This is a genomic window from Streptomyces sp. NPDC007205 (assembly GCF_040634095.1).
In the GTDB taxonomy this organism is placed as follows: Bacteria; Actinomycetota; Actinomycetes; order Streptomycetales; family Streptomycetaceae; genus Streptomyces.
This window is the reverse complement of the sequence record NZ_JBEYEW010000012.1, coordinates 1-57671: the sequence shown is the minus strand read 5'-3', so window position 1 is coordinate 57671 and position 57671 is coordinate 1. Positions and strand designations below refer to the sequence as shown.

48 protein-coding genes, 1 pseudogene and 1 riboswitch (1 of these 50 running past the window's edge) are annotated in these 57671 nt (G+C 69.7%); of the genes and pseudogenes, 24 read left to right on the top strand and 25 right to left on the bottom strand.

Features of this window, described 5'->3' with window-relative positions; genetic code table 11:
• From ABZ624_RS21090 to ABZ624_RS21050, 9 genes are all read right to left on the bottom strand, one after another.
• Positions 1 to 294, bottom strand: the start of a protein-coding gene (locus tag ABZ624_RS21090; RefSeq protein WP_360090885.1) for a M1 family metallopeptidase. The gene continues 1098 nt to the left of window position 1, outside the view; 294 of the gene's 1392 nt are visible here — the first part of the coding sequence; its start codon is at positions 292 to 294; the stop codon falls past the left edge of the window.
• Positions 295 to 394: 100 nt separating this feature from the next.
• Positions 395 to 1711, bottom strand: a complete 1317-nt coding sequence (locus tag ABZ624_RS21085) for a dipeptide ABC transporter ATP-binding protein (protein ID WP_360090882.1) — start codon at positions 1709 to 1711, stop codon at positions 395 to 397.
• Positions 1708 to 2805 (bottom strand): ABC transporter ATP-binding protein, encoded by a 1098-nt coding sequence (locus tag ABZ624_RS21080; protein ID WP_360090879.1) that lies wholly within the window; start codon positions 2803 to 2805, stop codon positions 1708 to 1710. The genes ABZ624_RS21085 and ABZ624_RS21080 overlap by 4 nt, the downstream gene beginning before the upstream one ends.
• Entirely contained in the window at positions 2802 to 3800 is a 999-nt protein-coding gene (locus tag ABZ624_RS21075; protein ID WP_360090876.1) for an ABC transporter permease, read from the bottom strand. Before ABZ624_RS21075 ends, ABZ624_RS21080 begins: the two co-directional genes overlap by 4 nt.
• A gap of 110 nt (positions 3801 to 3910) precedes the next feature.
• Positions 3911 to 5695: an ABC transporter substrate-binding protein gene (locus ABZ624_RS21070; RefSeq protein WP_360090873.1), complete on the bottom strand. Its 1785-nt coding sequence runs from the start codon at positions 5693 to 5695 to the stop codon at positions 3911 to 3913.
• 70 nt (positions 5696 to 5765) lie between these two features.
• Positions 5766 to 6773: an ABC transporter permease gene (locus tag ABZ624_RS21065; RefSeq protein ID WP_360090870.1), complete on the bottom strand. Its 1008-nt coding sequence runs from the start codon at positions 6771 to 6773 to the stop codon at positions 5766 to 5768.
• A 270-nt stretch (positions 6774 to 7043) separates the two neighbouring features.
• Positions 7044 to 7859, bottom strand: coding sequence for an enhanced serine sensitivity protein SseB C-terminal domain-containing protein (locus ABZ624_RS21060; RefSeq protein ID WP_360090867.1), 816 nt, complete (start codon positions 7857 to 7859; stop codon positions 7044 to 7046).
• A 136-nt stretch (positions 7860 to 7995) separates the two neighbouring features.
• Complete coding sequence (locus ABZ624_RS21055; protein WP_360090864.1) at positions 7996 to 8787, bottom strand: enhanced serine sensitivity protein SseB; 792 nt, start codon at positions 8785 to 8787, stop codon at positions 7996 to 7998.
• Positions 8788 to 8895: 108 nt separating this feature from the next.
• Positions 8896 to 9540: an AAA family ATPase gene (locus tag ABZ624_RS21050; RefSeq protein ID WP_360090861.1), complete on the bottom strand. Its 645-nt coding sequence runs from the start codon at positions 9538 to 9540 to the stop codon at positions 8896 to 8898.
• A 162-nt stretch (positions 9541 to 9702) separates the two neighbouring features.
• Positions 9703 to 9802: riboswitch (glycine riboswitch) on the top strand.
• Positions 9803 to 9957: 155 nt separating this feature from the next.
• Here ABZ624_RS21050 and gcvT point away from each other — a divergent pair.
• The 5 genes from gcvT to ABZ624_RS21025 all read left to right on the top strand — a co-directional run bounded on the left by gcvT (position 9958) and on the right by ABZ624_RS21025 (position 15764).
• Complete coding sequence (gcvT, locus tag ABZ624_RS21045) at positions 9958 to 11085, top strand: glycine cleavage system aminomethyltransferase GcvT (RefSeq protein WP_360090858.1); 1128 nt, start codon at positions 9958 to 9960, stop codon at positions 11083 to 11085.
• Between the two features lie 109 nt (positions 11086 to 11194).
• Positions 11195 to 11572, top strand: a complete 378-nt coding sequence (gene gcvH, locus ABZ624_RS21040) for a glycine cleavage system protein GcvH (protein ID WP_360090855.1) — start codon at positions 11195 to 11197, stop codon at positions 11570 to 11572.
• 14 nt (positions 11573 to 11586) lie between these two features.
• Positions 11587 to 12855, top strand: coding sequence for a serine hydroxymethyltransferase (gene glyA / locus ABZ624_RS21035; RefSeq protein WP_360090852.1), 1269 nt, complete (start codon positions 11587 to 11589; stop codon positions 12853 to 12855).
• Positions 12856 to 12945: 90 nt separating this feature from the next.
• The gene (locus ABZ624_RS21030) at positions 12946 to 14313 is read left to right on the top strand and encodes an L-serine ammonia-lyase (RefSeq protein WP_360090849.1); all 1368 of its coding nucleotides are present in this window, start codon (positions 12946 to 12948) and stop codon (positions 14311 to 14313) included.
• Between the two features lie 713 nt (positions 14314 to 15026).
• The gene (locus tag ABZ624_RS21025; RefSeq protein WP_360090846.1) at positions 15027 to 15764 is read left to right on the top strand and encodes a hypothetical protein; all 738 of its coding nucleotides are present in this window, start codon (positions 15027 to 15029) and stop codon (positions 15762 to 15764) included.
• A 9-nt stretch (positions 15765 to 15773) separates the two neighbouring features.
• Here ABZ624_RS21025 and ABZ624_RS21020 read toward each other — a convergent pair whose 3' ends face one another.
• Positions 15774 to 16355 carry a hypothetical protein gene (locus ABZ624_RS21020; protein ID WP_360090843.1) on the bottom strand — a complete coding sequence of 194 codons (582 nt, stop codon included), beginning with the start codon at positions 16353 to 16355 and terminating at the stop codon, positions 15774 to 15776.
• A gap of 193 nt (positions 16356 to 16548) precedes the next feature.
• Here ABZ624_RS21020 and ABZ624_RS21015 point away from each other — a divergent pair, with 193 nt between their 5' ends.
• Complete coding sequence (locus ABZ624_RS21015; RefSeq protein WP_360090840.1) at positions 16549 to 17586, top strand: phosphatidylinositol-specific phospholipase C domain-containing protein; 1038 nt, start codon at positions 16549 to 16551, stop codon at positions 17584 to 17586.
• Positions 17587 to 17639: 53 nt separating this feature from the next.
• Positions 17640 to 18194, top strand: coding sequence for a GH25 family lysozyme (locus tag ABZ624_RS21010; protein WP_360090837.1), 555 nt, complete (start codon positions 17640 to 17642; stop codon positions 18192 to 18194).
• Between the two features lie 12 nt (positions 18195 to 18206).
• Here ABZ624_RS21010 and ABZ624_RS21005 read toward each other — a convergent pair whose 3' ends face one another.
• From ABZ624_RS21005 to ABZ624_RS20970, 8 genes are all read right to left on the bottom strand, one after another.
• Positions 18207 to 18869 (bottom strand): NAD(P)-binding domain-containing protein, encoded by a 663-nt coding sequence (locus tag ABZ624_RS21005; protein WP_360090834.1) that lies wholly within the window; start codon positions 18867 to 18869, stop codon positions 18207 to 18209.
• Between the two features lie 153 nt (positions 18870 to 19022).
• Positions 19023 to 19235, bottom strand: coding sequence for an EF-hand domain-containing protein (locus ABZ624_RS21000; RefSeq protein WP_360091259.1), 213 nt, complete (start codon positions 19233 to 19235; stop codon positions 19023 to 19025).
• Between the two features lie 102 nt (positions 19236 to 19337).
• Positions 19338 to 20525 carry a hypothetical protein gene (locus ABZ624_RS20995; protein ID WP_360090831.1) on the bottom strand — a complete coding sequence of 396 codons (1188 nt, stop codon included), beginning with the start codon at positions 20523 to 20525 and terminating at the stop codon, positions 19338 to 19340.
• Entirely contained in the window at positions 20525 to 21331 is an 807-nt protein-coding gene (locus ABZ624_RS20990) for a polysaccharide deacetylase family protein (RefSeq protein WP_360090828.1), read from the bottom strand. The genes ABZ624_RS20995 and ABZ624_RS20990 overlap by 1 nt, the downstream gene beginning before the upstream one ends.
• A 103-nt stretch (positions 21332 to 21434) precedes the next feature.
• Positions 21435 to 21938 (bottom strand): ATP-binding protein, encoded by a 504-nt coding sequence (locus ABZ624_RS20985; RefSeq protein WP_360090825.1) that lies wholly within the window; start codon positions 21936 to 21938, stop codon positions 21435 to 21437.
• Between the two features lie 309 nt (positions 21939 to 22247).
• The gene (locus ABZ624_RS20980; RefSeq protein WP_360090822.1) at positions 22248 to 23015 is read right to left on the bottom strand and encodes an enoyl-CoA hydratase/isomerase family protein; all 768 of its coding nucleotides are present in this window, start codon (positions 23013 to 23015) and stop codon (positions 22248 to 22250) included.
• 77 nt (positions 23016 to 23092) lie between these two features.
• On the bottom strand, positions 23093 to 24235 hold the full coding sequence (locus ABZ624_RS20975; protein ID WP_360090819.1) for an Ig-like domain-containing protein: 1143 nt from the start codon (positions 24233 to 24235) through the stop codon (positions 23093 to 23095).
• 252 nt (positions 24236 to 24487) lie between these two features.
• A complete protein-coding gene (locus ABZ624_RS20970) occupies positions 24488 to 25711 on the bottom strand; it encodes an Ig-like domain-containing protein (protein ID WP_360090816.1) in 1224 nt (407 codons plus the stop codon).
• A 288-nt stretch (positions 25712 to 25999) separates the two neighbouring features.
• Between ABZ624_RS20970 and glgX the strand changes: the two genes are divergently transcribed.
• The 5 genes and pseudogenes from glgX (at position 26000) to ABZ624_RS20945 (ending at position 31577) form a co-directional block, all read left to right on the top strand.
• Complete coding sequence (gene glgX, locus ABZ624_RS20965; protein ID WP_360090813.1) at positions 26000 to 28246, top strand: glycogen debranching protein GlgX; 2247 nt, start codon at positions 26000 to 26002, stop codon at positions 28244 to 28246.
• A 112-nt stretch (positions 28247 to 28358) separates the two neighbouring features.
• Positions 28359 to 28865 (top strand): SigE family RNA polymerase sigma factor, encoded by a 507-nt coding sequence (locus tag ABZ624_RS20960; RefSeq protein ID WP_360090810.1) that lies wholly within the window; start codon positions 28359 to 28361, stop codon positions 28863 to 28865.
• A 9-nt stretch (positions 28866 to 28874) separates the two neighbouring features.
• Positions 28875 to 29432, top strand: a complete 558-nt coding sequence (locus tag ABZ624_RS20955; RefSeq protein WP_360090807.1) for a hypothetical protein — start codon at positions 28875 to 28877, stop codon at positions 29430 to 29432.
• A gap of 115 nt (positions 29433 to 29547) precedes the next feature.
• Positions 29548 to 30306: pseudogene (locus tag ABZ624_RS20950) on the top strand (dolichyl-phosphate beta-glucosyltransferase); the annotation flags it as partial.
• Between the two features lie 32 nt (positions 30307 to 30338).
• Positions 30339 to 31577 carry a glycosyltransferase family 39 protein gene (locus ABZ624_RS20945; protein WP_360090804.1) on the top strand — a complete coding sequence of 413 codons (1239 nt, stop codon included), beginning with the start codon at positions 30339 to 30341 and terminating at the stop codon, positions 31575 to 31577.
• Positions 31578 to 31657: 80 nt separating this feature from the next.
• Here ABZ624_RS20945 and ABZ624_RS20940 read toward each other — a convergent pair whose 3' ends face one another.
• From ABZ624_RS20940 to ABZ624_RS20925, 4 genes are all read right to left on the bottom strand, one after another.
• Positions 31658 to 32182, bottom strand: coding sequence for a hypothetical protein (locus tag ABZ624_RS20940; RefSeq protein ID WP_360090801.1), 525 nt, complete (start codon positions 32180 to 32182; stop codon positions 31658 to 31660).
• Positions 32183 to 32353: 171 nt separating this feature from the next.
• A complete protein-coding gene (locus ABZ624_RS20935) occupies positions 32354 to 34228 on the bottom strand; it encodes an ABC transporter ATP-binding protein (RefSeq protein ID WP_360090798.1) in 1875 nt (624 codons plus the stop codon).
• On the bottom strand, positions 34225 to 36021 hold the full coding sequence (locus tag ABZ624_RS20930; protein WP_360090795.1) for an ABC transporter ATP-binding protein: 1797 nt from the start codon (positions 36019 to 36021) through the stop codon (positions 34225 to 34227). The genes ABZ624_RS20935 and ABZ624_RS20930 overlap by 4 nt, the downstream gene beginning before the upstream one ends.
• An 89-nt stretch (positions 36022 to 36110) precedes the next feature.
• Positions 36111 to 38234 (bottom strand): trehalose-6-phosphate synthase, encoded by a 2124-nt coding sequence (locus tag ABZ624_RS20925; protein WP_360090792.1) that lies wholly within the window; start codon positions 38232 to 38234, stop codon positions 36111 to 36113.
• A gap of 1091 nt (positions 38235 to 39325) precedes the next feature.
• On the opposite strand from ABZ624_RS20925, the gene ABZ624_RS20920 reads away from it, so the two are divergent.
• The 9 genes from ABZ624_RS20920 to ABZ624_RS20880 all read left to right on the top strand — a co-directional run bounded on the left by ABZ624_RS20920 (position 39326) and on the right by ABZ624_RS20880 (position 50848).
• Positions 39326 to 41377: a M4 family metallopeptidase gene (locus ABZ624_RS20920; RefSeq protein WP_360090789.1), complete on the top strand. Its 2052-nt coding sequence runs from the start codon at positions 39326 to 39328 to the stop codon at positions 41375 to 41377.
• Positions 41378 to 41613: 236 nt separating this feature from the next.
• Entirely contained in the window at positions 41614 to 43278 is a 1665-nt protein-coding gene (locus tag ABZ624_RS20915; protein ID WP_360090786.1) for a M4 family metallopeptidase, read from the top strand.
• 63 nt (positions 43279 to 43341) lie between these two features.
• Positions 43342 to 43863 carry a DUF1990 domain-containing protein gene (locus tag ABZ624_RS20910; protein WP_360090783.1) on the top strand — a complete coding sequence of 174 codons (522 nt, stop codon included), beginning with the start codon at positions 43342 to 43344 and terminating at the stop codon, positions 43861 to 43863.
• On the top strand, positions 43860 to 44198 hold the full coding sequence (locus ABZ624_RS20905) for a hypothetical protein (RefSeq protein WP_360090780.1): 339 nt from the start codon (positions 43860 to 43862) through the stop codon (positions 44196 to 44198). The genes ABZ624_RS20910 and ABZ624_RS20905 overlap by 4 nt, the downstream gene beginning before the upstream one ends.
• Before the next feature lie 106 nt (positions 44199 to 44304).
• On the top strand, positions 44305 to 44850 hold the full coding sequence (locus ABZ624_RS20900; protein ID WP_360090777.1) for a hypothetical protein: 546 nt from the start codon (positions 44305 to 44307) through the stop codon (positions 44848 to 44850).
• Positions 44847 to 45467, top strand: a complete 621-nt coding sequence (locus ABZ624_RS20895; RefSeq protein WP_360090774.1) for a hypothetical protein — start codon at positions 44847 to 44849, stop codon at positions 45465 to 45467. The genes ABZ624_RS20900 and ABZ624_RS20895 overlap by 4 nt, the downstream gene beginning before the upstream one ends.
• Complete coding sequence (locus tag ABZ624_RS20890) at positions 45467 to 50179, top strand: putative T7SS-secreted protein (RefSeq protein WP_360090771.1); 4713 nt, start codon at positions 45467 to 45469, stop codon at positions 50177 to 50179. The genes ABZ624_RS20895 and ABZ624_RS20890 overlap by 1 nt, the downstream gene beginning before the upstream one ends.
• Positions 50176 to 50604: a DUF5958 family protein gene (locus ABZ624_RS20885; protein ID WP_360090768.1), complete on the top strand. Its 429-nt coding sequence runs from the start codon at positions 50176 to 50178 to the stop codon at positions 50602 to 50604. The genes ABZ624_RS20890 and ABZ624_RS20885 overlap by 4 nt, the downstream gene beginning before the upstream one ends.
• A complete protein-coding gene (locus ABZ624_RS20880; protein ID WP_360090765.1) occupies positions 50507 to 50848 on the top strand; it encodes a bacteriocin immunity protein in 342 nt (113 codons plus the stop codon). The genes ABZ624_RS20885 and ABZ624_RS20880 overlap by 98 nt, the downstream gene beginning before the upstream one ends.
• Positions 50849 to 51456: 608 nt before the next feature.
• On the opposite strand, the gene ABZ624_RS20875 is transcribed toward ABZ624_RS20880, so the two are convergent.
• Positions 51457 to 52329, bottom strand: a complete 873-nt coding sequence (locus tag ABZ624_RS20875) for a hypothetical protein (RefSeq protein WP_360090763.1) — start codon at positions 52327 to 52329, stop codon at positions 51457 to 51459.
• A gap of 32 nt (positions 52330 to 52361) precedes the next feature.
• Positions 52362 to 52784, bottom strand: a complete 423-nt coding sequence (locus ABZ624_RS20870) for an ATP-binding protein (RefSeq protein ID WP_360090760.1) — start codon at positions 52782 to 52784, stop codon at positions 52362 to 52364.
• Positions 52785 to 52984: 200 nt separating this feature from the next.
• On the opposite strand from ABZ624_RS20870, the gene ABZ624_RS20865 reads away from it, so the two are divergent.
• On the top strand, positions 52985 to 53821 hold the full coding sequence (locus ABZ624_RS20865) for a helix-turn-helix transcriptional regulator (protein ID WP_360091256.1): 837 nt from the start codon (positions 52985 to 52987) through the stop codon (positions 53819 to 53821).
• 8 nt (positions 53822 to 53829) lie between these two features.
• On the top strand, positions 53830 to 54018 hold the full coding sequence (locus ABZ624_RS20860; protein WP_360090757.1) for a DUF397 domain-containing protein: 189 nt from the start codon (positions 53830 to 53832) through the stop codon (positions 54016 to 54018).
• 21 nt (positions 54019 to 54039) lie between these two features.
• Here the strand turns inward: ABZ624_RS20860 and ABZ624_RS20855 are convergent, their stop codons facing one another.
• On the bottom strand, positions 54040 to 56658 hold the full coding sequence (locus ABZ624_RS20855; protein ID WP_360090754.1) for a glycosyltransferase family 1 protein: 2619 nt from the start codon (positions 56656 to 56658) through the stop codon (positions 54040 to 54042).
• 331 nt (positions 56659 to 56989) lie between these two features.
• Here ABZ624_RS20855 and ABZ624_RS20850 point away from each other — a divergent pair.
• Positions 56990 to 57671: maltotransferase domain-containing protein (locus tag ABZ624_RS20850; protein WP_360090751.1), on the top strand; the 682-nt coding region annotated here is incomplete at its 3' end.

The following is a 57671-nucleotide window of genomic DNA, read 5'->3' as shown; positions in this document are numbered from 1 at the left end:
GTTCACTTCGACCTTGGTGATCTGCAGTTGCTGCAGGTCCAGGTCGAAGGAGGAGAGGTTCTGGGTGGCGCGGGCGATGAGGGTGGTACGGCCGTCCAGGCGGCCGGTGTCGGGGGCGTAGGCGACGTCGAGGTCGTAGTGCAGCGCGTCGAAGCCGCCGTTGCCGAGCCGTGGGAAGTAGGCGTCGCCGATGCCGGGGGCGCCCGGGGTGGGGGCGGGTGATGCGCCGATGACGAGGAAGGAGGCCGCCGCGGTGGCGACAGCCCCCAGGCGTGCCGAACGGGAGAGTGCCATGAGTCGTCCCTTTCGAGCGTGTACCGATCAGTGGTCGGACACGGACGACTCTGCACTCTCCAGTTCAGGCATGTACATGACTTTGCTGACTTGTCATGCGCTACTTGTCGGTTGACTCCTGGGAGCCGCTCTCCTCGGTGCTCTCCGCTGAGGCGGTCTTCTCGGTGCTCTCCGCCGAAGCGCGCTCCTCGGTGCTCTCCTCCGAGGCGCTCTCCTCCGAGGCGCTCTCCTCCGAGGTCTCCTCGGCCAGTTCCGCCGCGACCGCCGCCGACGTCTCCGCCGACTCCGCGAGGACCTCGTCGGCGACCAGTTCCGCCGCCTCCTTCGCGGCGGTCAGCAGCACCGTGTCCTGCGGGGCCTGGTCCTCGAAGTTCTCCGGGTGGTGGCAGGCCACCCGCTGACCGGGCTTCAGCTCCTTGAGCGCCGGCTCGGTGGTCCGGCAGATCTCCGTCGCCTTCCAGCACCGGGTGTGGAAGCGGCAGCCCGAGGGCGGCGAGATCGGCGAGGGCACGTCGCCCTTGAGCAGGATGCGCTCGCTCTTCGCGTTCTTGCGCGCCGGGTCCGGGATCGGCACCGCCGACATCAGCGCCTTGGTGTACGGGTGCATCGGCGCCTTGTACAGCGAGTCGCGGTCGGCCAGTTCGACGATCTTGCCGAGGTACATCACCGCGATGCGGTCCGAGACGTGCCGGACGACCGAGAGGTCGTGCGCGATGATCACGTACGTCAGGCCCAGTTCCTCCTGGAGGTCGTCCATGAGGTTCACGACCTGCGCCTGGATCGACACGTCCAGCGCGGAGACCGGCTCGTCCGCGACGACCAGCTTCGGCTTCAGGGCGAGCGCACGGGCGATGCCGATGCGCTGGCGCTGACCGCCGGAGAACTCGTGCGGATAGCGGTTGTAGTGCTCGGGGTTGAGACCGACCACCGACAGCAGCCGCTGCACTTCCTTCTTGATGCCGCCCTCGGGCTCGACGCCCTGGAGCCGGAAGGGGGCCCCGACGATCGTGCCGATGGTGTGGCGCGGGTTCAGGGACGAGTACGGGTCCTGGAAGATCATCTGCACGTCGCGGCGCATGGGGCGCATGCCGCTCACCCCGAGGTGCGTGATGTCCTTGCCCTCGAACTCGACGGTACCGGCGGTCGGTTCGAGCAGCCGGGTGATCAGCCGGCCCATCGTCGACTTGCCGCAGCCCGACTCGCCCACGACACCGAGGGTCTCACCGGAGCGGACCTCGAAGTCGAGCCCGTCGACCGCGCGCACGGCGCCGACCTGCCGCTGGAACAGGCCCTTCTTGATGGGGAAGTGCTTCTGCAGCCCGGTCACCTTGAGCAGGATCTCGCCGGGAGCGGCGTCCTTGCCGAGGGTGGCCGCACCAGAGGCCTTCACCGCTTTGTCCTCTGTGTTCTCACTCACAGCTTCGGCGCAATCTCTTCGGTCCAGATCCGTTCCCGCTGCTCCTGCGACATGTGGCAGGCGGCCCAGTGCTGGTCGCCGACCTCGGTCAGCTCGGGGCGAACCGTGCGGGTCAGGTTGTCCTTCGGGAGGTCCGCGTACGGGCAGCGCGGGTTGAAGGCGCAGCCGGACGGGATGTTGATCAGCGAGGGCGGCGAGCCCTTGACCGGGATCAGGCGCTCCTGCTGCTCGCGGTCCAGACGCGGCATCGAGCCGAGCAGACCCCAGGTGTAGGGGTGACGGGGCTCGTAGAACACCTTGTCCGCCGGGCCGCGCTCGACGCAGCGGCCGCCGTACATCACCAGGATGTCGTCGGCGAGTTCGGCGACGACGCCCAGGTCGTGGGTGATGACGATGACCGCGGAGCCGAACTCCTTCTGCAGGTCGCGGATCAGGTCCAGGATCTGCGCCTGGACCGTCACGTCGAGCGCGGTGGTCGGCTCGTCCGCGATGAGCAGCTCGGGGTTGTTCACCAGCGACATGGCGATCATGGCGCGCTGGCGCATACCGCCGGAGAACTCGTGCGGGTAGTTGTCCACCCGCTTGTCCGGCTGCGGGATGCCCACGCGGTCGAGCATCTCGACCGCACGACGCTTGGCGGTCTTCTTGTCGACGTCGTGGTGGGTCCGGTAGGCCTCCACGATCTGCGCGCCGATCGTGTAGTACGGGTGCAGCGCCGACAGCGGGTCCTGGAAGATCATCGCCATCTCGCGGCCACGCAGCTTGCGCACGTGGTCGGGGTCGGCGGACAGCAGCTCGGTGCCGTTCAGCCAGATCTCGCCGGAGATCTGCGCCTTGCGCTTGCCGTACTGCCCGGCGGTGTGCAGGCCCATGATGCCGAGCGAGGTCACGGACTTGCCGGAGCCCGACTCGCCCACGATGCCGAGGGTCTTGCCCTTCTCCAGCTTGAAGCTGAGCCCGTCGACGGACTTCACGAGGCCGTCGTCGGTCGGGAAGTGCACCTTCAGGTCGCGCACTTCCAGGAAGGAGGTCGGCGCGGGCGAGGCGTCCGTGGGCTCGCCCACGGCCGCTCCGGTCTTGCTGAGTTCGGTCATGCGAGCCTCACTCGGGGGTCGATCACGGCGTACAGGATGTCCACCGCGAGGTTGGCGATGAGCACCGCGAGGGAGGTGATCAGGGTCACGCCCAGGATGATGGGCAGGTCCTGGTTCTTGATGGCGGTCAGCACGGCCTGGCCGAGTCCGGGGATGCTGAACGTGGTCTCGGTGAGGATCGCGCCGCCGATCAGGGCGCCGAGGTCCATGCCGAGCATGGTCAGGATCGGGGTCATCGTGGAGCGCATGGCGTGCTTGCCGATGACGACCGGCTCCGTGAGGCCCTTGGCGCGGGCGGTGCGGATGTAGTCCTCGCCGAGGATCTCCAGCATGGTGGCCCGGGTGATACGGGCGTACATCGCCGCGTAGAGGAAGGCGAGGGTGATCCAGGGCAGGATCATGCTTCCGAAGTAGCCGGGCAAGCTGTCGCTGATCGACACGTACTTGCCGTCGAACCACTTCAGCCCGAAGACGAAGATCGCCGAGGCGAGCAGACCCGTGAAGTAGATCGGCAGCGAGACACCGCTGAGGGCGACGACCATCGCGCCGCGGTCCCAGATGCTGCCCCGCTTGAGGGCGGAGAGCACACCCGCCGCGACACCGAGGACCAGCCACAGCACGGCGGCGCCGAGCGCGAGACCCAGGGTCACCGGGAAGCGGTCGGTCAGCACCGGCCAGACGGCCTGCTCGCTGCGGAAGGAGTAGCCGAAGCACGGCGCGGCGCAGTGGGTGACGTCACCGCCGGCCGAGTAGGTGCGGCCCACGAAGATGCCCTTGAAGAAGTCCCAGACCTGGACGTAGATCGGGTCACCAAGGCCCAGCTTCTCCCGTACGGCCTCGACGGCGTGCGGGTCGGCCTGCTTGCCCACGAAGCTCGTGGCGATGTCCACGCCCGCCCACTTGGGGACGAGGAAGAAGATGCTGAAGACCACCAGGATGATGACCACCAGCATCACTGCGGCGGCGAACAGCCGCCTGATGAGGTAAGCGAGCACAGCTAACGGCCCGCCGCGGACCGCGGGCCCCCGGAGATCTTCCGGTGGGCCCGCGGCTCGCCGCGCCGGCCTTCACCTGCCTTTCGTGCCGTACGGCGGGTGTGCCGGGTTTACTTCGTGGACTTCAGGCCGAGGTTGACGAAGTCGTAGTAACCGCTGTACGCGTTCGTCGTGTACACGTTGGCCAGACGCGAGGAGCGGATGTTGAGCAGCCGCTCGAAGGTGAAGGGCAGGTAGTACGCGCCCTCCATGACCTTGTGGTTGATCTCCGTGGAGAGCTGGGTCTTCTTCGAGTTGTCCATCGTGGTGGTGTACTGGTCGAAGAGACCGTCGATCGCCTTGTCCTTGATCAGGGCGTAGTTGTTGTTACCGCTCTGCAGGATGTACTTGCTGCTCCACAGCGGGATGCCGTAGCCCTGGACGGTCGGGAAGTCCGGACCCCAGCCCATGATGACGATGCCGAGCTTCTTCTTCGCCACGTTCGACGGCGAGCCGATGATGCCCGGGCTCTGCGAGCCGTCGTACTGGTAGATGTCGGCGTTGATGCCGACCTTCTTCAGCGCGGCCTGCAGGGACTCGGCGGTGGCCACTTCCTGCGTCTTGTTGTTGCGGACGGCGATGGTGGTGGAGAAGCCGTTCGGCTGGCCGCAGGCCTTCAGCTCCTGCTTGGCCAGGGCGACGTTGCCGTTCTTGTTCTTGGTCGCGATCTGGTACGGGTCGTACTTCTGGCCCTCGCCACCGGCGACCGACGGCGGGAGCATGTTGGTGCCGATGTCACCACCGGCGATGGGGCCACCGCGCGCGGTCTGCAGCGACACGTGGTCGGCGGCGTAGATCACGGCCTTGCGGCAGTGGACGTTGTCGAACGGCTTGACGCTCTGCGGGAAGACCGCGTAGCGGATGAAGCCGGAGACCGGGTTGTCCAGGTTGTCCTTGTGCTGCTTCAGGGCGATCTGACGGCCCTGCGGACCCAGGCCGGTCTGGCTGGCGTCCACGTCGTAGTCGCCGTTGATCAGCTGCTGGTCGGAGTTGACCTGGTTGGTGGAGATGTCCAGCGTGATCTTGTCCGGGTACGCCTTGCGGACCGGGTCGGAGGACGCCTTCCACTGGTCGTTGCGGACCAGGACCAGGTTCTTGCCCGGGGCGTACGACTCGAACTTGTACGGACCGGAGGAGAACGGGTGCAGGCCGTACTTGGACTTGGTGTCCTTGTCCTGGCGGACCGGGGAGCCCGTGGTCATCGCCAGCGACTGGAGGAAGTCCGAGTTGGGCGCCGGCAGGTGGAAGACGATCGTCTTCGCGTCCGGCGTCTCGATCGCCTTCAGGCCCAGGTGGTCCTTCGCGGTGTCCTTGTACGGACCCTTGTAGGTGTTCTTCGGGTCCAGCATCTGCTGGAGGTAGATCGGACCGCCGGACAGGACGTCCTGCGCCCAGACGCGCTCGATGCCGTACTTGACGTCCTGGGAGGTGATCGGCTTGCCGTCCTCCCAGCTGACGCCGTCGCGCAGCTTGAAGGTGTAGGTCTTGCCGCCGTCCGAGACCTTGCCCATGTCGGTGGCCAGGTCCGGGGTGAGCTGGGCACCCTCGGCACCGGGCGCGGTCTTGTACGTGACCAGCTGGCGGCTGTAGTAGCGCGAGAAGTCCCACATGAACCCGTAGTAGCCGCGCGTGGTGTCCCACGAGTCGGCGTCCTGCGTGCTCACGAACTTCAGCGTGCCGCCCTTCTTGACCTGGTCGGCCTGGGCGACTTTGTTGACCGCCGCGTTGAAGCCGGCCGCGCCGTCCTTCGAGCCGCCGTTGCCTCCGCCGCACGCCGCCGTGGTCAGCAGCCCGGCGACCACTGCGGCAGCGGCAAGGGCCTGCTTGCGCCGCCCTGAGGTGCGTTGGGTGTTCACGATCTCGGAACCTCCGGATTTGATGAGAGACCCCGTGGAAGAGCTCACGGGACGCTTGGGGTACGGCACTTCAGCGGGAGGCCTTCGGGTCGAGCGCGTCCCGCACGCCGTCGCCGAAGAGGTTGAAGGCCAGAACCGTGATGAAGATCGCCACGCCCGGGATCACCATGTACATGGGGTCCGAGTCGTAGTAGTCGATCGCGCTCGAGAGCATCTGTCCCCAGGAGGAGGTGGGCGGCTTGACGCCCACACCCAGGAAGCTGAGCGCCGCTTCGGTCAGGATGTTCGTGGGGATCATCATCGTCGTGTACACGATGATGGGCGCGACGAGGTTGGGCAGCAGTTCCTTGAAGAGGATGTAGAACCGCCCGGCACCGAGCGAGCGGGCCGCCTCGACGTACTCGCGTTCACGCAGCGAGAGCGTCTGACCGCGCACCACGCGGCCGATGTACGGCCAGCCGAAGAAGCCGATGACCAGGATCATCACGAACACACGCACGCCCGTGCCGGTGAGCCCCAGCATCTGGTTGGGCATCACGGAGACCAGCGCGATGATGAAGAGCAGCTGCGGGAAGGCGAGGAGGCCGTCCATGACCCGGCTGATGGCCGAGTCCACCCAGCCGCCGAAGAAGCCCGCCAGGATGCCGAGGATGGTTCCGAGGATGACGGCGACCACGGCGGACAGGAAGCCGACGAGCAGCGAGATCCGGGCGCCGTAGAGGATGCGGGCGAAGATGTCGCGGCCGTTGACCGGCTCCACACCGAGCAGGTGGTCGCCGCCGATGCCGCCCATCGAGCCCTTGGGGGTGCTGAACAGCGGGTCGATCAGGCTCTGGTGGTAGGCGTCCGGGTCCTGGCCGACGAGGTTCGTGATCACCGGCGCGAGCAGCGCGATCACGATGAGGAGGAGCACGACCACGCCGCCCGTGAGGGCCAGTTTGTCCCGCTTGAGGCGTTCCCAGGCGATCCGGCCCAGGGAGCGGCCCTGAACGGCCTTCGCGCCGGTGGCCGCGACCGCCGCTTCCTCTGCCGCACCCGGGGCCGCTTCCGCGGTCGGCTCGTGCAATGGTGCCGTCATCAGGCTGGGACCCCTCTCAACCGGCGGTAGCCGGCCCGCACTTGCCGCTGGTAGCGGCCTCAAACAGTCCGTCGTACACAGGGGCGAACCCCTTGAAGGGGGAGTCTTCAACGCTTGCGCGATCAGCCGCCAGCCTTGACAGGGAATGGATGCGCAACCGTGATGCAAGCAGGCGTTTCCTGTTATGCGGACAGGAAGTTACGGCGAACGGACGGGGCCGGGCGGGACGGCCGAGTACGCAAAGCGGGACATACGGGCAATGAGCCCAGGTCAGTAGCTGCCGTGCACCGGTGGATAGCCGTATCCGGCGGCGGGCGCCTGCTGCCGTGCGGAGGCCTGTAGCTGGGGCTGGGGCGCGGCGTGGGCCTCGCGGTCGTAGAACGGGCGGGCGTTGGCCCGCATCCACATCACGACCGGGTCGTACTCGTCCGTCATCGCGACCGTCGACACCGGCAGGCCCTCCGGGACCGCGCCGACGGACTGCTGCATCATCGCGCGCACCGAGTCGACCGCGGCCGGCGAGGTGTCGTACACGTCCAGGCCGATGGCGAGGTAGGGGGCGCCGAGCGCCGGCTGTACCCAGGCGCGGCGCAGCGAGCGCAGGGCCGGGGTGCGGTGGGCGTTCTGCGCGAGCAGGGCGTAGAACTGCGGGATCTCGATGCCGGGTTCGGCCAGCCGGAGCGGCCCGGCGGGCTGGCGGTCCAGGCCCGTGGCGATGCGGCGCAGATCCAGCCAGGGGATGCCGACGCCGCCGCCCGGGGTGTGCGGGTTGAGCCAGAGGCCGTAGTGGTCCGGGTAGAGGGTGCGGGCCACGTCGAGTCCGTCGACGACCTCGTACGACCGGTTCCAGCCGCTGGCCGAGAGCTCCTGGGCGGAGGTGACGCAGGGGGCGTACTGGAAGCCGTCGATCTCCATGTTTCCGTACTGGGCGTCCGGGGAGCCGGCCTGGCCGTGCCACAGGAACATCCAGATCTGGCCGGAGGAAGGGGTGGCGAGGGCACGCAGCAGGGCTTCGTAGGCGTCGTAGCGTCCGGGCGTGACCTGGCGCAGCATGTGCTCGACGCTGCCGCTGTGGCTCGCGCTCACCTGTCGTGCCCTTCTCTTTTTCGTGCCCCGCGTTTGGAGACAGCTTAAGCGCCTGGCAGCTCGGGGCCCCATGTTCGTGCGCGGGTGCGGGTGCGTGGTGGGTACGCGCGCAGTTCCCCGCGCCCCTTGGGTCGGTTCAGTGGCCGTACTGCCAGAAGGGGCGGACGTTTGACCTGAGCCATTCGGCCACCGGGTCGTCCGTCACGTCCAGCAGGACCAGGTTGACCGGCCACTTGACCGGGACTTTGCCGAGGGCGCGGCCCAGGGCCTGCATGGGGAGGGTGCGGAGGTCGCCCTCCCACTGGGAGAGTTCGACGCCCACGAACATCACCGGGTCGTCCGTCTCTATGGCGGCCAGGCAGCGGCGGGCCGTGACGACCACGCCGGTCTCGGCGAACTCGGCGGACGCGGCGGAGAGGAAGTCGACCGGGTCGTCCTGCCAGTCGGGTTCGAAGAGGCGGACCCGGCCGCCGGTGTTGGGGCCGTCCAGCGGGGTGCGGCCGGCCCGGCACAGCTCGGCCACCGCCTCGGGCGGGAGCGGGATGCCGACCAGGGCGTCGGGGTTCACGGCGATGCCGGCCTGCGGGGGCAGACCGCGGGCGAACTCCACGGCGGGGGCGATGGTGTACGGCATGTGGGAGCCGGCCGCCTGGCGCAGCTGTTCCTCGGAGCTGAACACCGGGACGTACGTCTGGCCGCCGATGTCCAGTGTGGGCAGGTCCAGCGGGCCGCTGTCGGGGCCGCCGCCGCTCGGCAGCGGGATCCACAGCAGGCTGCGGCCCAGGACCTCGATGATCCGGCCGGCCGCGGCGGGTATGCCGAGGGAGGCCGAGAGCACCTCCTCCAGCTCGTTGCCGGGCCAGCCGCCGTGTGGCTGGGGGTGCGCCTGTGCCGGGAAGTCCGCGGGAATGTCCGCCGGGAAGTCCATGTGCCTACCGCCTGCTGGAAACCTCTGCTGTGACCAAGAAGGCTAGCGGGTGCCTGTGACAGTCCCTCGCCCTGTGCACACTGTCCCCCTCATCCGGTGAACGGGATCTCATCCGTTGAATGCGATCCGCCGGAGCGTGTCGGCCGCCGTGCGGTCCAGCAGCACCGCGGATCCGCAGCCCGCGGGCAGCTCACCCCGCTCGACCGTGTCGAGCAGCCGGGCGGTCGTACGGCGGTGGCGGCGGAAGGCGTAGCGGGAGACGCCCTGGCCGCGGGTGCGCTGGCCCTCGCGGGCGGTGCCGGGCGCGACGTCGAGCAGGAGCAGATGGAGGGTGCCGCCGCGGCGGCGTGCCGCGCGGGTGAGCCAGGCCCGCACCCAGCGCTGGGTGCCGCAGTCGTGGACGACGAGGCCCTCGCCGGTGCGCAGGGCGCGGCGCAGGCCGGCGTAGTGGGCGAGGCGGACCAGGGGGCGGTAGAGGGCGTACGGGAGCGCGCGGGGCAGGCGGGCGGCGAAGCGGTCGCGCATGTCCTGGGAGTCGATGCGGGGGCCGGAGACCGCGCGCCGCATCAGGGTGGACTTGCCGCTGCCGGGCAGGCCGGTGACCACCACCAGGTCCTCGGGCCCGAAGAGCAGGGCGTGCGGGCTGCGGCCGGCGCGGTCGCGCAGGTCACGGACGACGGGGACCGGCGCGGGACGTTGCCTCGGCACTGCGATGCCGGTGCCGGCGGTGGCGTACACCGGGGTCCTGTTCATCGTGATCTTCCTCCCCTGTCGGCCCGGTCGTCTTCATGCCCGCCAAGCGTAAAGAGAAGGTAATGAACGAGGGTGGTGGAGGGGTCCGCGTCCTGCCACAGGTCGGTTACAAAAGCGGGCTCGCCGTGCAATGATGTGGCCGCCAACTGCATACCGGCCGCTTGAATCCGCGCGGGAGAGTCCCCGGCAGTACTGACGCCGGGGCGCCGAAGGAGCAAGTCCCTCCCTTGAATCTCTCAGGCCCCGTTACCGCGCGGGCGAGGCACATCTGAAAAGCGGGCCGCTGCGACAGTGGCTCCACCCAAGGTGCAAGCCGTGATCGTCCCTGTGGCGGTCCTGGCGAACCTCTCAGGTTCCGATGACAGATGGGGAGGAACGTTCCTCGCCTGTCCTGCTTTCCTGGGAGACGACCGTCCGATGAGCAGTACCGAACCCCTTGAGCCGCGTCATACCGCGCTGGACGCGCTGCATCGCTCGCTCGGTGCGACGATGACCGACTTCGCCGGCTGGGACATGCCGCTGCGCTACGGCTCCGAGCGCGACGAGCACCTCGCCGTGCGCACGAAGGCGGGCCTCTTCGACCTCTCCCACATGGGCGAGATCACCGTCACCGGCGCCGGGGCGGCCGCCCTCCTCAATTACGCCCTGGTCGGCAACATCGCCTCCGTCGGCGTCGGCCGCGCCCGCTACACCATGATCTGCCAGGCCGACGGCGGCATCCTGGACGACCTGATCGTCTACCGGCTCGCCGAGACCGAGTACATGGTGGTCGCCAACGCCTCCAACGCCCAGGTGGTGCTGGACGCCCTCGTCGAGCGTTCCGCCGGCTTCGACGCCGAGGTGCGCGACGACCGGGACGCCTACGCGCTGATCGCCGTCCAGGGCCCCGAGTCCCCCGGCATCCTGAAGTCCCTCACCGATGCCGACCTCGACGGCCTGAAGTACTACGCCGGACTGCCCGGCACGGTCGCCGGCGTCCCGGCGCTGATCGCCCGCACCGGCTACACCGGCGAGGACGGCTTCGAGCTGTTCGTGAAGCCGGAGCACGCCGTGGAGCTGTGGCAGGCGCTGACCAAGGCCGGCGAGGGCGTCGGCCTGGTCCCCTGCGGCCTGTCCTGCCGGGACACGCTGCGCCTGGAGGCGGGCATGCCGCTGTACGGGCACGAGCTGACCACCGAGCTCACCCCCTTCGACGCCGGGCTCGGCCGGGTGGTGAAGTTCGAGAAGGAGGGCGACTTCGTGGGGCGCGAGGCGCTCACCGAGGCCGCCGCCAGGGCTCAGGAGAACCCGCCGCGGGTCCTCGTCGGGCTGATCGCCGAGGGCCGGCGTGTGCCGCGCGCCGGGTACGCCGTCGTCGCGGGCGGCCAGGTGATCGGCGAGGTCACCTCCGGCGCCCCCTCCCCCACCCTGGGCAAGCCGATCGCCATGGCCTACGTCGACGCGGCGCACGCGGCCCCGGGCACCTCGGGCGTCGGCGTGGACATCCGGGGCAGCCACGAACCGTACGAGGTCGTGGCGCTGCCGTTCTACAAGCGCCAGAAGTAGACACTGGGCGCGGTCACGGTGTGACCCCGCGCACGTTTCCGCTGCTCACCAGCGGTTTCAGTAGTCCCCCCTTCATCAGCACTCCCGCGCGTACAGGAGAATTCAGGCCATGAGCAACCCCCAGCAGCTGCGCTACAGCAAGGAGCACGAGTGGCTGTCGGCCGCCGAGGACGGCGTTTCGACGGTCGGCATCACCGAGTTCGCGGCCAACGCGCTCGGCGATGTGGTCTACGCCCAGCTCCCCGAGGTCGGCTCCACGGTGACCGCGGGCGAGACCTGCGGCGAGCTGGAGTCGACCAAGTCGGTCTCCGACCTGTACTCGCCGGTCACCGGTGAGGTCACCGAGATCAACGAGGACGTCGTCAACGACCCGTCGCTGGTGAACTCGGCCCCCTTCGAGGGCGGCTGGCTGTTCAAGGTGCGCGTCACGGAAGAGCCGGCCGACCTGCTCTCCGCCGACGAGTACACCGCCCAGAACGCCGGCTGAGGAGTCGTAGCCGTATGACCGTCCTGAACACGTCCCTGCACGAGCTGGACCCGGAGATCGCCGCCGCGGTCGACGCCGAGCTCGGCCGCCAGCAGTCCACGCTGGAGATGATCGCCTCCGAGAACTTCGCGCCGCTCGCGGTGATGGAGGCGCAGGGCTCCGTCCTCACCAACAAGTACGCCGAGGGCTACCCGGGCCGCCGCTACTACGGCGGCTGCGAGCACGTCGACGTCGCCGAGCAGATCGCCATCGACCGGCTCAAGGAGCTGTTCGGCGCCGAGTACGCCAACGTCCAGCCCCACTCCGGCGCCTCCGCCAACCAGGCGGCGCTGTTCGCGCTGGCCCAGCCCGGGGACACCATCCTCGGCCTGGACCTCGCCCACGGAGGCCACCTGACCCACGGCATGCGCCTGAACTTCTCCGGCAAGCAGTTCAACGTGGTCGCCTACCACGTGGACGCCGGGACCGGCCTGGTCGACATGGCCGAGGTCGAGCGGCTCGCCAAGGAGCACCGCCCGAAGGTGATCATCGCCGGCTGGTCGGCGTACCCGCGTGAGCTGGACTTCGCCGAGTTCCGCCGGATCGCCGACGAGGTCGAGGCCTACCTGTGGGTCGACATGGCGCACTTCGCGGGTCTGGTCGCGGCGGGTCTGCACGCCAACCCGGTGCCGTACGCCGACGTGGTCACCTCCACCACGCACAAGACGCTGGGCGGTCCGCGCGGCGGCATCATCCTCGCCCGCGGCAAGGACTTCGCGAAGAAGCTGAACTCGTCCGTCTTCCCGGGCTTCCAGGGCGGTCCCCTGGAGCACGTGATCGCGGCGAAGGCGGTCTCCTTCAAGGTCGCCGCCTCGGAGGAGTTCAAGGAGCGCCAGCGTCGTACCGTGGAAGGTGCCCGCATCCTCGCCGAGCGCCTCACGGCGGCGGACGCCCGTGAGGCCGGGGTGAACGTCCTGTCCGGCGGCACGGACGTGCATCTGATCCTGGTCGACCTGCGCGCGTCCGAGCTGGACGGGCAGCAGGCCGAGGACCGCCTCCACGAGGTCGGCATCACGGTCAACCGCAACGCGGTCCCGAACGACCCGCGTCCCCCGATGGTGACGTCGGGCCTGCGGATCGGTACGCCGGCCCTGGCGACCCGCGGCTTCACGGCCGAGGACTTCGCCGAGGTCGCGGACGTGATCGCCGAGGCGCTGAAGCCGTCCTACGACGCCGAGGCCCTCAAGGCGCGCGTGAAGGCGCTCGCCGACAAGCACCCGCTGTACCCGGGCCTGAACAAGTAGGCCCGGAGAAGCAAGTCCCCGGTGGGGCACTCGGAGGAGAGTGCCCGAGGGTGCCCCACCACCCCTGTTCTGCTTTCTTGAGGAGTGACCGTGGCCATCTCGGTCTTCGACCTGTTCTCGATCGGCATCGGCCCGTCCAGCTCCCACACGGTCGGCCCGATGCGCGCGGCGGGCATGTTCGCCCGTCGCCTGCGCAAGGAAGACCTGCTGGACTCGGTGGCCTCCCTCCGGTGCGAGCTGTACGGCTCCCTCGGCGCCACCGGCCACGGTCACGGCACCCCGAAGGCGGTCCTGCTCGGCCTGGAGGGCGCCTCGCCCCGCACGGTGGACGTGGAGACGGCGGACGAGCGGGTGGAGCGGATCAGGACGGCGGGCCGTATCTCGCTGCTCGGCGAGCGCGAGATCCCGTTCTCCTTCGACGACGACCTGGTCCTGCACCGCCGCAAGGCCCTGCCGTACCACGCCAACGGCATGACGATATGGGCGTTCGACGCCTCCGGCGCGGAGCTGTTCTCCAAGACGTACTACTCGGTCGGCGGCGGCTTCGTCGTGGACGAGGACGCGGTCGGCGCGGACCGGATCAAGCTGGACGACACGGTCCTGAAGTACCCCTTCCGCACGGGCGACGAACTACTGCGTCTGACGAGCGAGACCGGCCTGTCGATCTCCTCCCTGATGCTGGAGAACGAGCGCGCCTGGCGCACCGAGGAGGAGATCCGGGCGGGCCTGCTGGAGATCTGGCGGGTGATGCGCGAGTGCGTCCAGCGCGGCATGTCCCGCGAGGGCATCCTGCCCGGCGGTCTGAAGGTCCGCCGCCGTGCGGCCGTCTCGGCCCGCCAACTGCGCGCCGAGGGCGACCCCTTGGCGCACGCGATGGAGTGGATCACGCTCTACGCGATGGCCGTGAACGAGGAGAACGCGGCGGGCGGCCGCGTGGTGACGGCCCCCACGAACGGCGCGGCCGGCATCATCCCGGCGGTCCTGCACTACTACATCAACTTCGTCCCCGGCGCCGACGAGGACGGCGTGGTCCGCTTCCTCCTGGCCGCCGGCGCGATCGGCATGCTGTTCAAGGAGAACGCCTCCATCTCCGGCGCCGAGGTCGGCTGCCAGGGCGAGGTCGGCTCCGCCTGCTCCATGGCCGCCGGCGCCCTCGCCGAGGTCCTCGGCGGCTCCCCCGAGCAGGTGGAGAACGCCGCCGAGATCGGCATGGAACACAATCTCGGCCTGACCTGCGACCCGGTCGGCGGCCTGGTCCAGATCCCGTGCATCGAGCGCAACGGCATGGCCGCGGTGAAGGCGGTCACCGCCGCCAAGATGGCCATGCGCGGCGACGGCTCCCACAAGGTGTCCCTCGACAAGGTCATCAAGACCATGAAGGACACCGGCGCGGACATGTCCGTCAAGTACAAGGAGACGGCGCGGGGCGGGCTGGCCGTGAACATCATCGAGTGCTGAGGGTATGGGCCCTGACCTGCGCGTTCGATTGTTTCCGCATGTGGACGGTAGGGAGGCTCGTCCAGTGAGTTGACGAGCCTCCTTGACAGATACCGATATCAGTCGGATGGACACTGCTTTCGGGCTTGTTCACGTAGCTCGTCGGGCAGCGCTTCCGACTCCGCCGCGGACCTCAGCATTCGGGATACCAGCTGCGAATCGAAGCCGGGCATGTGAGCCATTTGAGTGAGCCACTGAACAGCTAGTGCCATCCAATAGGGGCGCCCTCGATCGCACGCGGATCGCACCGTCAGCTCCACCAGCTTCTCCGGGGTAGAAACCCCGTGTCCCCCAAGGAGGTGCCAGGATCTTGTGAAGTCATCGAGGCACTCGACGAGATTCCGCTCCAGGAAAGGCCACATGGCCACGTAGCCGGACCCCTCCAGCGTTGCCCGGCCCTCGTCCGCCTTGCCGACGCCGAGCATTCCGTTCGGCATGACACCCAGCCACGAGTCGTAACTGCTTCTCAGGACTGGCGTCCACTCTCCCATGTCTAGCCCCATGATTCGTACTCGGCCTTGACTCCGTAGCTTTCCATGAGCTTTTTGAACTCACCCGGACATCAACACCGTTCTTGGTTCCACCCTGCACAACCGATGTCCAGCGCCGCCGGATACCTTGTAGAAACGCCAGGTCAACGCCTTGATCTAGAGCAGCCGACATATCCTGATCTCGTGCGGCGCGGCAGTCTGCGGGCACAGATCGCCCGGGCGATCGCGGACCACGAGCCCGGCCGGTACAAGGAGCTGGCGGAACAGACCAGTTCGTCACCGGGAGAGTCGGCCGCCCTGCTGCGGCAACTGTTCTACGGCCTCATGGACATCCCGCAACCCGAGAAGCACCCGGCGCTGCTCGACCCGCTGCCCGTGCCGCCCTACGAACCGGCCCGTCGTACCGCACCGGTCCGCGTGCTGACCGGGGCGGTCGGCGCGCACCCGCCGGAGGTCACGGTCGTCCGCCACGCCGTGGTCGGCGACGGTCCCGACCCCTCGGAGGAGTCCGCGGGGCACGTCGACAGCGCCCACACGGTGGTCGACGAGGAGACCCGGGACACCGGGCGGCTGCGCATCGCGGACGTCGTCGTACGGTACGCGGCCGAGGACGACCCGCGCGTCGGCCCACCCCGTGCCTGGACGTCGGAGGCACTGGCGCCGTACCCGTACTGCGGGCTGGTCGCCTACGTGGACGGGCCGGACCGCTGTGTCGTGCGTACGCGCGCGGGCGACCTCGTACGGCTGTCCGCCGCGGCGGGCCCGGACGGACGACCCGACCTGTGCGATCCGGCCGCCTACGCCTCCGCGCTGTACGCGTGGGTTGCGAGCGGCAGACGCCCGGACCGGGCCGTCCCCCGGATCACCGTAGGCACGGGGGCCACGGCGCACCGCGTCACCGTAGAACCGCTCGCGCCGTGACCCCGGGGCTCACTCCCCCAGTTCGGCCAGTCGTGCCCGCACCCGGTCGAGGCCGGCGTGGTCGCCGTGCTCCTCATAGCGCGCGGCGGCGGTACGGAGGTCCGCCCTCTCCTCCGCCGGGCGGTGCGAGAGCCGATGGCAGGAGGCCCTCGTCTCGGCGGCGTCGGCGAGTTGCAGTCCCGCTCCGTCCTCCGTCATCGCCTGGACGGCTTCGTCCAGACACACCCGCGCCAGGTCCACGTCGCCCGCCTGCAGATGCGCCTCGCCCAGACTCATGTAGACACGGCCCGCGTTGTAGGAGTCGCCGCCGTTCGGCAGCCGGCGGAACTCCGCGACGTCGCGGGCGAACTCCGGGGAGCTCCGGGCGAGTTCCGTCAGCCGTAAGGCGGCGGCCGTCTGCTCGGGCTCGGTGACGGGCAGGGCCGGTCGCCGCTCACCGCCGTCCACGGAACCGGCGGCTGCTCCCGCGCCGCCGTCGGCACGTGCTCGGCTCAGCAGGCCGTAGAGCCTCTCCGAGGCACGTCTGCCCATCTCGCCGCCCGCCCCGGACAGGGCGCCCGAAGCGACCGTACCGACAGCCGAAAGCACCATGCCCGCCAACGGTTCCGCCCAGGCCTCCCCAACTCGGCGTGCCGGCCATGCTATCGACGGGACCGGAACGTCTGTGCCGGCCGGCTGGGGTCGAAGCCGGCGGGTGACTGATGTTCCCCAAGGGGCTACCGTTCAGTAACCACCTGCTTCTACGCTGCATCCAACTCGATGGACTCAAAGGGGAGTTGGACACATGGGTGCAGTGGGACGGGTCGCGGCAGTCGCGGGGGCGGCCGCGCTGCTGATGGCGGGACCGGGCGACGCCCACGCGGTGGCGCCGAAGTTCTCCGAGACGACCGCCATCGGCACGCACAACGCCTACGACAAGGCCAAGTACACCTACTTCGCCCAGGCGTTGGACTCCGGTGCCTCACTGCTGGAGCTGGACGTGTACGTGGACAGCCTCAGTCACCGCTGGCGGGTCAGCCACAGCAACCCGCTGGGCAACGACAACAACTGCGAGGCCGCGAAGACCCCGGGCGAGCTGTACAGCAAGAGCCGCAACCAGGACCTCGGCAGCTGCCTGGACAACATGGCCGCCTGGAACCAGCTCCACCCCGACCACCCGCCGATCGTCATCAAGGTCGAGATGAAGGTCGGCTTCAACAACAACGCCGGCATGGGACCGGACGAGTTCGACACACTCGTCTCCCGGAAGCTCGGCGGCAGCGTCTACAAGCCGGCCGATCTGCTCGGCGGCACGTACTCCTCCCTGGACGCCGCCGCCAAGGCGAATGCCTGGCCCTCCCGCGACTCGCTCAGGGGCAAGTTCCTCTTCGAGCTGATCCCGGGCACGGTGGAGCAGTCCAACCCCTTCGACCACTACTGGACGGACCAGGAGTACGGCGACCATCTGCGCGACCTGTACGCGGCCGGGAACATCTCACAGGCCGAGGCCTTCCCCGCCGTGCTGGGCGCGGCGGCCGGTGACCCACGGGCAAGCCGCTGGACCTCCGACGCCTCCATCCGGCCCTGGTTCGTGTTCTTCGACGGTGACGCGGCCACCTACGTCAACAGCGGCTACGACACCTCGTTCTACTCCACGAACCACTACATCTCGATCATGACCGACGCCGCCGGCGTCTCACCGGCCATCTCCTCCACCACTCCGACAGACGCCGAAGTCGCCGCCCGGCTGGCCCTGCTGGCCAAGGACCACGCGAGCCTCATCACCTCCGACTGGTCGGCGAAGCCGGCGTCGGTGCTGAGTTCGACGACGACCCGGAGCTGACGACAACTCGGAGCTGAGGATTCCGTCGACGCCGGGGCGGGCACAACTCCTCCATGCTCCACGGCATCGACGTCAGCGCGTACCAGTCCTCCGCGTACGACACGGACGGTCTCTCCTTCGTCTTCATGAAGGCGACGGAGGGCCGTTCGTACGTCAATCCCCGGCTCGCCGCCCAGACCAAGAGGGGCCGCGACACCGGACTGGTCGTCGGCTTCTACCACTTCCTCTGGCCCGGCGACCTCACCGCCCAGGCCGAGTACTTCGTCCAGCACGCCCCCGACCGCGCCGGCGACATCCTCGCGGTCGACTGGGAGACCACGGGCGACGGCACGCACGCGAGCAACGCGGAGAAGGACCACTTCATCCGCACACTGAAGGCATTACGGCCGCACAACCGGGTCCTGCTCTACTGCAATCGCGACTTCTGGCTGAACATCGACACCACCTCCTACGCGGGCGACGGCCTCTGGATCGCCGACTACGTCACCGCCGGCCACCCCCGGATCCAGGCGAAGTGGCGGTTCCACCAGTACACCAGCGAGCCGCACGACAAGGACGTGGCCAACTTCGCCAGCAAGGCCGCACTGAAGGAGTGGGCCACGCCCTAGGCGCGGAAGGGCTCAGCCCCGGAAGTCCGCCGGCCGCTCCGGGGAGGCTTCCGCCAGGGCCTTCCTCACTCCCTCCACGCCTGCCCGGAGGCCGTAGACCGGGGTGCCCGGCTGCTGGCGCCAGGAGTCGTCGATGCCGCCCGCGTCGACCGTGTCGAAGCCGAGTTCGTCGATCAGGGCGCGGACCTTCGCCTTGGCCGCCTCGTCGTCGCCGGCGACCGGGAGGGCGATGCGCTCGGGGTCGCCCGCGGGGCGGGGGCGGTCCAGGATGTCCTGGGCGTAGGTGCCGTTGAAGGCCTTGACCACCGGGTGGCCCAGGTGCTTCTCGGTCCAGCGGCTCTCGGTCAGGCCCTCGTCCTCGATGGCCGCGATACGGCCGTCGCGCTGCTGCGGGTAGTAGTTGCCGGTGTCGATCACCGCCACACCCTCGGCGGCGCCGTCCAGCAGGCCCGAGGGGAGGCCCGGGACCGCCTTGAGGGGCACGGTGACGACCACGACCTGGGCGCCCTTGGCCGCGTCCTCGGCCCGGACCGCGGTCGCGCCGGTCTCCTCGGCCAGTTCCTTGAGCGTCTCGGGGCCGCGGGAGTTGGCCACGGAGACCTCGTGGCCGAGGGCGGTGAGCCGCCGGGTGAGGTTGCCGCCGATGTTCCCCGCGCCGATGATGCCGATCTTCATGGGGACCTCCAGGTTATCCATGCGTGTGCATGCGTCTGTCGGGCGACAACCCCGCCGGTGCCGGTGGTATTCCGGTGCCGGTGGTATTCCGGCGTCTGCGGGCAGGCATGGCAAAGGGGGCCGCCCCGCCTGGGAGGGCCCCCTTCGCGCAGGTCACTTGTTCAGGTAGGTCCAGAACTCGTCGAACGACAGGAGCTTGTCGCCGTTGAGGTCGCGGCTCTTGATGATGGCCTCCGCGACCGTCTCGGTGACGTTCCAGTCACCCGCCTGGGCCAGGGCGGACTTGAGCTCTGCGGCGGTGATGAACCCGTCGCCGTTCACGTCTATCCGCTGGAACTGCTTGCGTGCTTCCTCGATGTCCGCCACCGATCCGCCCCTTTTGGTTGTGTTTCTCATGCCGTGCTGGCGTACTGACGCTGGTCAGATTAACGGCCCGGCCAGGCCCTCAGCGCACCTGCCGGCCCGGTGTCAGCGGAAGATGCCGGTGTGCCCGAGCGAGTAGCGGCCCGGCTGCGGGTAGACGGCGAGACCGTGCGGGCCGCTGCCGACCCTGATGCGGGCCAGTTCCCTGCCGGTGCGGGTGTCGATGGCGTACACCTCGGAGTTGTAGCGGCCGGACAGCCACAGGACCGTGCCGTCGGCGGAGACGCCGCCCATGTCGGGGCTGCCGCCGCCGGGCAGGTGCCACTTCTTGGTGAGCCGGTTCCGGGCGAAGTCGAAGACGGAGATGGTGCCCTCGCCGCGGTTGGAGACGTACATCTCGCGGGAGTCGCGGCTGACGTAGAGACCGTGGGCGCCCTTGCCGGTGTAGAGGAAGCGGGGCTTCGTGAACCTGTCGCCGTCGAGGATCCACAGGCCGTTCGCCATCATGTCGGCGATGTAGAACAGCTTGCCGTCCGGGGAGATCTTGACGTCCTGCGGCATCGCTCCGTGGAACGGCAGCTTCTCCTGCTCGACGACCTTCATCCGCGCGGTGTCGACCTTGAGGACCTCGCCGCTGAACTCGCACGAGACGATGAAGTAGCGCCCGTCCGGGGAGAAGTCGGCGTGGTTGACGCCGTAGCAGCTGACCGGCACGGCCTTGACGGTCTTCATGGTGTGCGCGTCACGGAAGACGAGCTGGCGGTCCATGGAGGCCATGACGACGGCGTATCTGCCGTCGGGCGTGAAGTACAGGTTGTACGGGTCGTGCACGGCGACCGGCTTGCCGGCCCTGCCCGTGCCCGGGTCGATGGGGGTGAGACTGTTGCCGAGGTCATTGTTGACCCAGAGGGTCTTCAGGTCCCAGGACGGTACGACGTGCTGGGGCTGGTGGCCGACCGGGAACGTGTCGATGACCTTGTAGGTCTTCGGGTCGATGACGGTGACGGTGTCGGACTGGGTGTTGGGGACGTACACGCGGGACGGGAAGTCCCTGACGACCGGCGAGAGCCGGCCCGGGCGGTCGGCGGAGTAGAGGTCCGTGGGGTCCTCGACCGGCGGCATCCCGGGGAGCACGTTCACCCGCGGCTCGTTCACCCGGGGCTGGACCGGGGCCTTGCTGCCGATGGCCTCGTTCTCGTGGCGCGAGGAGCCGGAATCGCACGCGGACAGCAGCGTCAGGGCGGTGAGGGCGGCACCGGCGGCCAGCAGGCGGGCGGCTTTCATGGTTCGCATCAGCTCAGCAGCTCCGTGGTGGTGACCGCGCGCAGGTTGCGGCGGCCGAGTTCGTGGAGGAGGTCGGGCAGGGCGGCGACCGTGTCCGGGTACCCGAAGTGCAGGCTCACCACCGACCCGCTGCGCACTTCGGCGAGAACGTTCCGGGTGACGGCGGCGGCACCGGGGCGGGTGTAGTCGAGCGAGTCGACGTCGTACGACAGCACGTGCGGGTAGCCGACGGCGCGGGCGAGCCGGGCGACCAGCGGGGAGGCGGTCGGTGAGCGGGACGGGCGGAACCAGGTGCCGATGGAACCGGTGAGCCGCTTCAGCCGGTCCGCGCAGTCGGTGATCTCCCTGCGGGCGTCCGCCTCGGCCAGGGCGTTGACATCGATGTGCCGCTGGGTGTGGTTGCCGAGGTCATGACCACCGTCGAGGATCCGGCGGGCGATGTCGGGGTGTTCGTCCAGCCAGGTGCCGACGGCGAGCACGGTGAGCCGGGCGCCGTACCGCTCGGCCGTGGTGAGCAGGGAGTGGGCGATGCCGGGGTCACCCTGGCCGTGGAAGGTGAGGGCGACCTGGGGGCGGCTACGGGGGCCGTGGGTGATCTGGGCGGGCTGCCCGGCGTAGGCGCGGGGGGCGGGGGCCGCCTTGGCGCTGGTCGCGGGCCGTCCGGAGGAGGGGGGCGGGGGCGGGGACGCGGCGGTCGGGGTGGGGGACGGGGCGGCCTGGCCCGAACCGCAACCGGCGGCGAGCGCGCCGCCGGCGACGATCCCGGCGCCCGCGCGCAGCACCTCGCGTCGGTTGGTGGTGGTCACCCGCACCATTTAAGGCGCGTTGGGTAAGAAAACCTCCGATTGGCCCGAAAGAGGGACGATTTCGGGTCGCCGTCACCGCACCGGTGTTATCGGCCGACGCTCCCCGTCTGTGCTACCGGTCGGCGACCCTCATCTCGAACCATGTCGTCTTGCCGCGCGGCAGCAGGTCCACGCCCCACCGGTCGGAGAGCTTGTCCACGAGGAACAGTCCGCGACCGCTGACGTCCAGTTCCTGGACCGGCATCAGACAGGGCAGGCCGCGCGAGGGATCGCGGACCTCGACGCGGATCCAGCCGGTACGGCGTCGCATCCGCAGACCGAACACCCGGGCCCCGGTGTGCCGTACGGCGTTGCCGACCAGTTCCGACACGAGTAAGACGGCGTCCTCCGCCAGCTTGGGGGTCAGCCGCCAGGTGCGCAGGATGACGACCTGGGCGAGCCGGCGGGCGGTGGCCGCGGACTCCGGGCGGGACGGCAGCGGTACCTCCGCCTCCGTCGGGTTGCCGAACAGTTCGAGCGCCTTGAGCGCCTGCTCGTCCTCGACCGCGGGCGACCAGCGTGCCGCGGCCGCACGACTGTGTCCCCGCGGCTGTTCGATGCCCTCCAGCCCCGCCATGCCCCCATCATGGCGGCCCGGAGTCGCCTTGGGGGCCGTTCCGGAGGAATACGCCCCCTGTGCGCCCCCGCTCTCCACCCGTCCACCGGCATATGCCGAAGGTATGTTTCTGGCGAGTACAGTCTGATTGACCTGCGAAGACGGATCACTTCCGGGCAATCGACAGGCTCCCTCGACCGAGCGGGCTTAAGGCTGCCTTAAGGCTCCCATAAACCGCCCCATCGAGGGACCCGGACGGGACGAGGCGTCAACTGCACGGGCGCGCACAGGACTTCAGGGGAAGTTCACACCGTTGACGATCGGGGGAATTCAGAGGAACTTCGCCTTGCCCGGCCCCTCCTCCACGAAGCTGCGCATGCCGCGCTCGCGGTCCTCGGTGGCGAACAGGCCCGCGAACCAGTTCCGTTCGACGGCGAGGCCGGTGTCGATGTCGGTCTCCAGGCCGGTGTCCACCGACTCCTTCGCCGCGCGCAGGGCGATCGCCGGGCCCTGGGCGAGCTTCGCGGCCCAGGCGTGCGCCTGCTCGTACACCTCGGCGGCCGGGACGACCCGGTCCACCAGGCCGATCGCCAGGGCTTCGTCGGCCTTGACCTGGCGGCCCGTGAAGATGAGGTCCTTGGCCCTGGACGGGCCGACCAGCCGGGGCAGCCGCTGGGTGCCGCCGGCGCCCGGGACCAGGCCGAGCAGGATCTCGGGCTGGCCGAGCTTGGCGTTGTCGGCGGCGATGCGGTAGTCGGCACACAGGGCCAGTTCGCAGCCGCCGCCCAGGGCGTAGCCGGTGATGGCGGCGACGACGGGCTTGGGGATGCGGGCCACGGCCGTGAAGGAGTCCTGCAGGGCGCGGGCGCGCAGGACCATCGCGGTGTGGTCCATCTCCTGCATCTCCTTGATGTCCGCGCCCGCCGCGAACACCCGCTCGCCGCCGTAGATCACCACGGCGCGCACGTCGTCGCGGCGCGTGGCCTCCTCGGCGAGTTCCTTCAGCCGGTCCTGGGTGGCGACGTCCAGCGCGTTCATCGGCGGCCGGTCGAGGCGCAGGGTACCGACGCCTTCGGCGACTTCGAGAGTGACGGTCATGGAGGCAGGTTAACGGGGATTAACGGCAGCGGGCCCGGTGCCGTAGGTCACAGCACCGGGCCCCGCTCAGTGAACCGTCACTTCTTCCAGTCCGCCCACGACATGTTCCACCCGTTGAGGCCGTTGTCGGGCGCCACCGTGCGGTCGTGGGAGTTCTTCACGACCACCACGTCGCCGATGAGCGAGTGGCTGAACATCCAGGCGGCCGGGACGGAGCCGTCGTAGCCGCCGCGCACGTCGCGCAGGCCGACGCAGCCGTGGCTGGCGTTGTAGTTGCCGAAGGCGTCGCCACCCCAGTAGTTGCCGTGCAGGAAGGTGCCGGAGGTGGTCAGGCGCATGGCGTGCGGGACGTCCTTGATGTCGTACTCGCCGCCGTAGCCGACGGTCTCGCCGTTCATACGGGTCACGCTCAGCTTCTCGCTGATGACCATCTGGCCGTTCCAGGTCTCGTAGCCGGGCTTGCCGGTGGTGACCGGGATGGTCTTGATGACCTTGCCGTCCTGGGTGACCTTCATCGTGTGCTTCTTGGCGTCCACGACGGAGACCTGGTTGCGGCCGATGGTGAACTTGATGGTCTTGTGCTGCTTGCCGTAGACGCCGTCGCGGCCCTCGACCCCGTCCAGATCGAGGTCGACGGTGACCTTCGTGCCTTCCTTCCAGTACTTCTCGGGCCGGAAGTCCAGGCGGTCGTTGCCGAACCAGTGGCCCTCGACGTCGACGGCCGGCTCGGTCCTGATCCTGATGGCCTTCTCGACGGCGTCGGGGTGCGTGATGCCCCGGGTGAAGTCGACGGAGAACGGCATGCCGACGCCGACGGTGGAGCCGTCCTCGGGGGTGAAGGTGCCGAGGAAGGTGTTCTTCGGCGTCAGGGTGGTGAAGGAGGAGTCCTCGGCGGCCCGGCGGCCCTGGGAGTCCTTGGCGACCGCGTGCACGGTGTACCTGGTGGAGGCGGCCAGATGGGTCGACGGCGTCCAGGACGCGCCCCCGCCGGTGAGGGTGCCGTCGACCGCACGGCCCTTGGCGTCCTTGACGGTGACCTCGGTCAGCTTGCCCTTGGCGACGTCCACCTTGAGCGCACCGTTCGTATCGACGCCGGTGGTACCGGCCTTGGGCGATATGGTGACGGCGGCGGCGGACTGCCGGTCCGCCTGCTGGGTGCCGTTCCTGCCCTCGCCCGAGCCCTTGTCCCCGCCCCCGCCGCACGCGGCGAGGCAGAGCACCAGGGCGCCGGCTATGAGAGCCGGCCCCGTACGGCCTCTCCCCCTCTTTTCCGTCGGCCCCGCCACCGACGCCCCCGCTACAGGCCGCACGTTCAACGCGTTCTCCCCTCGCCGGACCTGCTCAGGCCCGCTCCCCACCACACTCGTGCGCGCATATTAACCGTCCGGTTTTGAGCGGGGTGTCAGGCGTATGTCACCGTTCCGTCGCAACTTGCACCTGTCACCGCCGCCCGAACCCGGCCCCTCACCCCGTTACTTCACCGCGCTGCCCGCCTTCCACTCCTTCCAGGGCATGTTCCAGCCGCCGAGGCCGTTGTCGGGAGCGACCGTCCTGTCCTTGCTGTTGACGACTTCGACGACGTCGCCGATGAGGCTGCGGTCGAAGAACCAGCCCGCGGGGGTGTCCGAACTGCCGCCCTTGACGTCCCTCAGGCCCACGCAGCCATGGCTGACGTTGACGACGCCGGGGGCGTCCGGGTTCCAGTAGTTGCCGTGCAGGAAGGTGCCGGAGTCGGTGAGCCGCATGGCGTGCGGGACGTCGGGGATGTCGTACTCGGCGCCGAGGCCGATCGTGCGGCTGTTCATGCGGGTGACCTCCCGCATGTCCATCACCACCATCTTGCCGTTGTAGGTGGGGTGTTTCGGGGCGCCCGCGGTGATCGGCACGGTGGCGAGCAGCCGTCCGTCCCGGCGTACCTCCATGGTGTGCTCCTCCGCGTCCACCAGGGAGACCTGGCTGCGGCCGACGGTGAAGGAGAAGGTCTTGTCCTGCAGGCCGTAGACACCGGGGGCCCCCTGGACGTCCCGCAGGTTCAGGTCGACGGTGACCTCGGTGCCGGGTTTCCAGTACTGCTCGGGGCGGAAGTCCAGGCGGTTCCTGCCGAACCAGTGCGGGCGGATGTCGACGGCCGGGCGGGCGCTGACCCGGACGGCGCGTTCGACGGCGGCGCGGTCGGTGATCTCCCGGCTGAAGGTGAGGGAGACGATCATGCCGGTGCCGACGACGGCGCGGTTCTCGGGGGTGACGTAGCCGATGAACCGTTCGTCCGGGACGAGTGTGGTGAAGGTGGTGTGCCGGGCCGAGCGGCGGCCGCCCGCGTCCCGCGCGACCACGTCGACGGTGTATTTGGCGGCGAGCGCCAGCCGGTCCCGGTCCGGCCGCCAGGTCATGCCGTCCTCGCTCATGTGCCCGGGGACCGGGAAGTCCTGTGCGTCCTGCGACCTCACGACGGTCACCTTCTCCAGGCGCCCGGCGGGCACCCGCACCCGCAGCCGCTGGTCGGGGCGGACCGCCTTGCTGTCGTCGTCGGGGGTGACGTGGATGACGTCCTCGGGTGCCGGGGGTTTGCCGAGCGCTCCGCCCAGCCCGAGCGGGCCCGAGCCCCCGAAAGAGCAACCTGCCAGCAGTGCCGCCGATGTCACCACGGCGGCCAGCGCGACCCACGCGCGTCGCGCGCGTCCTTGTACGTGCCTCACGCGGGACTCAACGACCGGGCACGCTCCGGGGAAACGTGAGTGCGACCCACGCACTGGGCAGAACAGAGGGAAGGACGACACGCTGGGGAGCCGCCGCGCCCGGACCGGAGGGGGCGCCTTCTTGGATCAGATCGGCTGAAAGGGACGACCAAGCACGATCCAGAGGGCGCTCTCGACGGTCGGGGCGCAGCCGTACCGGGCGGCCGAGGGTGCTGCGGGGCAGCCTCGGCTCTTCGGCACGGCCGGTTGCACCGCCCCGGGGCGAGCCACTGAAAGAGGGGCCGACAGGTGACGAGCGCAGCCGAGCAGCGGGCACCGGCCGGGGAGCCGGCCTCCGGGACCGGGCAGCAGCCGGCCGTGGTGAACGGCGCCCGGCGGGCCGCGGTGCCGGCCCCGGTGGTGTGGCCGGGCGCCCCGACGCCGCTGGGCGCCCGGTTCCGGGACGGCCCGGACGGGGTCGCGGGCACCAACTTCGCGCTGTGGGCGGGCGGGGCCGAGGCGGTCCGGGTCTGCCTGTTCGACGAACGGGGCCGGGAGACCCAGGTCCCGCTGTCCGAACTGACGCACGAGATCTGGCACGGCTTCGTACCGGGCGTGATGCCGGGTCAGCGCTACGGCTACCGGGTGGACGGCCGCTGGGACCCGTGGACCGGCGCCCGCTGGAACCCGGCCAAGCTGCTGCTGGACCCGTACGCACGGGCGGTGGACGGGGAGTTCGGGCTGCCGCCGGAGGTGTACGGGCACGTGCGGGACTGGCCCGAACAGCATGTCGCCGACACCGTCCGCGACGACCGGGACTCGGCGCCGTACGTCCCGAAGGGGGTCGTCGTCGACGATGACGACGACTGGGAGGACGACCACCGGCCGAAGACCCCGTGGGCCGACTCCGTCATCTACGAGCTGCACGTGCGCGGCTTCACCAAGCTGCACCCCGGCGTCCCGGAGGACCTGCGCGGCACCTACGCCGGCCTGGCGCACCCGGCGGCGGTCGAGCACCTGGTGAAACTGGGGGTGACGGCCGTCGAACTGCTCCCGGTGCACCAGTTCGCGCACGAGGACCATCTGCTGCGCCGGGGCCTGCGCAACTACTGGGGCTACAACTCCATCGGCTACTTCGCCCCGCACGCCGCCTACGCGGCCTCCGGTACGACGGGAGGGCAGGTCGGCGAGTTCAAGCGGATGGTGCGCGCCCTGCACGCGGCGGGCATCGAGGTCATCCTCGACGTGGTCTACAACCACACGGCGGAGGCGGGCGAACTGGGCCCGACGCTGTCCCTGAAGGGCATCGACAACCGCGGCTACTACCGCCTCCAGGACGACACCCGCCGGTACGCCGACTACACCGGCTGCGGCAACACCCTGCACGTGGTCCAGCCCCAGGTGCTGCGCCTGATCACCGACTCGCTGCGCTACTGGGTGACCGAGATGGGCGTGGACGGGTTCCGCTTCGACCTCGCGGCGGCGCTGGCCCGCTCGATGCACGACGTCGACATGCTCTCCCCGTTCCTGGCCGTCATCGCCCAGGACCCGGTGCTGCGCCGGGTGAAGCTGATCGCCGAACCGTGGGACATCGGCTCGGGCGGCTACCAGGTGGGTGCCTTCCCGCCCCTGTGGACCGAGTGGAACGACCGCTACCGCAACGCCGTCCGGGACTTCTGGCGGCACGCCCTGCCGGACGTCCGCGAGATGGGCTACCGGCTGTCCGGCTCCAGCGACCTGTACGCCTGGGGCGGCCGCCGCCCGTACGCCTCGGTCAACTTCGTCACCGCGCACGACGGGTTCACGCTGCGCGACCTGGTGTCGTACGAGCGCAAGCACAACGAGGCCAACGGCGAGGGCAACCGCGACGGCACCGACGACAACCGCGCCTGGAATTGCGGGGCGGAGGGCGAGACGGACGACGAGCGGATACGCGCCCTGCGCCGCCGTCAACTGCGCAACCTGCTGACGACCCTGCTGCTGTCCACCGGCGTGCCCATGCTGGTGGCCGGTGACGAACTCGGACGCACCCAGCGCGGCAACAACAACGCCTACTGCCAGGACAACGAGATCAGCTGGCTGGACTGGTCGCTGCTGGACGACCCGGCCTGGCGGCCCCTGTTCGAGCTGACCTCCCGGCTGATCGCGCTGCGCCACCGGCACCCGGTGCTGCGCCGCCGTGCCTTCTTCTCGGGCCGCGCCCACTCGGCGGACGGGCTGCGCGACCTCGCGTGGTTCACCCCGCGGGGCGCGGAGATGACCGAGGGCGACTGGTACGCCCCCGCCGCCACGCTCGGCATGTACCTCTCCGGCCGGGACATCCCCGGCCGGGACGAGCGGGGCGCACCGGTCACGGACGACAGCTTCCTCGCGATCCTGCACGCGGGCGACGGCCCGACGGAGTTCGTCCTGCCGGGGCCGCCGTGGGCCGAGCGGTACGAGGTGATCGTGGACACCTCCCGGGAGGAGCAGACGGACGCCCCGGGTACGGTTCATCCGGCGGGTACGGGGATCACGGTGCCGGAGCGGGCGGTGCTGCTGCTGAGAGTGGCCTGAGCGTGTGCGGGAGCTGTGCGTGACGCGGATCACGCCACCCGGGTGCAGCACCCCTGGGGGTCCAGAGCCTTTCTCCTGGTGAAGAGAGCCGGCGAGAACGGGGACCGTGAGGATGGAGCAAGCTCGGGCCGGTGAGTACGACGCGTTCGTGGCGGCCCGCTGGTCGGTGTTGTTCCATCTGGCCCGTCTGCTCACCGGAGGGGACCGCCACCGGGCCGAGGACCTGTTGCAGGAGTCCTTGGTCAAGCTGTGGTTCGTCTGGCCGAAGGTCGCCGACGAAGCGCCGGAGGCGTATGTGCGCAAGGTGCTGGCGCGCGCCGCGGCCCGCTCGGCCCGGCGGCGCTGGTGGGGCGAGCGGCCCGTGGAGGAGCTGCCCGAGGTGGCGGCGGCCGGTGACGTGTCCGCGACGGTCGCCGAGCGCTCCCGGCTGGAGTCGGCGCTCGCGCACTTGAGCCCGCAGCAGCGGGCCGCGGTCGTTCTGCGCTACTACCAGGACCTGCCCGACCGGCAGGTCGCGGCGATTCTGGGCTGCCCGGTGGGCACCGCCCGGTCCCATGCCGCGCGCGGGGTGGCCCGGCTGCGCGGGCTGCTGGCCGACGTCATCGAGCCGGTGGGGTGAGGGGGACCCGTGAAGCACTTGGACGACACGGAGCACATGGATCACTTCGAGCGGCAGCTCGCCCAGCTGATGCACAGCACGCAGGAACCGGTGTGCTACGAACCCCGGCACCGGGAGGCGCTGAGCGCGGGCGTGCGGACGCGTCGCCGGGTGCGCGCGGCGCGCCGGGCTGCCGGTTCCGTGCTGGCGGTGGCCGGGCTCGGACTGGGACTGTTCCTGTGGCCGCACGCCCACACCGACGACCGGCCCGGCGCCCCGCACCCCCGGCCGGCAATCAGCCCGACAACCCTCCCGACCACTTCGCCCAGCACGTCCCCGAGCACGTCGCCGGACACGTCGGAGTCGTCGAGCGGACCCCCGTCATCGATCGCGACGGACTCCGCTCCCCCGGACTCGACGTCGACGCCCTCCGACACGCCCTGGAGCGGCGGAAGTTCGGCCACCACCACACACGAGCCGCCGCCGGCCACGGCCACCGCGACCGCCACCGCTCAGGACACCACCACACCACCGGTCTCCACGACGGTGAGCGCACCGGCCGGGCCCTCGGACGACCCCTCTCGGTGATCAGTCCCTCCGGCTGACCCGCATTCCCTCCCACCCGCGTGCCTTCGGCATGCCCGACCAACAGGAACAAAGGGGGAACAACGTGATGAAACTCCGACCGAGCCGCCTGCCGGCCATGACACCCGCGTCCGGGCGCACCCCTCTGCCGAAGCAGGTGCCGACGCAGTCCGGGGAGCCCGTCCTCGACCTGGCCGTACCGGTGTTCAACGAGGAGAAGGACCTGGAGCCGAACGTCCGGCGGCTGCACGCGCATCTGCGGGACACCTTCCCCTACCCGTTTCTGATCACCATCGCCGACAACGCGAGCACCGACGGCACCCCGCGTATCGCCGCCCGGCTCGCCGAGGAGCTGCCCGAGGTGGTCTCGGTGCGGCTGCCGGTCAAAGGCCGCGGCCGGGCGCTCAGGGAGGCCTGGTCGGGGTCGCGGGCGCCCGTGCTGGCCTATCTCGACGTGGACCTGTCCACCGGGCTGGCGGCGCTGCTGCCGCTGGTCGCGCCGCTGATATCCGGCCACTCCGACCTGGCCATCGGCACCCGGCTCGCGCCGGGCGCGCGGGTGGTCCGCGGGCCCAAGCGCGAGATCATCTCCCGCTGTTACAACGTGCTGCTGCACTGCACGCTCGCCGTCGGCTTCTCCGATGCGCAGTGCGGCTTCAAGGCGGTGCGCCGTGAGGCCGCCGAGCGGCTGCTGCCGCTGGTGCGGGACGGGCAGTGGTTCTTCGACACCGAGCTGCTGGTGCTGGCCGAGCGGGCGGGCCTGAGGATCCACGAGGTCCCGGTGGACTGGGTCGACGACCCCGACAGCAGCGTCGACGTCGTCGCCACCGCGCTGGCCGACCTGCGCGGGATCGTACGGATGCGGCGGACGCTGGCCCGCCGCCGCCCCCGTACCGGACCGGTCGCCTCATGACCGAAACCCTGCCGCGCGCGCAGTCCCCCGCCGCACCGCCCGCGCCCGGCACCCGGCTGCGGGCCGCCGCCCGCCGGCACGGACCCGTACTCGCCCTGTTCGGCGCGCTGAAGCTGGCCGGTTTCTGCTCCTTCATGTACCTGCTGTCCTCCGCCGGGGACTACCGCACCAAGGACCCCCGGTTCGGCGGCGGCGCGCACGCCTGGGACGTGCTGGCCACCTGGGACGGCTGGTGGTACCAGCAGATCGCCCTGCACGGCTACGACCCGAGACTCGTCCACATCCCCGGCGCCACCGGACTGATCACGCTGGAGGGCAACTCGGCGGCGTTCTTCCCGCTGTACCCGGCCCTGATCCGGATGGCGATGGCGGTCACCGGCCTCGGCTCGTACGGCGCCGGTCTGCTGGTGTCGGTCCTGGCCTCCTTCGCCGCAGCCCTCGGTGTCTACGCGGTCGCCGAGCGGTTCGGCGGGCGGCGGGGCGGGCTCGCCGCGGCCGGGCTGTGGGCGGTGTGGCCGGGCTCGGGCGTGGAGTGGGCCGTCTACTCGGACTCCCTCTATGTGGCCCTGGCCGCCTGGACCTGTTACGCCGTCATGACCCGCCGCTGGCTGACCGCCGGTGTCCTCTGTTTCGCGGCGGGCCTGAACCGGCCCACGGCCGCCGCGCTGATCGCCGGGCTCGGCGTCGCCGCGCTGCTCGCGCTGCGCCGCCGCGAGGAGGACACCCTGCGCCCGCTGCTCGCGGCGGCCCTGGCCCCGCTCGGCCTGTTGGGCTACCTCCTCTGGGCCGGCAACCGCATGGGCGACCTGACCGGCTACTTCAAGCTCCAGTCGGGCGCCTGGGCGCACAGCTTCGACTACGGCAAGCAGACCCTGGACGTGCTGACGTCCGTACCGGTCGGCAAGTTCGACTATCTCTTCGCGTATCCGTTCGCGGACGTCATCGCGGTCGGTGTCATCCTGCTCGCCTGTGCGCTGCTGCCACTGCTGCTGCGGCTGCGCCCGCCGGCGGTGCTGGTCGTGTACACCGTCCTCACGCTCGCCCTGGTCCTCGGCAGCCAGCAGATCGTCGCCAACATCTCCCGCTACCTGCTGCCCTGCTTCCCGCTGTTCCTGCCGCTCGCGGTCGCGATGCGCCGGCTGAGCCTGCCCGTGCAGTGCACCCTGTTCGGCATGGCGGCACTCGCCTCCGGGTCGTACGCGGGCTACGCGCTCTTCGAACTGGGGGTGCCGTGATCCGGGCCGCGGTCGGGTCGCCGAGGGTACGCCGGGGTGCCGGTGCCTCCGGGGGACGGCACCGGCATCCGAGCGGCGGCTCAGCTCAGGCCGAGGCTGGACAGCGCGGTCGTCCAGTCGGTCATGATGGCGTTCTGGGCGTCGGTGAGGCTGACGTCACCGGCGCAGACGGCCTTCTTGAGCTTGTTCTCGACGGTGTCCTTGCCGGAGGAGGCCTCGTCGCCGTAGTGCGGCTCGGGCCAGAGGTTCTCCTCGCTCCTCGGGGCGCCACCGAGTTCGAGTGGCACGAAGTGGTCCTCCTCGTAGTCCGAAACGTTGGTGTCGGAGTAGCCGTACTCGACGATCTGCTTCTTCTTCAGCGCGGTGGTGTAGGAGCTGGGCGGCCGTACGGTCGCGGTCCAGCCGGAGACGCAGATGGTGGAGCCGATGGTGTCCTGGGTGACGTCGGGGTTGAGGGCCCCGGGCGTGCAGGAGGGGTCGGGCAGGGGGAGGTAGCCCTGGCTGCAGCTTGCGGCGTGGGCGGTGCCGGTGGTGACGGTGAGGCCCGCGGCGGCGAGGGCGAGGGTGGAGAGGGTGGTCACCAGGGGGCGCGGTATTCGGGACATGTGGGGTCTCCCGGTGCGGTGCCCGGCAGAGATTCCGGGCGGTCGTGAGCATGACAGCACCAGGAACGTCTATGCGAGTAGACCCCTTTGCCCGACCGAGGGCTCCTTTGGTTGAACGTTTATTCGCACGAGAGCAGTGGGAGGCGAGGCCTTAACACGGCCTTGGCCGGTTCACGCCAGGCTGTCCCGCCATGCCTTGTGGAGGTCCGCGAACCGCCCCGTGCCGGTGACGAGTTCGTCGGGCCGGCCGTCCTCGACGATCCGGCCGTGCTCCATCACCAGTACCCGGTCCGCGATCTCCACCGTGGACAGCCGGTGCGCGATCACCACCGCCGTACGGCCCCGCAGCACCGTCGACATGGCCCGCTGCACGGCCCGCTCGCCGGGGACGTCCAGGGAGCTGGTCGCCTCGTCCAGGATCAGCACCGCCGGATCGGCGAGCAACGCCCGTGCGAAGGCGACCAGTTGGCGCTGCCCGGCGGAGATGCGCCCGCCGCGCTTGCGCACGTCCGTGTCATAGCCGTCGGGCAGCGCGCTGATGAACTCGTGCGCGCCGATCGCCTTCGCCGCCCGCTCGATCTCCTCGCGAGTGGCTTCGGGCCGGCCGATGGCGATGTTGTCCGCGACCGTGCCGGAGAACAGGAACGCTTCCTGGGTCACCATGACCACCCCGCGCCGCAGCTCCGGCACCGGCAGTTCGCGCAGATCCACCCCGTCCAGCAGCACCCGGCCGTCGGTGGGGTCGTAGAAGCGGGCCAGCAGCTTGGCGAGGGTGGACTTGCCCGCGCCCGTGGAGCCGACCACGGCGACCGTCTGCCCGGCCGGCAGGGTCAGATCGAAGCGGGGCAGTACCTCGCCGCCCGTGCGGTAGGCGAAGCGGACGCCGTCGAAGACGACCTCGCGGCCCGGGAAGTCACCCTTGAGCGACGGGAGTTCACGCGGCTTCGCCGGCTCCGGCACGGACGGGGTCTGGGCCAGCAGCCCGGCGATCTTCTCCAGGGAGGCCGCCGCCGACTGGTAGGAGTTCAGGAACATCCCGAGCCGGTCGATCGGGTCGTACAGCCGGCGCAGATACAGCACGGAGGCCGCCAGCACGCCCAGTTCCAGCGAGCCGGACGCCACCCGGTAGGCGCCCCAGAGCACGATCCCCGCGACCGCCGTGTTGGCCACCAGCCGCGAGCCGACCACATAGCGGGCCATCTCCAGCAGGGCGTCCCCGTTCGTCCGCTCGTGCCGCCGGTTCAGCACGGCGAACTCGGCGTCGTTCGCCGCCTCCCGGCGGAACGCGCGCACCGGACGGATGCCGTTCATCGTCTCCACGAACTTCACGATCACCGCCGCGATCGCCGTGGACCGCGCCCGGTACACCCGTCCCGCCCGCCGCTGGTAGAGCCGGACGAGCAGGTACAGCGGCACGAAGGAGGCCACCGCGACCGTGCCCAGGCCGAGGTCCAGCCACAGCAGCATCGCCGAGATGTAGACGAACGACAGCACGACGGTCACCAGCTCCTGCAGCCCCTCGTTGAGGAGTTCGCGCAGCGACTCGACGTCCGTCGTGGAGCGGGAGATCAGCCGGCCCGACGTGTAGCGCTCGTGGAAGTCGATGCTCAGTGCCTGCGCGTGCCGGAAGATCCGGCCCCGCAGATCGAGCAGCACGTCCTGGCTGACCCGGGCGGAGGCCTCGATGAACGCGAACTGCAGCGCGCCGGAGAACAGCGCGCACAGCAGATAGCCGACGGCCACCGCGATCAGCGGGCCGTGGCGGTGGTCCCGGAACGCCGGTACGGCGCTGTCGATGGCGTACGCCACCAGCAGCGGGCCCGCCTGCACCACCGCCTGCTGCACCAGCAGGAGGAGGGTGGTGAGGACGGCCCTGCCCTTCAGGGGCGTGAGCAGGGAGCGCAGCAGGGCGGCCGTGGCACCGGGCGGGGTGGGCAGCACGTCCTGGTCGAAGGCGTCGCCGGACTCACTGCCGCCCCCCGCGCCGGGCGGGCCGGGAAGTTCGTCGTCCTCGGCCGTGGGAGTGGAGGCGGTCGTGGTGGTCAACGGGGGTCCTCCGTGTCCCTGGAGTTTCCGGACATCAGATGCGCGTACTCGGCGTTGGTGCGCAGCAGTTCCTGATGGGTGCCGACGGCGGCGATCCGGCCGTCCGAGAGCAGCGCGACCCGGTCGGCGAGCAGCACCGTGGAGGGGCGGTGGGCCACGATCAGCGCGGTGGTGTCGGCGAGTACCTGCCGCAGCGCGGCCTCCACGGCCGCCTCCGTGTGCACGTCCAGGGCGGACAGCGGGTCGTCCAGCACCAGGAACTCCGGTCTGCCGACCACCGCGCGCGCCAGCGCCAGGCGCTGGCGCTGGCCGCCGGAGAGGCTGAGGCCCTGCTCGCCCACGCGGGTGCCGGTGCCCTGCGGGAGGGCGTGCGCGAAGTCGGCCTGCGCGACGGCGAGCGCGCGGTCGAGGTCGGCCCGTCCGGCGCCGTCCGGGGCTCCCATCAGGACGTTCTCGCCGACGCTCGTGGAGAACAGGGTGGGTTCCTCGAAGGCGACGGCCACCTTGGCGCGCAACTCCTCGCGGGGTATGGCGGCTATGTCGACACCGTTAAGGGTGATGCGGCCGGAGGTGACCTCGTGCAGGCGCGGGACGAGGGCGGTGAGGGTGGTCTTCCCGCTGCCGGTGGCGCCGACCAGGGCCATCGACTCGCCGGGGCGGATGTGGAGGTCGATGTGGGTGAGGAGGGGCGGGGAGTCGGGGGGTGCGTCGGGGTAGCGGAACCGGACGTTCTCGAACCGGAGTCCGGTGTCGTGGCCGGCCGGGCGTGGAGCATGACGGCCCGCGGCTACGGCGGCTTCCTGTGCCTCGTCCAGCACCTCGAAGTACCGTTCCGTCGCCGTCGCCGCCTCCTGGCTCATCGCCAGCAGGAACCCGATCGAGTCCACCGGCCACCGCAGGGCCAGCGCCGTACTCAGAAAGGCCACCAGAGTGCCCGTCGACAGGTCACCGTCGGCCACCCGGATCGCGCCCAGCACCAGCGCCGCCCCGATCGCCAGCTCCGGGAGCGTCACGATGACACCCCAGATGGCGGCCAGCAGCCGCGCCTTGCGCAGCTCCGTGCCGCGCAGGGTGACCGACAGCTCGCGGAACGCGCGTGCCTGGCTGCGATGCCGGCCGAAGCCCTTGATGATGCGGATGCCGAGCACGCTCTCCTCGACCACCGTCGTCAGGTCGCCGACCTGGTCCTGCGCCCGCCGTGCCACCTCGGCGTACCGCCGCTCGAAGACCGCGCAGGTCCACATCACCGGGATGGCGGGACCGAGGATGACCAGGCCCAGCACCCAGTCCTGCATCAGCATGATCACCACGCCGACGAGGATCGTGACGCCGTTGACCAGCAGGAACGTCAGCGGGAAGGCGAGGAACTGACGCAGCAGCATCAGATCCGTCGTGGCCCGCGACAGCAGCTGGCCGGAGGCCCAGCGGTCGTGGAAGGCGACGGGCAGCCGCTGCAGATGCCGGTACAGCCCCGCGCGCATCTCCGCCTCGACGTGCGACAGCGGACGGGCCACCAGCCAGCGCCGTATGCCGAACAGGACCGCCTCGCCGATGCCGAGGAGGAGCAGACACAGCGCACCGAGCCAGACGCCCGCCGGGTCCCGGTCGGCGACCGGCCCGTCCACCATCCACTTCAGGACGAGCGGGATCACCAGCCCGGCGCAGGAGGCGACGATCGCGACGAACGCGGCCGTGAACAGCCGCGCCCGCACGGGGCGGACGTACGGCCACAGACGCAGCAGCGTGCGTACCGCGGAGCGGTCGGTGTCGGTGGTTGCACGTGTCGTGGGCATCACCGTGAGCGTACGGACCGGCACTGACATCGCCCACTGAGTTTCGGCCGGACCCCGGTCCGCCCGGGATTCTCACGACATGCCAACCGTCACTTCTTCACTCGTTGCAGTGCTGATGCCTGTCTCGGTCTGTGCGGCGATGCCCCGGCGTCGCGGATGGCGGTGACGACTGTGTGGGCCCACTCGGTTGGTGGCGGGGTGTCGAGCAGGCCCGCCAGGCACGTGATGTGTGCCGCGCGTTCGTCGACCGTCATGGCCAGTGCGATGCGCAGGGTGTCGACCAGGTCGTGCGGCAGCAGTGGGTCAGTGAGCAGGGCCGCGGTTCCCAGGTGCTGCGCGACTCCCGCGTGACGGGACAGGATCAGAACACCGGGGCGGCGGGTGGCGTGGTGCGTGGTGATGTATTCCTGGGCTGTGAGGTTCATGCCGTCGGCGAGTGAGGTCACCCAGAACACGTCGGCGGCCAGGTAGTGGTCGACGACGTCGGCGAAGTCCAGATTACGGGGGATGTAGTCGACGGGTTCCCACGCGTGCGTGCCCCACCGGTGGTTGATTCGGGTGATCGCGTCCTCAAGTTCCGAGCGGGTGGAGTCGTAGGCTTGGATGCCGGCCTCCGGCGGTGGGCAGACCAGGCGATAGCGCACCTGTCCCCGCAGTCGTGGCGTCTGGGCCAGGAGGGCGTCCAATGCACGGATCTTGTGGACGGGCGCCTTGGCGTAGTCGAGTCGTTCCACGGACAGCACCAGCTGGGTGCCGTCGTTCCCGTGTCGCGGCTGCAGGCGCGTCCTGGCCAGGTCCGCGACGGCATGGCGGTCGATGCCCAGGGGGTGCACACCGACGCGCGGCGTGGGCCCTGCGGTGCCGACGAGGAGCCGGCGGAAGTGGTCGGCGCAGTCGGTGGTGTGGAAGCCGGCCCAGTCCAGGCATGCGAGCGAGTCGAGCAGCTGCCCGGCAGCCGGAATGCGGCGGAAGACGTCCGGGTGGGGGAACGGCGTGTGGTGGAACAGCCCGATGGCCAGGTCGGGGCGCTGGGCCCTGAGGAGGGCCGGCACGAGCCACAGATTGTAGTCGTGCAACCAGACTGTGCCTCCCTGCGCGGCGAGGGTGCCGATATGGCGGGCGAATGCGGCGTTCACCTCCTCGAAGTCGGCCCAGTGGGCGGGTCGGTCCTGGATCAGGTCAGGCTGGGACATCAGGGCCGGCCAGAGCGTCTCCTTGCAGACGCGGTGAAAGTAGCCCGCCCATCGTTCGGGTTGCAGCGGCAGGAGGGACAGCGGCAGGCCGCCGGCGGCCGTCACGGGCTCGGCCGGCGGCGGCATCACGCCGATGTGGGCGGCTGCCCACACAGCGTCCAGGCGCTCGTCGGTAAGAGCGGCCTGCAAGGTCGGCAGGATGCCGTTGGGACTGGAAGGTGGCTGCCAGGCACCGTCGAGCCAGCGCACGGGCGGGCGGTGATAGCCGACGACCACTGATCGGCGGGCCAGCCAGCCGAGGCGTTCCATCCCCTCCAGGACGGCGGCAGCCCCGTCCAGGGCGGAGTGATGGACCTGCTCGCTCGCGGGGACGCCGGCCGCCAGAGCAGGCTCCGCGTTGGCGACCACGACCGCGAAGGCGCCCTGGGAGAACAACGAAAGGTCGTTGAGGGAGTCCCCGGCCACGAGCGTCGCCTGCCGGGGCCACCCCAGCGTGCGACCGAGCAGCCGCAGTGCACGTCCTTTACTCGCCCTGGCCGGCAGGACATCGAAGTACCGGCCCGAGGCGTACGACCAGGAGCATCCCAGCGCTTTCACCGCGGCCTTGAGGTCGTCCGAGAGACCTTCGGGATTGAGATAGAAGGAACAGCGGCCCTCCTGCGGCACGCCTTCCTGGTACACGAGATGCGGGAAATGCCGCAGCGCCGCTCTCACCCGGTCAGCGCCCGGCCATCCGGCGCGCAGCTGCCCCTGCAGGTCTTCGAGGTGGACCATCCGGCCGGCGTCGATGACGCTGGCACCGACGTCGGCGATGATCCAGCGCGGGGACGGCACCAGCGGATCGTCTCGCAGGAGTGTCTGTACGGAAGCAAGGCTGCGTCCGGTCGCGAAGACCAGTGTGATGTCCGGGTGCCGGTTCAGAGCGCTGCGCAGACGCCACCGATCGTGTTCTTCGCCGCCCAGCAGGGTGCCGTCCAGGTCGGTCACGAGAACCCTGGCCGAGCCGGCCTTTCCGCCCACCGGCGCTCCCTCAGGTCTTGACCGTGGGCTCTTCACCAAGCGGGGTCGTGGGTCACCGGGTCGATGACCTTCCCCCCATCAGCCTCGTCCGGGTGCGATGGGGTTCTCTGAACGTCCCGGATCGCCTGGCCAAGTCGCGTCTCTCGAAAGTCGTCGCTTTCCACAAGCCGGGAAATCAGGCCCGCAGGCGCATGGCGCGCGGCCTCCACTAGTCGGTCGACGGCAGGATCGGCTGGCGTCACGGAACCTCCAGGATCACGGCATGGCGGCATCGGCACGGCGTGAGGCAGCCGTCAGCCGCGCGGCTGCGCCAGACGGACTCGGGCTGTGGCGACAACACGCGCGACGGCTGTTGACCGTAGCTCTAGCCGCCTGTGACACCACCTCATGCGCAGGCCGTGATTTTTCACTCCCCTGCCCCGCGCACGCACCGGTACGCGGGCTCAGCCCGGTGAACGGGGTTGTCCGGGACGGCTCCGACGCCGCGGGCCGTGGACGACGGGCTGGTGCCGGGGCGGCTGGGGGTACCGGCCGCGTGGACCGGGGGGATGTTCGCGGCCTGGGCGGTGAACGCCTGGGAGTACTGGCCGCGTGGACCGAGGTGATGTTCGCGGCCGGGGCGGTGAACGCCTGGCTGAGCATCATGCGGCACCGCACGATGACCCGGGCCGACCCGCACACCCTGATCCTGGACGAGGCCACCGCCCTGCCGGACCCCAGACCCCACGACGGCCCGGCACGCCGAACGCGCGCTCGCCGCCGTCCTCCAGGGCCGTACGGTCATCGCCATCGCACACCGCCTGCACACGGCCCACGACGCCGAGCCTCTGCCCCGGTGACCGATCCGCATAGCGAACATGAACATCCGGTCAACGAACCATTTCCGGCCAAGTTTGTGACGCGGTCCTGACAGCCGCGCTGATCCCCTGTCACTCTTCCCTGGCCGACTCACAGCAACCCCACAGTTCTTCTGCTCCGCGTGAGCCGGCCTGCACGTGGTTCCGCGTAACGCCCTGTTCTGCCCGGACGTCCCAACCCACCGTCCGGTCTCCCCTGGCCGCGCGACCCGCGGTCACGCAGAAGGAGTCAGTGTGAGCAGCAGTTCCTCTCGCAGACGCACCTCCCACACAGCACCGCACCCCACAGCGCACCGCCGCACCGCCGCCGTCGCCCTCGCCGGTGTCGCCGCCCTGATCGCCGTCGCCGTCCAGTCCGGCGCGGCCACCGCCGCACCGGCGAAGCCGCAGGCGGGCAGGATGAATCCGGCCCATGTCGCGGTCAAGCTCACCCCCTCGCAGCGCGTCGAGCTGATCCGCGACGCCGACGCGTCGAAGGCCGCCACCGCCCGGTCGCTCGGTCTGGGCGCCCAGGAGAAGCTGGTCGTCAAGGACGTCGTCAAGGACGCCGACGGCACCGTGCACACCCGCTACGAGCGCACCTACGCCGGCCTTCCGGTGCTCGGCGGCGACCTGGTCGTGACGTCCAGGTCGGGCAAGACCATGGACGTCGTGAAGGCCACCGGCGCCACGCTGAAGGTCGCCGGTCTCACCCCGGCGGTGCCGAAGGCCGCGGCGGAGAAGCAGGCCGTACAGCGGGCCAAAGCCCTCGGCGGCAGCAGGACGGCGGCGGACTCCGTCCGCAAGGTGATCTGGGCGGCGAGCGGAAAGCCGGCCCTGGCCTACGAGACGGTCGTCGGCGGCTTCCAGGACGACGGCACCCCGAACCAGCTGCACGTCATCACCGACGCCGCCACCGGCAAGAAGCTCTACGAGTACCAGGGCATCGAGACCGGCATCGGCAACACCCAGTACAGCGGCCAGGTGAACCTGACCACGACCCACTCGGGGTCGGCGTACACGCTGACCGACGGGGCGCGCGGCGGCCACAAGACGTACAACCTGAACCACGGCACCTCGGGCACCGGCACCCTGTTCTCCCAGAGCACCGACACCTGGGGCAACGGGACCACGTCGAACGCCGCGACCGCGGGCGCGGACGCCCACTACGGCGCGCAGGAGACGTGGGACTTCTACAAGAACACCTTCGGCCGCAGCGGCATCAAGAACGACGGCGTCGGCGCCTACTCCCGCGTCCACTACGGCAGCTCGTACGTGAACGCGTTCTGGGACGACGGCTGCTTCTGCATGACGTACGGCGACGGCTCCGGCAACAACGACCCGCTGACCGCGCTCGACGTCGCCGGGCACGAGATGAGCCACGGCGTCACCGCCAACACCGCGGGCCTCGACTACAGCGACGAGTCCGGCGGCCTGAACGAGGCGACCAGCGACATCATGGGCACCGGCGTGGAGTTCTACGCCAACAACTCCACCGACGTGGGCGACTACCTCATCGGCGAGAAGATCAACATCAACGGCGACGGCAGCCCGCTGCGCTACATGGACAAGCCCAGCAAGGACGGCAGTTCGGCCGACTCCTGGTACTCGGGCGTCGGCAACCTCGACGTGCACTACTCCTCGGGCGTCGCCAACCACTTCTTCTACCTGCTCAGCGAGGGCAGCGGCGCCAAGGTGATCAACGGCGTCAGCTACAACTCGCCGACCGCGGACGGGCTTCCGGTCACCGGCATCGGCCGGGACAAGACGCTGCAGATCTGGTACCGGGCACTGACCACCAAGTGGACATCCACCACCGACTACGCGGGCGCCCGCACCGGCACCCTCGCGGCGGCCGGTGAGCTGTACGGCACCTCCAGCGCCGAGTACAAGGCGGTGCAGGACGCCTGGGCGGGCGTCGGGGTCGGCCCGCGCTCCGGTGGCGGAGACAGCGGAGGCACGTCGTACGAGAGCAACACCCCGGTCGCCATCCCGGACAACGGCCCGGCCGTCACCTCCAGCATCACGGTCTCCGGCAGGACCGGAAACGCGCCGGGCAACCTCCAGGTGGGCGTCGACATCACGCACACCTGGCGGGGTGACCTGGTGATCGACCTCGTCGGCCCGTCGGGCACCGCGTACCGCCTGAAGAACTTCAGCTCCTCGGACTCGGCGGACAACGTGAAGCAGACCTACACGGTCAACGCCGCCGCGGAACCGGCCAACGGAACCTGGAAACTGAGGGTGCAGGATCAGGCCACGTACGACACCGGGACGATCAACGGCTGGAAGCTGACGTTCCCGTAAACCGAGCGCCACAAGCCCGAGATCTGGGGTTCGTCCGAGGGTCCGGCACCTTCGGACGGCCCCGGTTAACGCAGCTGAAACGTTCCGCAAACAGTCGCTTTCCAGCCAACATCACTTCAGGGCGCTGACATGTACGCGCCCCTAATGCCACTCTTCCCTCACCCGCCGCAGAGCTTCACCACACCGTTCCGGCCAGTACCCCACGCTGACCGGACTCCCCACATGAAGGAGCTTGCGTGACCCCCCGCTACACGCGTCACAAGCGCACCACTCTGGTCATCGCCACCGCCGTCGCCGCCGGAGCCCTCGTCACCACCGGTCTGGCCACGGGCGCGTCCGCCCAGACCCCGGCCGGCACCCCGGCCGCCAAGCCGCTGGCCGCAGCGCCGACCGCGCTCACCGCCGCCGCCCGCACCTCCCTGATCCAGCAGGCGCAGGCCGGCGCGGCCGCGACCGCGCAGAAGATAGGCCTCGGCGCCAAGGAGCAGCTGGTCGTCAAGGACGTCGTCAAGGACGCCGACGGCACCGTCCACACCCGCTACGAGCGCACCTACGCGGGCCTGCCGGTGCTCGGCGGCGACCTCGTGGTGCACACCGCCAAGACGGGCAGGACCGAAGGCGTCACCAGAGCCACCAAGGCCGCCATCAAGGTGGCCTCGCTCAAGCCGCAGATCACCGCCGCCAAGGCCGAGAAGCAGGCGGTGTCCGCCGCCAGGACCCTCGGCTCGGCCAAGTCCGCCGCGAACGGCGCCCGCAAGGTGATCTGGGCCGGCTCCGGCAAGCCCGTCCTCGCCTACGAGACGATCGTCGGCGGCCTGCAGGACGACGGCACCCCGAACCAGCTGCACGTCATCACCGACGCCGCCACCGGCAAGAAGCTCTTCCAGTACCAGGGCATCGAGAACGCGACCGGCACCGGCAAGACGCTGTACTCCGGCACGGTCAGCCTCAACACCACGCAGTCGGGCTCGACGTACAACCTGACCGACAGCACCCGGGGCGGTCACAAGACCTACAACCTGGCCCGCAAGACGTCCGGCAAGGGCACCCTGGTGGCCGGCTCCACCAACACCTTCGGCACCGGCACCGCCTCCAGCTCCTCCTCCGACCAGACCGCGGCCGCCGACGCCGCCTACGGCGCGCAGGAGACCTGGGACTTCTACAAGAACACCTTCGGCCGCAGCGGTATCAAGAACGACGGCGTCGGCGCCTACTCCCGCGTCCACTACGGCAGCTCGTACGTGAACGCCTTCTGGGACGACAGCTGCTTCTGCATGACCTACGGCGACGGCCAGGGCAACGCCGACCCGCTGACGTCCCTGGACGTGGCCGGCCACGAGATGAGCCACGGCGTCACCGCCAACACCGCCGGCCTGGACTACTCGGGCGAGTCGGGCGGCCTGAACGAGGCCACCAGCGACATCATGGGCACCGGCGTGGAGTTCTACGCCAACAACTCGTCCGACAAGGGTGACTACCTCATCGGCGAGAAGATCAACATCAACGGCGACGGCACCCCGCTGCGCTACATGGACAAGCCCAGCAAGGACGGCGGCTCGGCGGACTACTGGTCCTCCTCGGTCGGCGACCTGGACGTGCACTACTCGTCCGGTGTGGCGAACCACTTCTTCTACCTCCTGTCGGAGGGCAGCGGCTCGAAGACGATCAACGGGGTGAGCTACAACTCCCCGACGAGCAACGGCTCGACGATCACCGGCATCGGCCGCGCCAAGGCGCTGCAGATCTGGTACAAGGCGCTGACCGAGTACATGACCTCGACGACCAACTACTCGGACGCCCGCGCGGCGACCCTGAGCGCGGCGTCGGACCTGTACGGCGCCGGCAGCACCGAGTACAAGACGGTGGCGGCGACCTGGAGCGCGGTCAACGTCACCAGCTGACCGAGCGGCTGACGGGCGGGCCCGGGAGAAAGGCACTCCGGGCCCGCCCTACTCTTGTGACCCATGTCCTCGGCGCCCTTCACCTACGAGCCGGTCGGCACGACCCGCGACGACCTGACGTACTGCCCGCCCGGCTTCCACCCCCTGCACGTGCGCACCCGCCTCGGCGAGGGCGAAAAGCTCTTCCAGCGGGCCGCCGAGGCGGTCCTCACCTGGGAGATGCACCGCGCCCTGGGCGTGGGCATCGACGCCACCGCCGACCGCGCGGCCCCCGGCGTCGACGTCACGGTCACCCTGGCCGCCCTGATCAAGGCCCCCTGCCGCATCATCTGGACGACCGAGGAATCCCGCCTCGCAGGCTGGGCCTACGGCACCCTTCCGGGCCACCCCGAATGCGGCGAGGAAGCGTTCCTGATCGACCGCACGGGTGACGGCACGGTCTGGCTCACGGTCGCGGCCTTCAGCAAGCCGGCCAAGTGGTACGCAAAGGCGGGCGGCCCGGCGACACGGGGGTTGCAGCACGCGTACGCCCGCCGGTGCGGGGCGGTACTGCGGAAGCTCTGCGAGGGCCTGTCCGAAACATGATCCGAAGACCACTCCTCGTCCCCCTGGCCACGACCCTCGCCGCCGCACTGCTCACCGCCCGCGTCACCTGGGACTCCGACACCTTCCAGAACTGCCGCTACCTGGGACCCTCCCCGCGCCTGTGCATCACCTCCTGGGCCGGTCTCACCTGCGCCGTCGGCGCCGTGCTGCTGTTCGCGACCCTGCCCCGCAGCGAACGCCGAGGCGTGGCGGCGGTGTCCGCGGTGGCCGCCGTACTACTGGGGGCACTGCTGCTCGCAAGCGTCTACTGGCTGTACACCCCGGACCCGTCGGGCGGGGACGACTGCTCGGGGCTGCACCTGCTCGTGCCGTAGCGCCGGCCTTCGTGAGCGGGCGCGTCGGGATCGGAATTCGGCCGACCTGTTCGCCGTCCCCCCTTTCCACATTGTGATGCGCAATGCGGATGTGATGATCGGACACATGACCGAACAGGGGGACGGCGCCGACTCGGAGGCGCGATTGCCGAGGTCACGGCTGTACGACTACGTGGACCTGACCCGAACCGACCAGCGGGACCCGACCGGACCGGAGACACCCGAGGGCACGGGTTTGCCCGAGCACGCAGCAGCCGTCATCGATGCTCCGGACGAAGCCGAGCGCAGGCGCCGGGAGTTCGCGGTGCTACTGGGCACGTTCCGCCGCACGGCGGTGCTGGTGCCGGTGGACGAGGACGCCGCGCCCCTGACGGGCGACTACGGCGGCATCCGCTGGATCTGCGCGTTCTCCAACGAGACGGCCCTGGCACGCTTCGCGCTCGCGCGCGGCGAGGGCGACCGGGAGTGGGCGTACCAGAGGTGGCTGGGAGCCCGGTTGCTGGACGCCGGTGTGCCGGCCGTAGGGGTGCCGTGCGGGGTGGCCCTGGATGTGGGGTCCGAAGGTGAGGGCGCGTTGTTCCCGCCGGTGCGCGGGATCGTGCCGGACAAGGCGGCGGTCGACGTCGCCGCGAGGACGGGGGACGTGAAGTGACCGGCGGTGGTAGCGGCCCGGACCTGAAGGCGGAAGGACTGGCGTCGATCGCCAAGGGCCTGACCGATGCCTTGGATGAGCTGAAGGACCTCGGCACGATCGGCGATGCCGAGGTCGGGCGCGGCTTCGATGAGGTCGCCCTGTCCGGGCTGGAGTTGGGGCACGAGGGGCTGACCGGCGCGTTCAAGTCGTTCTGCGACCGCTGGGAGTGGGGTGTGCGGGCGCTGCTCATCGAGGGCAACAACTTCGCGCACGACATCGGTCTGGCGGCCGGCACGTACTACGAGACCGATCAGTACGTCAGCGGCACGTTGAAGGTCGGTGCGAACTCGCTGGTGGGCAACCCGCACGCGTCCGAGGAGGACGTGGAGAAGATGAGCTGGGGCCAGTGGGCCGACAGCACGGCGGACGCCTACACCCACCCCGACTACAGCGAGAAGTCCTTCGACAAGGCGTGGGAGAACAGCAAGCAGGGCTGGATGAACAGCGGGCGGGACTTCATGCACTCGCAGGCCGCCGAGAACATGGGCGTCAGGCCCAGCGGTGTCCCGGACGCCGAGTGGAACAAACTCACCGACAAGGCCTTTCCCGCCTCGCCGCAGGGCGGTGAGGGCTGATGGAATTCGGCAAGATCGCCAACGCGGTCGCGGGCGGCGCCGAGCACCTCTACGACCAGGGCAAGAAGAAGCTCGGTGAGGGCGTCGACTACGTCACCGACGAGGTCGGCAAGGGCCTGGACCACGTCGGGCTGCACGACTGGGCGAACGCGGTCGAGGACTGGGGCGACGGACTGGCCTCCGACCTGGGCGCCACCCCGGGCGAGAAGCAACTCGGCCAGAGCGACGACGCGAGCCAACTCCTCCACGGCAGCCCCGCCAGTATCCGCGACAGCGCCAAGCACCTGCGGGACTTCCACGACGCCTTCGACAAGGTCAGCCAGGGCCTGAAGAAGGTCGACTCCTCCGGCTGGCAGGGGGAGGGCGGCGACGCCTTCCGCAAGAAGTTCGACGTCCACCCCATCAAGTGGGCGCAAGCGGCCGAGGCCTGCCACACGGCGTCGGCCGCCCTGGAGTCGTACGCCGACACCGTCCAGTGGGCCCAGGGCCAGGCCAAGGAAGCCATCGCTCTCTACGACAAGGGCGTGAAGGCGTCCAAGGACGGGGCCGCCGCCTACAACAAGAAGGTCGACGCCTACAACGCCAAGGTGAAAGCGGGTCAGGACCCGGGCGCCAAGCCGGAACCGTTCCACGACCCGGGCAAGGCCGACATCACCGAGGCCGTACACAAACTCGCCGGGGCCCGCAAGCAGCGCAACACCGCCGCCACCGAAGCCCAGGGCAAGGTGAAGGCGGCCCTCGCCCATGCCCCCGCCGAGCTCCCGGCGTTCCAACGCCTGAGTGCAAACTACATGGACCGCATGATGTCCGCGGGCACCGAACTCATGCACATGGGCGGGGGCCTGATCAAGGGCACGGCCGGCCTGATCAGCTTCGTCCGCAGCATCGACCCCACCGACCCGTACAACGTCACACACCCCGCCGAGTACCTCCAGGGCCTCAGCATGACCCTGTCCGGCCTGGTCTCTACGGGCTTGAACCCCGATCGCACCCTGACAGACATGTGGGACCAGGCCCGCAAGGACCCCTCCGAGTTCGAAGGCCGCGCGCTCTCCCAGTTCTTCGTCGGTGACGGCGTCGGAATGGAGGTCGGCCTGGCACGGGACGCAGCCGGGGCGGGCTTGGTGCGCCAGGCGGCGGAGGGGGCCGCTGAGCAGGGGCTGCGTAAAACCGCTCGGGACGCGGTGGACAAGGGCGCCGAGGACGTCTCACGCCGGACGGTCGAGAAGGTCTGTGAGAAGGACCCCGTCGACGTCGCGACCGGCCGGATGGTGCTGCCGCAAACCGATGTCTCCCTCCCCGGCCTGTTGCCCCTGGTCGTCAAGCGCCAGTTCGAGTCGTCGTACCGGCTCGGAGGCTGGTTCGGCCCGACCTGGTCCTCCACCCTCGACCAGCGCCTGGAGATCGACACAGAGGGCGTCGTCTTCGTAGGCGAGGACGGCCTGACGCTCGCCTACCCGCACCCGGCACCGGGCGTCCCGACCCTGCCCTCCCACGGTCCGCGCTGGCCGCTGGACCGAGTGGACGACGGGTACACGCTGACCAGCCCGGAGTCCGGTCAGGTACGGCACTTCGCAGCTCGCTCCGATGACCTGGCGGTGCTGGAACAGGTCGACGACCGCAACGGCAACTGGATCACGTTCGAGTACGACACCCATGGCACACCCGTTGCCCTCACCCACAGCGGCGGCTACCGCCTGCTGCTGTCGACCGCCGACGGCCGGGTCACCGCACTGCACCTGGCGGCTGCAGCACCGGACGGCCGCGACCAGGAGTTGATCCGCTACGGCTACACCGACGGCCACCTCACCGAGGTCTTCAACTCCTCCGGCCGCCCGACCACCTTCGGCTACGACGGCCAAGGCCGCATCACCTCCTGGACGGACACCAACGACAGCCACTTCACGTACGCCTACGACGACGAGGACCGCTGCACCCACCAGTCCGGCGCGGCCGGCCACCTGCGCTCGGCCTTCACCTACGGGCCGGTGGATCCGGACACCGGTGAGCACACCACGACCATCACCGACTCACACGGCCACACCACCTGCTACCTGATCAACCGGCGTTGCCAGGTGATCGCCGAGACGGATGCCGTGGGCGCGACCACCCACTACGTCCGCGACCGCTACAACCGCCTGCTCTCCACGACGGACCCGCTGGGCCACACGACGACGTTCCGCTATGACGACGAGGGCAACCTCACGTCGGTCATCCGCCCGGACGGCCGCGAGTCGAGAGCGGAGTACAACGACCTGGGCCTGCCGGTGAAGGTGGTGAACCCGGACGGCACGCTGATCCGCCAGACGTACGACGAACGGGGCAACCGCACCTCGGTGACGGACCCGGCGGGCCAGACGACCCGATTCGCGTACAACACGGCGGGCCACCTGACGTCGCTGACGGACCCGCTGGGCAACACGACCACGGTCGTCTGCGACCGCGCCGGCCTCCTGATCGAGGTGACCGATCCACTGGGTGCACGCACCGGATACGAGCGGGACGCCCTGGGCCGCCCCCTCGCGATTACGGACCCCACGGACGCCACGACACGCCTGGAATGGTCGACCGAGGGCCACCTGACCCGCCGCACGGCCGCCGACGGTACGACGGAGACGTGGACGTACGACGGCGAGGGCAACTGCACAAGCCACACCGACCCGCTCGGCGGTGTCTCCCGCTTCGAATACACCCACTTCGACCTGCTGGCGGCGCGCACCGGCCCGGACGGCGTCCGCTACGAGTTCGCCCACGACACGGAACTCCGCCTGACCGAGGTCACCAACCCGCAGGGCCTGACGTGGACGTACGAGTACGACCCGGCCGGCCGCCTGGTGACGGAGAAGGACTTCGACGACCGCACACTGACGTACGAGTACGACGCCGCTGGTCGCCTTGCCAGCCGCCGGAACGCTCTCGGCGAGACCGTCTCCTTCGAGCGCAACGAACTCGGTCAGGTGCTCCGCAAGGACGCGGCAGGCCAGGTCACGACCTACGCGTACGACTTCACGGACCAGCTGGCCCAGGCGACGGGCCCGGACGGCACAACGCTTACGTTGCTGCGCGACCGCCACGGCCGCCTGCACTCGGAGACGGTCAACGGCCGCACGCTGACGTACACCTACGACACCCTGGGCCGCCGCACCGGCCGCACCACTCCAACGGGCGCCACGACGACGTGGTCGTACGACGCCGCAGGCCGCCGCACAGGAATGGTGGCCTCAGGCCGAGCGATCGACTTCACGTACGACGAAGCAGGCCGTGAACTGACCCGCCACATAGGCGGAACGATCGCCCTGCAGCACACCTTCGACGCGCTGGGCCGCCTGACCGCCCAGTCGGTGACCGGCGCGGAGGGCCGCACGGTCCAACACAGGACATACACCTACCGAGCCGACGGCAACGTGATCGGCATAGCCGACCACCTCTCCGGCACCCGCCGCTTCGACCTGGACGCGACAGGCCGGGTGACAGCGGTCCACGCGGCGAACTGGACGGAGCGCTACGCCTACGACGAGGCAGGCAACCAGACCCAGGCGTCCTGGCCGTCGGACCACCCCGGTGCGGAGGCCACCGGCCCCCGCACCTACACCGGCACCCGCATCACCCGAGCCGGCAACGTCCGCTACGAACACGACGCACTGGGCCGCATCACCCTCCGCCAGAAAACCCGCCTGTCTCGGAAGCCGGACACCTGGCGCTACGAGTGGGACACCGAGGACCGCCTGACCTCCGTGACCACGCCGGACGGCACCCGCTGGCGCTACACCTACGACCCCCTGGGCCGCCGCACGGCGAAACTCCGCCTCGCTGCGGACGGCGAAACGGTCGTGGAGCGGGTGGACTTCACCTGGGACGGCACCACCCTCTGCGAACAGACCACTACGTCCCCGGACCTCCCCAACCCGGTCATCCTTACCTGGGACCACCAAGACCTACGCCCCCTGGCCCAAACGGAACGCATCACCGCAGCCGACGCGGCCCAAGAGGAGATCGACTGCCGCTTCTTCGCCATCGTGACCGACCTAGTCGGCACCCCGAACGAACTCATCGACGAGCAGGGCGAAATAGCCTGGCACGCCCGAAGCACTCTCTGGGGCACAACGGCGTGGGCAACAAACAGCACCACCTACACACCCCTACGCTTCCCAGGCCAGTACTACGACCCCGAGACCGGCCTTCACTACAACTACTTCCGCCACTACGATCCAGAAACCGCCCGCTATCTCTCTCCCGACCCTCTCGGCCTGACACCGGCTCCGAATCCAAGCACATATGTCGAGAACCCACATGCATGGATCGATCCGCTGGGCCTCGCTGGCTGCGGTGGCAAGGATGAGCCCGGCTCCTCCGGGAACCAGGGCTCCCATGACTGGTCCGGTCCCGGGCTCAGAACCCCGTCAGAAGCAGGAATCAACCCGAATGATGCAAAGCGAATTCAGAACGCAGCGGACAAAACAGGGCAGCCAATCATTGTAGTGGGTAGCCGGGCGGGCGGGACAGCTCATGCTGCGTCAGACTGGGATTACATCCTGTCAGGACCTTCCAGGGTCCGACACAGTGTCAAAAATTCACTGCCGAGAGGATGGGCAGACGGCGATGTCGGAGGGCGCGGCCGAGACTTCTGGCAGACCTATAATCCGAATAGGCCCGACTACGCCGCTTTGGACAGAGATAAGCCATACGTTGTATTTGAGCCCCGAGGACGGTGATTTCATTGAGAGAGTCTTCACAGATAATTAACGAGACCGCCCAGGGTATTCGCAGCCTGGGCGAGGCCGTGGATTGGTTTTCCTCACTCGATCCGATCGAACAAAAAGAGGTACTCCACGAATTGGTCCGCTTCTCAATGCAAGCACACGCAACCACAGAGGATGCGGAAAAGGGCCTAGTGCGATCAGGTGTACGGCCCACCATGACCCCAGCCGTTTTGATCGTACGAGAGCCAATCCTTGAACAAATGGGAAAAATTATAAATCTCCCACACAGTGAGAGCTTGAAGTCGTTCCGCGTTCTGCTTTCCACATTCACTGTCGCCGATGAACGCCGAAGAAGAACGGAATGTCGAGGGGAATGCAGTCACGCGTGGCACCAGCTTCTACGAGGCGATGGGCACGAACCCCATTTTGGCAAGTGAGAGTGGGCGTCGAGACCCAGAGGCGAGAGTCATGCCACGCAAGTCGCGCACCGAATTGATTCAAATCGCTCAAGAGGTCATCAATGCCACCTTCCCGGAAGAGGAAGAGGATCGCCTCCTGGAAGAATTCAAGAAAAGCGTATCCCATCCGCGAGTGTCAGATATCATCTACCACTCCGAGCCTCCGTTGACGGCTGAAGAAGTAGTGGAACAGGCTCTCGCCTATCGACCTATCGAACTCTAGCTAGAAAGGTGGCGATGATAGCCGCGCGGCGCTCAGCCGATGAGCGCAGCCTTCCATGCCAGCTGGACGAAACGTGGCATGGATGGGTACGAGTCACAGGGACAGGCCAGCCGGACGGAAAGAGGCAGGCCAGGCGGAGCTTGTTGGGCGGTCGGGTAGGGCTGATGGCTGGACGGGACGGGACCGCCACCCCGCTCATCCCGCGGCCCTCTCCCCCCTCTCGTCACACAAAGATGCCGCCAGAAGAGCGATTGGCAGATTTGAGCCACGCTCCCAGGCCCATCCCCGCCTCCACCCCCGGGCTGGCTCCGCCATGTGGCCCAAATCTGCCAATCGTCCCCTGCTGCGGAGTCTCGACTCCGAGGCGCGCGCCGCGACCGCGCCCCCATCGCCCCGGCCTCCTGGCCAACCGGCGGCTACGGCCCGCTCGCCGCCAAGCCACCACGGCGCACGTACCACCGCACCCATCCACCGACCCCGCAGCCGCTGAACCCACCCGGCATCCCTGCGAGGCGCGACCGCGCCCCTCACCGACGCCGCGCACGCAGCCGGCCCAGGGGACCGGTACCGGTCAGGGCCACGCCCTTCCGGGCCCAACGGCCACCTGCTTACTCCGGCTCGAACAACCCCATCGCGTCCATGGCATGCACGGCTCGCTGGGCCCACACTTCCAGCTGGGCCAGGTCCGTGCAGGCCATCACCCGCTCCCGGACGGCATCGGGAACGGAGATTCCGCGCCACTCCAGGATGCGGAGCGTCATCTCCTGACGGTCCTGAATCCGGCCCTCCTCCCTTACCTGCTCCGCCAGCGGGTGTCGCCAGAAGTACTGGATCGCCGTCATCAAATCCCTCCACATCTGCTTTGCCTGGGGGTCGGCCAGGCAGGAGTCGACGAATTGCACGAAGACTGCGGCACTGTCGGGGTCGATGGTCCGCAGGGCGGCGGCCAGGGATTCCAGTATGGCCGGAGCCTGCGGGCCACGCCCGTGTGTCATGGCCGAGAGCACCGCAAGGGGGACGTCCCGTTCGGCCTGCCGCTCGTCCGCGATCACCGGCACGTTGTCCGGGCCGAGCACGAGGGGCCGTACCGTCAGCGAGTGCCAGTCCCGGAAGCCGAAGCGGATGGGACGCGAGGCCCACTGGGCCGTCTTGCTGCTCTGCGTGATGACGATGAGCACCGGCTCGCAGCGATACTTCTCGTACAGGTAGCTCAGGTAGTACGGCCAGCTGCCCCGCTTGCGCTCGTCCACCTTCCCCTGCGACTCCACCACCAGCAGATACGTGCCCTCGTCCGTCTCCGCCCGCAGCAGCGTGTCCACCCGGCGCTCGACCGGTTCGATCTCGGTGAGGTCCACGTTCAGCGCCGCGATCTCCCTCGGTTCGGGAAACGGCACGTGGAGCACCTTCTGTAACGCCTTCGTCAGCAGCGTCGGATCCTTCTGGAAGATCCGGTGCAGCGCCTCATGCGACGAGCCGACCATCAACTCTCCTTTCCATCGCCGTGATCAACGAGCTACGCCGCCGCAAGTTCGCACCACACGTACTTGCCCCGGTCCCCGAACCTCGCCGTGGGCTGCCACCCCCAGTACTCAGCACAGGCCTTCACCAGCCCCAGTCCCCGACCGTCCTCCCACTCCAGCTCCGCCACCTGCCCCAGCGGACGCGGCGGGTCCGGCGGCGCCGGGTCGCTGTCCCACGCCCCGATCCACACCATGCCCTCCGCCGTACGGCGGACCCTGAGCGCAGCCAGCCCCTTGGTATGCCGCACGGCGTTCGACACAAGCTCCGTCGCCAGCAGTTCAGCGGTGTCCACCAGGCCGATCAGACCGTGCAGGGTGAGGATCAGGTGCAGGGTGCGGCGGCACACCGTCACCGCTCTGAGGTCGTTGGGAATGTAGAGGGTGTAGTCCCAGGTGTCGTTGTCGTTTTCGGGCATGCGTCATCAACTCCGTTCGACGAGAGAGATTGGGCGCGCGGTGGCCTGCCGCAGCCGTCATGGCAGGACGGAGCGGTGCGCTTCCGCTGCGTGTGCAGTACGTCACCGACGGTAGATCTAAATCTAGGGACGCGGCAAGCTGATCGCGTAATCTGACGCCGAACGAGTTGCGCCAACGGGCGTGGGAGGAGGGCCAGTCGATGGTGAAGAGGCGAGAACCAACGGCACGCCAGATGCGCCTGGCAACTGAACTGCGCCGACTCCGTGAGGCGGCGGGGCTCAACTCCCGCCAGGCAGCCGCGCTCCTCGGCGTGGCCCCCGCCCAGATCACCCATATCGAGTCGGCCCTCGCAGGCGTCAGCGAGCAGCGACTCCGTCGCCTCGCCTCTCACTACGCTTGCACCGATGAGGAGTTCATCGACGCCTTGGTCGCGATGGCCACCGACCGGGCACACGGCTGGTGGGAAGAGTTCCGGGGTTCGTTGCCCAACTCGTTCCTGGACTTGGCCGAACTGGACCACCACGCCACGTTCCTCCGCGAGGTGGCCATCCTGTATGTGCCTGGCCTGCTGCAGACGGAAGACTATGCCCGCGCTGTCTTCTCCGCCCGCGTGCCCGAACTGACCCATGAGGAGCTGGAGTTGCGCGTCCAGCACCGCATGAGGCGGCAGCAGCTCGCCGTCCCGTACGAGCTGGTTATCCACGAGGCGGCCCTACGCATCAGAGTCAGCGACCGTGCCGCCTCCCGGGCCCAACTTGGCAAGTTGCTGGAACGCTCCGAATCGGACGACGTCACCGTACGGGTCATCCCCTTCGACCTGGACGGCTTCGCAAGAGCCGCCAGCTCCATGACGTACGCCGGTGGCTCTGTTCCCAAGCTGGACACGGTCGTGCGTGACGTACCCCACGGCTCGGCCTTCATCGACTCCGAAGCGCAGCTCAGCGCCTTTCGAACGCGTTTCCGTAAGGTGGAGGCCGTATCGCTCGACCCTGACCGGTCGCGCGACTTCATCCACAAGCTGGCGCAAGAGCTGTGAGGCATCCCATGGACAGCCCCGACAACTGGCGGAAGTCGTCTTACTCGGGCCCCGACGACGGCAACAACTGCGTGGAAATAGCCACCACCCCCACCCACACAGCCATCCGCGACTCCAAGGACCCGGCCATCGGCACCCTCGCCGTCCCGGCCGGGTCCTTCACCCTCTTCATCGAGGCTCTGAAGAAGACGCCGTAACGCGCAGACCGCGGCTGCCTCCTACCGCAGCAACACCCCCGCCCCTTCCACCACCTCCCCCGAAGGCACCGCCACCAGCCCCAGCTCCGCCGCGGAGGCCAGCAGGCGGTGGGCCGGGAGGATGCGGACCGTGTAGCCGTAGGGGCCGGTGCGGTCCAGGGACAGGGGGCCCTCGTAGAGCAGGCGGCCCTCCAGGTCGGGGGCCCCGGTCGGCTTCAGGGGGACCACCGTCGCGTCCGTGATGCGGTCCTCCGCGTCGACCCGGCCGGACACCGCCTGCACCTCGACGTCGTCGGGGCTCAGGTCGCCCAGGCCGACCCGGACCCTGAGGCCCACCGTCGTGCCCAGCTCCGCCGTGGCCGTCGTCGCCGTCGCCTCCACGTGGTCCACGCTCACCCCGGGCCAGGCCGCCCGGACCCGCGCCTTCCAGGCGGCCAGATCGCTCGCGGTGTCCGGGGTCAGCGCCCTGTGCGCCTGCGCTGCGGGGACGTAGAGGCGGTCGACGTACTCGCGGACCATGCGGCCGGCCAGCACCTTGGGCCCGAGCAGGCCGAGGGTCTGGCGGACCATCTGGATCCAGCGGTCGGGGAGGCCTCCCCGGCCCCGCTCGTAGAAGCGCGGGGTCACGCGCTGCTCCAGCAAGTCGTACAGCGCTGCCGCCTCGATGTCGTCGCGGCGGTCCGCGTCCATGCCGGTGCCGTCCGCCGTCGGGATGGCCCAGCCGAAGTCCGGCTGGAACCATTCGTCCCACCAGCCGTCGAGGACGGAGAGGTTCAGGCAGCCGTTGAGGGCCGCCTTCATGCCCGAAGTGCCGCAGGCCTCCAGGGGGCGGAGGGGGTTGTTCAGCCAGATGTCACAGCCGGGGTAGAGCTTCTGCGCCATCGCCATGCCGTAGTCGGGGAGGAAGACGATGCGGTGGCGGACCCGTGGGTCGTCGGTGAAGCGGACCAGTTCCTGGACGAGGCGCTTGCCGCTGTCGTCGGCCGGGTGGGCCTTGCCCGCGACCACGATCTGCACCGGCCGGTCCGCATGCAGGAGCAGCTCCATCAGACGGTCGCGGTCCCGGAGCATCAGGGTCAGGCGTTTGTACGACGGGACGCGCCGTGCGAAGCCGATCGTCAGGACGTCCGGGTCCAGCACCCCCTCGATCCAGCCCAACTCAGCGTCCCCGGCACCCCGTTGGCGCCATGACACCCGCAGCCGCTCCCGCACCTCCAGCACCAGCTGCTCGCGGAGCGCCCGGCGCAGCTCCCAGATTTCGTCGTCCCCGACGTCCGCGACGGAGTCCCAGCGCTCGGACGCGCCGACGGTCAGCGCCTCCTCGGCCCGCTCCGAACCGACCTGCCGGGCACCGAGCCGCAGCACCTCCGGGGCGACCCAGGTCGGCGCGTGCACCCCGTTGGTCACGGAGGTGATCGGCACCTCGTCGGGGTCGAATCCCGGCCACAGGCCAGCGAACATCTCCCTGCTGACCTGTCCGTGCAGCAGCGACACCCCGTTCGCCCGCTGGGCCAGCCTGAGGCCCATCACGGCCATGTTGAAGAGGTTGGGCTCGCCGCCGGGGTACGTCTCCATGCCCAGGCGCAGGACGCGGTCCACCTCGATGCCGGGGAGCTCGGCGTCCGGCCCGAAGTGCCGGGCGACCAGTTCCCGGTCGAAGCGGTCGATGCCGGCCGGGACGGGGGTGTGGGTGGTGAAGACGGTGCCGCCGCGCACCGCCTCCAGAGCAGAATCGAAGTCCAGGCCCTGTTCGCACAGTTCGGCGATCCGCTCCAGGCCGAGGAAGCCCGCGTGGCCCTCGTTGGTGTGGAACACCTCCGGCTCGGGGTGCCCGGTGAGGCGGCAGTATGTCCGTACCGCCCGGACGCCTCCTATGCCGAGCAGCATCTCCTGCAGCAGCCGGTGCTCGCTGCCGCCGCCGTAGAGCCGGTCGGTCACCCCGCGTTCGCCGAGGTCGTTGTCCTCCACGTCCGAGTCGAGCAGCAACAGCGGCACCCTGCCCACCTGGGCCAGCCAGATCCGGGCGTGCAGGGCCTTGCCGCCGGGCAGTGCGAGCGAGACCTGCGCCGGGGTGCCGTCGGCCTCCTTCAGCCGGGTGAGCGGCAGTTCGTTGGGGTCGAGCACCGGGTAGTGCTCCTGCTGCCAGCCGTCCCGGGACAGGGACTGCCGGAAGTAGCCGTGCCGGTACAGCAACCCGACCCCGATCAGGGGTACGCCGAGATCGCTGGCCGCCTTCAGATGGTCCCCTGCCAGGATGCCGAGACCACCGGAGTACTGGGGCAGCGCGGCCGTGATGCCGAACTCGGGGGAGAAATAGGCCACCGCGGCGGGCAGGCCGTCGGCCTGTGCCTGGTACCAGCGGTCGCCGGTCAGATAGTCGTCCAGGTCGTCGGCGGCCGCCCCGAGACGGCGCAGGAAGCGCCGGTCGCCCGCCAGTTCGGCGAGCCGCGCAGGCCGCACCCGGCCCAGTGTCCGCACCGGGTCGCCCCCGGCCGCGGCCCAGGCCTCGGGGTCGACGGACTGGAACAGATCGCGCGTTTCCGCATGCCAGGACCAGCGCAGATTCCGCGCCAGGTCGCTCAGCGGCCGGAGGGGTTCGGGGAGAACGGGACGGACGGTGAACCGACGGATCGCCTTCACATGCCACCTCGGGCGCGTCACGGGGTGAGACGCACCGCGCTGTGCGTCTCGTCGTCAGTCTCGACGGTAGTGGTTACCCGGGCGTCGGTGGGGACGCGCCCGGTGGGGGTGTCGGGGCGTGCGGAAGCGGTCACCGGGCACCCGGAAGAAGGAGGCCGGTCTTATGGGTGGACATACGCGTGAGTAGTTAACAAGTATCCGGATTGCCCACCCGAACCGGGTGGGAAGGCTCCTGCGGTACACACCCCACAGGCGTCACCCAGCACCTCCGCAGGACCCACCTCCTCACGTCCATCCGCCCACACCCACGTTGACGCGGACAGGAGCGGCCATGCCCGCCACGCACCATTCGTCAGCACCCTTGAACAGCGGCAAGCTCACGGCAGCGGCAAAGAAGGCCTCGAAGAAGCCAACGCGCAAGAAGGCGGTGAAACCAGTCAGGGAGACCACCCTCGGCCGCATCCCCGTCCTCGACGTACGCCCCGTGGTCCAGCAGGGGCGCAGGCCGGCCAAAGCGGTGACCGGAGAGTCGTTCGAGGTGTCCGCCACCGTCTTCCGGGAAGGACATGACGCCGTCGCAGCGAACGTGGTGCTGCGCGACCCGGCAGGCCGGCCCGGACCGTGGACGCCGATGCGCGAACTCGCCCCGGGAACCGACCGCTGGGGCGCCACCGTCACCGCGGGTGAACCGGGCCGCTGGACGTACACGGTGGAGGCATGGTCCGATCCCCTCTCGACCTGGCGGCACACCGCCCGGATCAAGATCCCGGCCGGCATCGACACGGAGCTCGTCCTGGAGGAGGGTGCCCGCCTGTACGAGCGGGCAGCCGCCGGAGTCCCGGACGAGGCGCGACCGGTGGTGCTGGACGTCGTAGCGGCCCTGCGTGACGAGGACCGCCCCGCCGCCTGGCGTCTCGCGGCGGCTCTGTCCCCGGAGGTGGACGCGCTGCTGGCCCGCTGGCCGCTGCGGGAGCTGGTCACCGCCTCGGAGTCGCTGCCGCTGCTGGTGGAGC

Excerpts from the sequence above, each read along its gene's own strand:
- gcvH (WP_360090855.1), top strand. The coding sequence starts at position 11,195 with ATGAGCAACCCCCAGCAGCTGCGCTACAGCAAGGAGCACGAGTGGCTG.
- ABZ624_RS21065 (WP_360090870.1), bottom strand. The coding sequence starts at position 6,773 with ATGACGGCACCATTGCACGAGCCGACCGCGGAAGCGGCCCCGGGTGCG.
- ABZ624_RS21015 (WP_360090840.1), top strand. The coding sequence starts at position 16,549 with ATGGGTGCAGTGGGACGGGTCGCGGCAGTCGCGGGGGCGGCCGCGCTG.
- ABZ624_RS20980 (WP_360090822.1), bottom strand. The coding sequence starts at position 23,015 with ATGACCGTCACTCTCGAAGTCGCCGAAGGCGTCGGTACCCTGCGCCTC.
- glyA (WP_360090852.1), top strand. The coding sequence starts at position 11,587 with ATGACCGTCCTGAACACGTCCCTGCACGAGCTGGACCCGGAGATCGCC.
- ABZ624_RS20940 (WP_360090801.1), bottom strand. The coding sequence starts at position 32,182 with ATGTCCCGAATACCGCGCCCCCTGGTGACCACCCTCTCCACCCTCGCC.
- ABZ624_RS20945 (WP_360090804.1), top strand. The coding sequence starts at position 30,339 with ATGACCGAAACCCTGCCGCGCGCGCAGTCCCCCGCCGCACCGCCCGCG.
- ABZ624_RS21020 (WP_360090843.1), bottom strand. The coding sequence starts at position 16,355 with ATGGTGCTTTCGGCTGTCGGTACGGTCGCTTCGGGCGCCCTGTCCGGG.
- ABZ624_RS21010 (WP_360090837.1), top strand. The coding sequence starts at position 17,640 with ATGCTCCACGGCATCGACGTCAGCGCGTACCAGTCCTCCGCGTACGAC.
- ABZ624_RS20860 (WP_360090757.1), top strand. The coding sequence starts at position 53,830 with ATGGACAGCCCCGACAACTGGCGGAAGTCGTCTTACTCGGGCCCCGAC.
- ABZ624_RS21080 (WP_360090879.1), bottom strand. The coding sequence starts at position 2,805 with ATGACCGAACTCAGCAAGACCGGAGCGGCCGTGGGCGAGCCCACGGAC.
- ABZ624_RS20960 (WP_360090810.1), top strand. The coding sequence starts at position 28,359 with ATGGAGCAAGCTCGGGCCGGTGAGTACGACGCGTTCGTGGCGGCCCGC.
- ABZ624_RS20990 (WP_360090828.1), bottom strand. The coding sequence starts at position 21,331 with ATGGTGCGGGTGACCACCACCAACCGACGCGAGGTGCTGCGCGCGGGC.
- ABZ624_RS20870 (WP_360090760.1), bottom strand. The coding sequence starts at position 52,784 with ATGCCCGAAAACGACAACGACACCTGGGACTACACCCTCTACATTCCC.
- ABZ624_RS20890 (WP_360090771.1), top strand. The coding sequence starts at position 45,467 with ATGGAATTCGGCAAGATCGCCAACGCGGTCGCGGGCGGCGCCGAGCAC.
- ABZ624_RS20875 (WP_360090763.1), bottom strand. The coding sequence starts at position 52,329 with ATGGTCGGCTCGTCGCATGAGGCGCTGCACCGGATCTTCCAGAAGGAT.
- ABZ624_RS20880 (WP_360090765.1), top strand. The coding sequence starts at position 50,507 with ATGAACGCCGAAGAAGAACGGAATGTCGAGGGGAATGCAGTCACGCGT.
- ABZ624_RS20905 (WP_360090780.1), top strand. The coding sequence starts at position 43,860 with ATGATCCGAAGACCACTCCTCGTCCCCCTGGCCACGACCCTCGCCGCC.
- ABZ624_RS20865 (WP_360091256.1), top strand. The coding sequence starts at position 52,985 with ATGGTGAAGAGGCGAGAACCAACGGCACGCCAGATGCGCCTGGCAACT.
- ABZ624_RS20930 (WP_360090795.1), bottom strand. The coding sequence starts at position 36,021 with ATGCCCACGACACGTGCAACCACCGACACCGACCGCTCCGCGGTACGC.
- gcvT (WP_360090858.1), top strand. The coding sequence starts at position 9,958 with ATGAGCAGTACCGAACCCCTTGAGCCGCGTCATACCGCGCTGGACGCG.
- ABZ624_RS21050 (WP_360090861.1), bottom strand. The coding sequence starts at position 9,540 with ATGAACAGGACCCCGGTGTACGCCACCGCCGGCACCGGCATCGCAGTG.
- ABZ624_RS21055 (WP_360090864.1), bottom strand. The coding sequence starts at position 8,787 with ATGGACTTCCCGGCGGACATTCCCGCGGACTTCCCGGCACAGGCGCAC.
- ABZ624_RS20985 (WP_360090825.1), bottom strand. The coding sequence starts at position 21,938 with ATGGCGGGGCTGGAGGGCATCGAACAGCCGCGGGGACACAGTCGTGCG.
- ABZ624_RS21005 (WP_360090834.1), bottom strand. The coding sequence starts at position 18,869 with ATGAAGATCGGCATCATCGGCGCGGGGAACATCGGCGGCAACCTCACC.
- ABZ624_RS20995 (WP_360090831.1), bottom strand. The coding sequence starts at position 20,525 with ATGCGAACCATGAAAGCCGCCCGCCTGCTGGCCGCCGGTGCCGCCCTC.
- ABZ624_RS20900 (WP_360090777.1), top strand. The coding sequence starts at position 44,305 with ATGACCGAACAGGGGGACGGCGCCGACTCGGAGGCGCGATTGCCGAGG.
- ABZ624_RS20910 (WP_360090783.1), top strand. The coding sequence starts at position 43,342 with ATGTCCTCGGCGCCCTTCACCTACGAGCCGGTCGGCACGACCCGCGAC.